The organism is Winogradskyella wichelsiae (assembly GCF_013403925.1).
Taxonomy (GTDB): Bacteria; Bacteroidota; Bacteroidia; order Flavobacteriales; family Flavobacteriaceae; genus Winogradskyella; species Winogradskyella wichelsiae.
In genome coordinates, this window is sequence record NZ_JABFDJ010000007.1 from 115,206 (window position 1) to 172,876 (window position 57,671).

Genomic DNA, 57,671 nt, shown 5'->3' on the forward strand with positions numbered 1-57,671 from the left:
TTTCGGCAACGACCATAACTTCATTTAGTGTTGATACGTCTAATGCTAAATGAATAGTACCTAAGTTAAGGTCACTCGTAATATTTTTTTCAGGGAAAGTTTTAGTTTGATAAGAGATGTATTCTACAGAAATCTCATAGTTTCCAGCAGGAACTTCAACTTCAAATTTACCTTTAGGGTCTGTGATCCCCCCAGTTATAATTTTATTGTCTATTTTAGATTTAATAACAACAGTGGCATATTCTAAAGGGATATTAGTATCGTCTTCTAATACAGTTCCTTTAATTGTTACGTCTTTTTGTGCAAACGTAAAATTTAAAAAGAAAATAAAAAATGTAGCGGTTATTATGTTTAGTTTCATCATAAGGATTTGTTAGTTTGCAAAAATACGCTTCCTTATGATGTATTTGGTTAATCTTTTGTTAAACGAAATTCCTTTGTGTTAAAGGGGCTCAGCTTGATTTTTTAACAAACCATTAATCTTTCTTTCTTTTCTTTCTTTTTTTCTTCACTTCCTTTTCATCAAAACCTCCTTTAACCATATCCATAAGTTTAGTCATGTCACTTTCTGAAATAAGTTCGTTTAGCTCTACAAAATGAGTATTTTCTAAAGCTTTAATGGCATTATCTCTATCTAAATAGTGTTCAAATGGTGTTTTTAATATCGTTATTTTTTCTTCAAAAAAACTATTTACATTTTGTTTTATGATATGCTTTTGAAACTCATCTGCTTCCAAAGTGGATAAAAAATTATCGATATATTCATCTTTACGTTCTTCTATTTCACGTTCTCTTTTGGCAATATCTTGTTCTGAAGGTTCTCTATTGGTCTGAGGAATATTATTTGTATTTCTTCGACTACGTTGCGCATTAATATTTAAACCTAGGATAAGCGTGAATAGTATTAAAAGTAAATTTTTCATTTTAAGTTTATTTTTATATAATTTCTAATATGGATTCTGGTGGTCTGCCTACTGCAGCTTTATCACCATGGATCACTATTGGACGTTCTATAAGTTTTGGATTAAGTACCATGGCATCGATAATCTCTTTATCTAATAATGTTTTTCCTTTATAGTCAGATTTCCAGATAGCTTCGTTTTTTCGAACTAAATCTATTGGTTTTATACCTAATTTAGAAATAATGACTTCTAATTCTTCGAAAGTTAATTTCTCATCAAGGTATTTAATAATTTTAAAATCTTTGCCAGATTCTTCAATTAAAGCAAGTCCTTGTCTCGACTTAGAACATCTTGGATTATGGTATATTGTAATCATAATTTCTGCGTATTATAATTTATCTAACGATTCTTCTTTCTGTCCCATCATCATTAAATAAGCTTTTAAGAAAGGTTCGATATCTCCATCCATAACAGCATCTACATTTCCTGTTTCGTGAGCAGAGCGTACATCTTTCACTAATTTATAAGGATGCATTACGTAATTTCTGATTTGACTTCCCCATTCAATTTTCATTTTCCCAGCTTCAATATCGTCACGTTGTGCCATTTGTTTTTGTAGCTCAATTTCATACAATTGAGATTTTAACATTTGCATGGCTCTTGCCCTGTTATCTTGCTGAGAACGTGTTTCTGAACATTGAATTTGAATTCCAGAAGGTTTATGTTTTAACTGTACTTTAGTTTCAACTTTATTTACATTTTGTCCACCAGCACCACTAGATCTTGCTGTAGTGATCTCAATATCAGCAGGATTAATGGCTATTTCGATAGAATCATCTACTAATGGATAAACATAAACCGAAGCAAAACTTGTATGTCGCTTAGCATTACTATCAAAAGGAGAAATACGGACTAAGCGATGTACGCCATTTTCGCCTTTAAGCCAACCAAAAGCATAAGCGCCTTCAATTTCTATGGTTACGGTTTTTATTCCGGCAACATCTCCGTCTTGCAAGTTAAGTTCCTTTACTTTAAAGCCACTTTTCTCTGCATACATTAGATACATACGCATTAGCATACTTGCCCAATCACAAGATTCTGTTCCACCTGCGCCAGCTGTAATTTGAAGCACAGCACTTAAGCTGTCTCCTTCTTCTGAAAGCATGTTTTTGAACTCTAATTTTTCAATTGCATTTACAGTCAATTCAAAATTAGTTTCAACATTTTCCATTGAAGCTTCATCCTCTTTGTAAAATTCGTAAATAACTTCTAAATCTTCAAAAAGAGATTTTGCAGCTTTAAAATCTATAACCCAACTTTTTTTCTCACGAATGGATTTCATAACCAATTCTGCGGCTTTGGAATCATTCCAAAAATTAGGGTCAAAAGTTTGTTCTTCTTCGTTGGCAATTTCTACAAGCTTGGCATCTAAGTCAAAGATACTGCCTAAGTACGTCTAGACGGAAATTAAGATCTTTTATTTGATCTGAAGTAATCATAAATATATGTATTTTCTACAAATATAAGATGTGAAGTTAAAGTGCCATAATTTTGAATCGGTTTTTTGAAAAATCCGTAATTTTAGCATCTAAATTCTCCATAAAATGATAATAGATTTAAGAAGCGATACCGTAACAAAACCTTCTAAAGGGATGTTAGATGCTATGATGTCTGCACAAGTAGGTGATGATGTTTTTAGAGAAGATGCTACGATGAATGCCTTAGAAGAACGCTTAGCTAAAATGTTTGGAAAAGAAAAAGCTTTATTTTTTCCTTCTGGAAGTATGGCAAATCAGGTGGCTATAAAACTTCATACAAATCCTGGGGAACAAGTTATTTGCGATCAATATGCACATATATATAATTATGAAGTAGGAGGTGTAGCTTTTCATAGTGGTGCGTCTTGTAAACTTTTAGACGGAAATCGTGGTATGTTTACTGCTGAACAAGTGACAGAAGCGATTAGCCCTTCAGAATATTATTATAGTCAAACCAGTTTAGTTGAAGTTGAAAACACAACGAATAAAGGCGGTGGCGCTTGTTGGGATTTTGCTGAAATTGAAAAAATAAAAGCAGTTTGTAAAACGAATGATTTAGGTTTTCATTTAGATGGCGCACGTTTGTGGAATGCTATGGTTGCTAAAAATGAATCCACAATGCAGTATGGAAATGCTTTTGATACTATTACTGTTTGTTTAAGTAAAGGATTAGGTTGCCCTGTCGGTTCTGTTTTAGTCGGAGATGAAGAGGTTATGAAAAAATCACTCAGCTTAAGAAAACTTTTTGGTGGTAATATGCGACAAGTTGGGTATTTGGCAGCAGCAGGTTTGTATGCTTTAGATCACAATGTAGAGCGCTTAGCTGATGATCATAGAAAAGCAAAAGAGATAGGAGCGGTGTTATCTCAGCTATCTTTTATAAAAAAAGTAGAACCTATAGAAACCAACATCATCATTTTTGAATTAAACGATGATGTTAATGAATCTCATTTTTTAAAGCAACTTCTTGAAAAAAACATACATATTATAGGTATGGGTAGCAACAAATTGCGAATGGTAACACATTTGGATTATACAGACCAAATGCATGATAAGCTTTTAACTGAATTAAAAACTATTTAAACATATCCATACCAGGAATATTTGGCATGCCTTCTTTAGCTACAGCAGCAACTTCTGTTTCGTGTACATTAGTTGCTTTTTCAATAGCCTTATTAAGGGTAAGAATTAAATAATCTTCAAGCATATCTTTATCTTGAAGTAACTCATCTGTAATGCTTATAGATTTAATAGTTCTATTTGCTGTAATTGTTACTTTTAATTTATCGTCATTGCTAGCTTCGTCAATTAAAACAGTGTGTAAACGTTCTTTAGTTGCTTCTACTTTTTTCTGAGCTTCTTTTAATTTGCCCATCATTCCCATCATATCTCCAAACATAATCTTGTGTTTTAAATTTATTAAGGTGCAAAATTACTAAATTGCGCCTCTTTTTAGAACAAATATTCATAACAAATGATAAAAAATTCGGATATAAATCCACCTGTAGCCAAAAAAATAGCACATCAATTAGAAAAACATAATGATGTTCGTATTGATAATTATTTTTGGATGAAAGACAGAGAACACCCTGAAGTTATTGATTACCTTAATGCAGAAAATGAGTATTGCGATACCCAAATGGAGCATACCAAAGACTTTCAGAAAGATTTATTTGAAGAAATGAAAGCCAGAATAAAGGAAGATGATTCTTCAGTTCCTTATAAATATAATGGGTATTGGTACATCACTAAGTTCGAAAAAGGTAAAGATTACCCTATTTACACACGTAAAAAAGAAAGTTTAGATAATCCTGAAGAATTATTATTTGACTGTAATATAATGGCAGAAGGGGAAAGCTATTTTAAACTATCAGGTATAAGCATCAGTCCCGATAATAAATTGGTTTCTTATGGTATAGATAATACAGGAAGAAGAAACTATACTGTATATATTAAGAATTTAGAAACGCATGAAGTTGCATTAGATCGAGTTTTAAATACAACAGGTTCTTCAAGTTGGGCAAACGATAATGAAACTTTATTTTATACAAAAAAGGATGAAGTAACGCTTAGAGCATTTCAAATTTATAAACACCGATTAGGAGATAATACAGAAGATGAACTTGTATTTGAAGAAGGTGATGATACATTTGGAGTTGCCGTTTATAAAGCAAAATCTAGAAAATATATCATTATAGCATGTTACAGTACGTTAACTAATGAATATCATATTCTAGATGCTGATAATCCTGAAGGAAAATTTAAAGTATTTCAACCAAGAGTTAGAGGTTTAGAATATAGTATTTCACATTATGATGATCATTTTTACATCATGACAAATTTAGATAAGGCAACGAACTTTAAACTAATGAAGACTTCAGAAGATAAAACGGAAGTTGAAAATTGGAGTGAAGTTATTTCTCATAGAAAAGATGTTTTATTAGAGGAGATCGATATTTTTAAAGATTATTTAGTGGTTAGCGAGCGTAAAAATGGTTTAAATGAAATCAGAATTATGCGTTGGGATGGAAGTGAAGATTATTACTTACCCTTCGATAATGAAACTTATACGGCATACACAGGGACAAATGTAGATTTTGAAACTGAAATATTGCGTTATGGTTATAATTCTATGACAACACCATCGTCTGTAATTGAATTTAACATGAGAACTAAGGAGAAAACAATCTTAAAAGAACAAGAAGTTTTAGGAGGTACTTTTGATAAAGATAATTATACTTCAGAACGAATATGGGCAACTGCAGAAGATGGAACAAAAATACCAATGTCTGTAGTTTATAAAAAAGGAATTAAAAAAGACGGTACAAATCCATTACTACAATATGCTTACGGAAGTTATGGAGCTACTATGGACCCTTATTTTTCTACTGTTAGATTAAGTTTATTAGATCGCGGATTCATTTATGTGATTGCGCATATTAGAGGTGGAGAATATTTAGGACGTAATTGGTATGAGGATGGAAAGTTACTGACTAAGAAAAATACGTTTGCAGATTTTATAACTTGTTCTATTCATTTAATTAAAGAGCGTTACACGTCGTCCCAACATTTATATGCTATGGGTGGAAGCGCAGGGGGGTTATTAATGGGCGCCATTGTTAACGATGCACCTGAATTGTATAATGGTGTTATCGCAGCAGTACCTTTTGTGGATGTAATTACAACAATGTTAGATGATTCAATTCCTTTAACAACAGGAGAGTATGACGAATGGGGAAATCCCAACGATGCTTTATATTACAATTATATAAAATCGTATTCGCCTTACGATAATGTGGAAGCTAAAGCCTATCCTAACATGTTAATAACAACTGGACTTCACGATTCTCAAGTACAATACTGGGAACCTGCAAAATGGGTTGCAAAACTTAGAGATGTGAAAACTGATGGTAATAAACTATATTTAAAAACGAATATGGATGCTGGTCATGGTGGTGCTTCAGGTCGTTTTGAAAGTTTAAAAGAAGATGCAGAAGAGTTTGCATTCTTACTTGACCTAGAGGGGATTTTAAGCTAAGTAAAAAAAAAATGTTACTTTTGACAGGTTTTAGGTGTCTAATATAATAGGTTACTGAAAAATAGTTTTATGAAGCAAAACAAAAACGTATTTGATAATGTACTTCAATTAATAGGAAATACACCACTTATCAAATTAAATAGAATGACCGCTGCCTTTAATGGTGAGTTTTACGCAAAAGTAGAAGCATTTAATCCAGGTCATTCTTCAAAAGATAGAATTGCATTACATATTATAGAGGAAGCCGAACGTCAGGGGCTATTGTCTCCAGGTGATACTATTATAGAAACGACCTCTGGTAATACAGGTTTTAGTATTGCTATGGTAAGTATAATTAAAGGATATGAATGTATTTTAGCAGTAAGTTCTAAATCATCACCAGATAAAATAGACATGTTAAAATCTATGGGAGCTAAGGTTTATGTTTGCCCTGCACACGTTAAAGCAGATGATCCGCGTTCTTATTACGAGGTAGCAAAACGTTTACACGAAGAAACTGAAGGTTCTGTATATATTAATCAATACTTTAATAAATTGAATATTGATGCACACTACAGAACCACAGGTCCAGAAATTTGGGAACAGACAGAAGGAGAAATAACACATTTGGTTGCATGTAGTGGTACAGGCGGCACAATCTCTGGAATTTCTAAATATTTAAAAGAACAAAACCCAAATATCAATATTATAGGTGTTGATGCCTATGGTTCTGTACTTAAAAAATACCATGAAACTAGAGAATTTGATGATAAAGAAATTTATCCGTACCGCATAGAAGGTTTAGGTAAAAACCTTATTCCTGCAGCAACCGATTTCGATTTAATAGATAAGTTTGTAAAAGTTACAGATGAAGAAAGTGCACACACAGCAAGAGAGATTTCTAATACAGAAGGTCTTTTTGTTGGTTACACCAGTGGAGCAGCAATGCAAGCTTTAAAACAACTTAATGAATCAGGCGAGTTTAAGGCTACAGATAAGGTTGTTGTAATTTTTCCAGATCATGGATCACGTTATATGAGTAAAGTTTATAGCGATAAATGGATGGAAGATCAAGGTTTTTTTGATACTAAAAATGAAGTTCAGTCTGTTGTAGATTACGTAAAATAGTACTGGCTTTAAAATATATATACCTATTGCAATGGTTGTGATAGGTGTTTTTTTGCAGAATAGTTAAAATAGTTATTTTGAATATCGGTTTATAACTTGTGAATACTTCATTAAATAAATTATGCATTCATAATATTATTAACTAATTTTGCACGCACTAACTAGATTAAATTAATAGCAATTAGTAGTTCTTTTTATGTAATAAAACATAAAGTCAACCATTAATAGTAAAGAATACGCATGCATGAAGGATTTATTTGAAAAGATATATAGAGATAAAGGACCTCTAGGAAAATGGGCTGCTCAAGCCGAAGGTTATTTTGTATTTCCAAAACTTGAAGGTCAAATTTCTAATAGAATGAAATTTCAAGGTAAAGATGTAATCACTTGGAGTATTAATGATTATTTAGGTTTGGCTAACAATCCAGAAGTAAGAAAAGTAGATGCGGAAGCAGCTGCAGCTTACGGTTCTGCTTACCCAATGGGAGCCAGAATGATGTCTGGCCATACAGATTTACACGAAAAATTACAGGAAGAACTGGCTGCTTTTGTTAACAAAGAAGCTGCTTACCTATTAAATTTTGGTTACCAAGGAATGGTGTCAACTATTGATGCCTTAGTTTCTAAGGATGATGTTATTGTATATGATGTAGATGCACACGCTTGTATTATCGATGGTGTACGTTTACACATGGGGAAACGTTTTACTTACAAACACAACGATGTAGAGAGCTTAGAGAAAAATCTAGAGCGAGCTACAAAAATGGCTGAACATACAGGTGGTGGAATCTTAGTGATTTCTGAAGGTGTTTTTGGAATGCGAGGAGAACAAGGTCGTTTAAAAGAAATTGTTGCACTTAAAGAAAAATTTCAGTTTAGACTCTTTGTAGATGATGCTCACGGATTTGGTACACTTGGGGCTACAGGTGCTGGTACAGGTGAAGAGCAAGGTGTACAAGATGATATCGATGTTTATTTTGCAACCTTTGCTAAGTCAATGGCAAGTACAGGTGCATTTATTGCAGCAGATAAAGAAATTATCGATTATTTAAAATATAACTTACGTTCTCAAATGTTCGCTAAGTCCTTACAAATGCAACTTGTAGTTGGTGCATTAAAACGTTTGGACATGTTGCGTACAATGCCAGAATTAAAGAAAAATCTTTGGACGATAGTAGATGCTCTTCAATCAGGTTTAAAAGATAGAGGATTTGATATTGGAACAACGCAAAGTTGTGTAACGCCAGTATATCTAAAAGGTAGTATTCCTGAAGCTATGGCTTTAGTAAGAGATTTACGTGAAAATTACGGAATTTTCTGTTCTATTGTTGTGTATCCAGTAATCCCTAAGGGGTTAATTTTATTAAGAATGATTCCTACAGCAACACATACTTTAGTAGATGTAAAGGAAACTTTAGATGCTTTTGATGCTATTAGAGAACGTTTAGAAAATGGTACTTATAAAAGAATGTCAGCGGCTTTAATTGCTGCAATGGGCGAGTAATTATTACTTAGACTTTATAAAAAACGGTCAATACATTATGTGTATTGACCGTTTTTTATTTGAAAAGGTTTAAATGCTATATTATAAATCTTTTCTAAATGTCTTTCTTCTGGCATAAACCTTAGGGTCAAAGTGTTTCCATATTTGTTTTATAGCATGGTTATCTTCTAACTCAGGTGTTCTATAGCAAGTTTCAATACCTTTCTCCTTAAAAGTTTCGTAATATTCATTAAATATTACAGCGTGTACACCTTTATTTTGGTAGTCGGGGTGTATTCCTATAAGATAAAAAATAACATCTTTACTATGTTTTTTAGCTTTTAGAATATGCGTAAAGCCAAACGGAAATAATTTACCGTTTGCTTTTTGTAAAGCACTAGCAAATCTTGGCATAACAACAGCAAAACCTACAAGTTTATCATCTTCATCAACAACAAACTTTATGTATTCAGGGTTTACAAAGCTGATAAATTTCTTCTTAAAATAGGCCTTTTGTATATCTGTAATTTCAACAAAAGAAGAGAGAGAAGAATAACTTTCATTAAACAAATCGAACATACGATCTGCGTAGGGCATTACTTCTTCAGTTTTAGTAAATTTTAAAGCTGTTAGTTTGTAACGTCTTTTTATAAGCTCTTGTGCTTTTTTAAAAAATTCAGGTTTCACATTTGCAAAAGGAAATTTGTTTTCTGCATATCCTTTTTCAACTTTAAAGCCATGTGCTTCATAGTGATTTACATAATACGGGTGATTGTACCAAGTAATCATTGTTGATAGATGGTCAAAACCTTCTGTCATCACTCCAACTTTATCTAAGTTAGAAAACCCAACAGGTCCTTCAGTATATTCTAATTTATTTTCTCTACCAATAGTCTCAATGGTCTCAAGTAAGGCTTTACTGACTTCTAAATCGTCAATAAAATCGAACCAACCAAAACGCATTTTTTTTATGTTTTGTTTATCAACTTCAAGCCAGTTGATAATTGCAGCAATTCGTCCTACAATTTTACCTGATTTATAAGCAAGGAAAAAACGAGCATCGGCATCTTTAAAAATTGGATTTTTGTCTTTATTGAAGGTTTCTAACTCTTGTTTAATAATGGGAGGGACCCAATATTTAGAGTTTTTATATATTTCAAAAGGAAATTTAACAAATTCTGTTAAATTCTTTTTTGAGGAGGCTTCTTTTATTGTAATCATTTATTAAGGAAAGCTATTAATTAAGAATCAAAATCATCTATTTTTTTGTTCTTCTTTTTTTTCTTTTTTCGCATTTTACCATTTCCATCTCTGGCAGAATTCCCATTATCAATTTTTTTGTCTTTATGGAAATCTAATCGGTACGAAGCTCCAAAAGCAATATTAAAAACTGTTGGGGTGTCTTTAGCATTAAAAGCGATATTAGCATCTAATTGAAAATCTTTAGTCCATAGATATGCACCACCAAATCTAAATATATTATCAGCGTAAAAGTCACTTTTTATTCCTTGAGCTTCACCAAAAACTACCCATTGTGGGGTAAATGAGTGTGTTAAAGTAAATATGTATTGAAAATCAGATTGATCAGTACCAATTCTGTCCTTTATTAAATTCATTACAAAAACCCATCCGCCATTAAAATTGTTTTGTGTTGAAATCATTATTTTAGGACTAAATCCTTCAATTTCAGGTGCTGTATATGGATTGTTTTCTGTATCAAAATTTGCACCAGCGTATAGCGCAACAGCAGGAATTAAAGATTTCCAACTAAATTTATTATTAGCATGGTAACTATAAATATTCGGTTTAACTTCTTCTGCATTTTTATAAGGATCATAAATCAAATATTTAGCACCAATTGTAAAATTTTTAAAATTAGAACGTTTGTTTTCTGATGCAATATTACCACTATTAAAGGTTTGTGTATCGCTTTGGTAAACACCATCAAGTGATAACTCTAATTGTTCAAAAAATAAACCATAGCGTAGGGCAAAGTCAAAGCCCAAACCTGAGACGTCGTAATTGGCTAGTGCATGTTCTTCTTTTACAGTAAATGCTCCTGCTTCAAACTGAAGCACACCTGTTCCTACAGAAAAGGCACTTTCAGATACGCCGGGTCTATTAGAGTTAATAACTTCAGTGTATTGGGCGTTGGCGTTAGTAAATGAAATAAAAATTAGTAGGGTGAAAATTGATTTGAGTATCCGCATTACATTTTTGGTTTAAAGTCAAATATAGATATTTTATAGTTTTTTTATGGAATAAAATCGGATTATAAATGAGTATAATTGTATTTTTGATAATATTTTATTTATGATACAAGAAGCTTCGGCCATGGGATTACTGAGAACTATATTAATAATTGTACTTGTTTACTTCGGGTTTAAGATATTAGCACGTTTATTTGCTCCTATTTTGCTAAAATTTGTAGCTAAAAAAGCTGAAGAAAAATTTGGAGGTCAATTTGGTGGATTTCAAAATCAAAACCAACAAAGACAAGAGCAAAAACAAAAAGAGGGTGAAACTATAATAGATAAAATGCCTAATAATAACGGATCATCAAACCCTAAAGTAGGTGAATATGTCGATTATGAAGAAATTGATTAAGATCTCTTTTTGCTATTATTGAAATCTTCAATCAGGTTTCAAAAAAAATAACTACTTTTCAGAATCATTCATTTTAAAGCCTTCTCATGTCATTTTCTTTTAAAAGATTACTACCTCATATCTTAGTTTTAATAGGATTTGTGGTGCTTTCATTAGCCTATTTTAGTCCTGTTTTACAAGGAAAAAAAATCAACCAAAGTGATATTATGCATTACATTGGTATGGCTCAACAGCAAAAGGATTTTGCCAAAACTACAGGTGAAGAAACCTATTGGACCAATAGTGCTTTTGGTGGTATGCCAACCTATCAGTTAGGAGCAAAATACCCACATAATTATATAAAAAAATTAGATTTAGCTTTACGGTTCTTACCAAGGCCAGCAGATTATCTGTTCTTATATTTTATAGGTTTTTATATTTTATTATTGTCGTTAAAAGTTGATTTTAAACTCGCTGCATTAGGTGCTTTAGCTTTTGGTTTTTCAACGTATCTTATAATAATACTTGGTGTTGGTCATAATTCTAAAGCACATGCAATAGCATATATGCCTTTAGTTTTATCTGGAATTATTCTCACATTTAGAAAGAAATATATTCTTGGTTTCTTATTGACGACTATTGCTTTAGGCTTAGAGATTGTAACGAATCATTACCAGATGACGTATTACTTATTGCTCTTGGTTTTAGTTTTAGGGTTAGCTTATTTGGTAGATGCTTATAAAAAGAAAGAATTACCTCATTTTTTTAAATCTGTAGGTTTACTGTCTGTTGGAGCACTATTAGCTGTAGGTCTTAATGCTACAGGTATTATGGCAACGCAAGAATATGTTAAAGAAAGTGCGCGTGGTCAAAGTGATCTAACCATAAATTCTGATGGTTCACCTAAAGAAGTAACAACAGGTTTAGATAGAGGTTATATTACGGAATATAGTTACGGTATTTTAGAATCTTTTAATCTTTATATCCCAAAATTTATGGGAGGAGGAAACTACGAAGATGTAGGTAAAGATTCTGAAACTTATAAAGCTTATATTGCTTTAGGTGCCTCACCAATAGAAGCTTTAGATGCGGCCAGAAATGCACCAATGTATTGGGGAGATCAACCTATTGTAGAAGCCCCTGCTTATGTCGGAGCAGTTATAATATTTCTATTTGTTTTAGGATTATTTTTGGTAAAAGGAAGAGTGAAATGGTGGCTTGTTGGCGGAACGCTATTATCTCTTTTATTATCTTATGGGAAAAACTTAGGGTTTTTAACTGATTTTTTTATCGATTACGTGCCGTTTTATAATAAGTTTAGAGCAGTAAGTTCTATCCAAGTTTTATTAGAATTATGTATTCCTGTTTTAGGAATTTTAGGTTTATCTCGTTTGTTTAGTAACGACTTTAAAGATGAAGAAAAACTTAAAGCATTATTATATTCTGTAGGGATCACAGCAGGTTTAGCTATAATCTTCTTATTATTTAAATCTATATTATTTGATTTTGAAGGTTTAAGAGACGACCAATATATTGGTGCTTACGGACAGGCTTTTATGGATTCTGTTATTGATGACAGAAAAGCTTTAATGTCAAGTGATACCTTAAGAACGTTAATTCTTGTTTTGCTATCTGCAGGAACCATTTATTTATTCTTAAAGAAGAAATTGTCAGAAAATCTAGTGGTCGTTGTATTTGCCATTTTAATCCTTTTCGATTTGGTGACTGTGGACAAAAAATATGTTAATAATGATAATTTTATTTCAGCATTAAGAGTTGATAAACCATATCAAGCTAATAGTGCCGATAAAGAGATATTAAAAGATAAAAGCCATTTTAGAGTAATGGACATGTCTACTGAAGGACAAAGAATGCCTGCAAAAGCAGCTTATTATCATAATTCTTTAATGGGGTATAGTGCCGCTAAATTAGGACGAGTAGAAGAGTTGTTAGATTTTTATGTCTACAATAATAATATGAATGTTCTTAACATGCTTAATACTAAATATATTATTGCAGAAGAAAATAAGACTGTTTTTCCATACACCAATACAGATGCAAATGGTAATGCTTGGTTTGTTTCAAATCTTAAAGTAGTTGCAGGTGCGAATGAAGAAATTTTAGCTTTAGATAGTTTAAATACAAAAACGACGGCTGTTACAGAAAAACAAGTTGCTACAGATCATAATTTAAAATCTAGCTATCAATTAGATTCTACGGCTACTATTAATTTAAAAGAATTTAAACCTAACTATCTAAAATACGAATCTAATAATAGAAGTAAAGGCTTAGCTGTATTTTCAGAAATCTATTATAACCATGGTTGGGATGCTTATATCGATGGGGAATTAGTACCACATTTTCGAGTAAATTACGTGTTAAGAGCATTAGAATTACCAAAAGGAAATCATACAATAGAATTTAAATTTGAACCACAAGTGGTTAAAACAGGAAGCAGTATTGCTTTGGCTAGTTCAGCTATTTTAGGATTGTTGATTTTAGCAGGATTGTTTTTTAAATTTAAAGACACAAAAGCGAAAGCTTAGATATGAATTCTACAGTACTAATTATAACTTATTATTGGCCACCTGCAGGCGGTCCAGGCGTACAGCGTTGGTTAAAGTTTGTGAAGTATTTATCTGAATTTGATATTGAACCGATTGTTTATTGTCCTGAAAATCCAAATTACCCAATTATGGATGAAAGTTTGGTAAATGAAATTCCTAATAATATTACCATTTTAAAACAACCGATTAATGAACCTTATGGTTTAGCAAGTTTGTTTTCTAAAGGAAGTGCTAAAAAAATAAGCTCGGGAGTTATCCCCAAAGCTAAAAAGCAATCTTTTATAGAAAAAGCGATGCTTTATGTAAGAGGAAATTACTTTATTCCAGATGCGCGTAAAAATTGGGTATCACCATCGGTTTCTTATTTATCAGAATACATTAAAAAGCAGCAAATTGAAACTATAATTACTACTGGTCCACCGCATAGTTTACATTTAATAGGTTTGCAGCTAAAAGCTAAATTAGGTGTAAAATGGTTAGCCGATTTTAGAGATCCTTGGACAACGATTGGTTATCATAAAGATTTAAAACTAACAGATTCTTCTAAAGCAAAACATTTAGATTTAGAGCAAAAGGTTTTAAATACGGCAGACCAAATTATTGTAACCAGTAATCACACTAAAAACGAATTTAAAACTAAAACAAAACAACCTATTTCTGTTATTACTAATGGTTACGATACGCATAAGGTTAGAGTAGAAGGGAAGGATGCTCAGTTTAGCTTATCTCATATTGGATCTTTATTATCGGAACGAAACCCTATGGTTTTATGGAATGTACTTTCAGAAATTATAAAAGAAAATAAAGACTTCTCTGAAGTATTTAAATTACAACTTATAGGTGTTGTTAGCGATGATGTTGTAGAATCTATACATGAAAATGGATTAAAGAACCATGTAGATGTTGTTGGTTATGTGAGCCATGATGAAGCTTTACAGTTTCAAATGAAATCACAGTTATTATTACTTATTGAAATAGATTCAGAAGATACCAAGGCTATTATAGCAGGAAAAGTTTTTGAATATCTCATTTCAGAAACACCAATATTAGCCATAGGACCAAAAGATTCTGATGTAGAACAAATTATAAAATCTACAAATACAGGAACCTACTTTAATTATCAGCAGAAAGCAGAACTTAAGACACAAATATTAAATTATTTTGAAGCTTTTCAAAATAATAACTTACAAGTTAATGCTATTGGTTTACAACCTTATAGTAGAAAAGCATTGACAAAAAAGTTAAGCGAAATCATTAAGGATAGTTAATTTATTACCTACACTTTAGTCTTAAATTGTTGTACTTTGCTTCACTATGGGAATCGTCTTAAACCAGTCTTTTAAAAACACAGTCACCACATATTTTGGTTTTGGACTTGGTGCTATTAATACACTTTTTCTCTACACTAATTTTTTATCAGATCAATATTACGGTTTAGTTGCTTTTTTACTTTCAGCAGCAAATATTATGACGCCATTTATGGCATTTGGTGTTCATAATGCAATTGTAAAATTCTATTCCACATTCAAAACAAAAAATAGTATCAATAGCTTTTTAACCTTGATGTTGTTTTTGCCTTTACTCTTTATAATTCCGGCTGCATTTATAGGATATTTTGCTTATGATACAATTGTTCTGTGGCTTTCTAACGAAAATAAAATTGTAGAAAATTACGTTTGGTATATTTTTATTTTGGCAGTTTCAATGGCCTATTTTGAAATTTTCTTCGCTTGGACTAAAGTACACATGCAAACCGTTTTTGGTAATCTGATGAAAGAAGTTTTTCATCGTGTTTGTATTATGCTTTTATTATTTGGTGTGTATTTAGAATGGTTGACTGTAAATCAATTTATTACTGGACTTGTCGGCGTATATGTGCTGCGTATAGTTATTATGAAATTGTATGCTTATTCTATACGGTTTCCGAAGTTGAAATTTCAAAAATTAGAGAATCAGTTTTCGATATTAAAGTATGCAGGTTTAATGATTATAGCAGGTTCTATAGCCATGCTAATTCTCGATATAGACAAGTTTATGATTGGCTTAATGTTACCAGATATTGAGCAAGTAGCTTATTACAGTGTCGCTATTTTTATAGCCACAGTTATTGCTGTTCCGCAGCGTGCTATGCATCAAATTATGTTGCCATTAACGGCTAAGTTTCTTAATGAAAATGATAAAGTTGCCTTAGAGGATTTGTACAAGCGAAGTTCAATGACACTCTTGGTCATTAGTGGCTTTATTTTCTTATTAATTATTTTGAATATTAATCAATTGTACGAAATTCTTCCAGAGAAATTTACAGGTGGTTTATTTGTTGTGCTCATCGTAAGTCTAGCAAAACTCTATGATAATAGTTTAGGGAATAATAATGCTATTCTCTTTAATAGCGATTATTATAGAATGGTTTTGTTTTTTGGTGTGCTTTTAGCAATTATGGCTATTGTATTAAATGCAATTTTTATTCCTATTTATGGAATTGAAGGTTCTGCTTTTGCTACATTTTTAGCCGTTTTTATTTATAATACCATCAAAATTATATTTGTAAAGCGGAAGTTTAATATGATGCCTTTTTCAATGGGTTCTGTTAAAATTGTATTGGTATTAATTGTTTTAGCATCTGGTTTCTATTTCTGGGACTTTCTATTTCATCCTATATTAAACATAATCCTAAAGTCTGGATTGCTAGGACTTATTTATATTGTCTTAATTTATAAATTAAATATTTCTGAAGATATTTCTAATCAGATGAAGAAATATCTTAGACTAAAATAAAGACATAAAAAAGTCCCGAAAGGTGCTTTGAGGCACACACTAACGGGACATTTTACTAACCAACCAAAAAAACTTTTTATCCTCTAGATCGACTTGTATTAGACCTTGCAGAACTTTGGTTGCTCGTTCTACTTGTATTAGATCTTGACTTTACAGTCGCTGATTTTGTTCTATTTTGAGTAGCGCTACTTGATTTTTTTATACTCTTTGACGCTGACTTATTATATGTACGAGAATTTGTAGTACTCGGTTTTCTAATTGACGAATTATTTTTCGTCACTGTTTTATTTGACACAGTAGAACGACTATTAGTCACCTTTAGATTTGTGTTTCTATTAGTTGAACGATGTGTTGCAGTTCTACTAGGTGTTGCTACTCTAGTATTCGTTCTTGTTACTGTAGTTTTACTTCTTGTTGTCGCAGGTGTAGTTCTTACCGTAGAACGAGTCGTTGTTCTATTATTAGAAGTACGTGCTCTAGTAGTTCCTGTAGATATATTGTTGCTGCGCGTTGCTCTAGTACTTGCTATTGTTGTATTTCTGCGTAGCGCCTGTGTTCTTATAGTTCGTTCTGTTCTGTTTCTAGGGGTTTGTGTATAGTTGTTATTTCTTACAGAATTTGAACGTCTTGTAACATGCCCATTACTTCTTCTTTCAATATTATAATGTCTTACATTATTAGTGTATGGTCTGTAATAAATATGTCTTGTAACTGTATAATATTGTCTATATGGATTTGCATGTACAATACTAAAATTAGCATGTGGAGCGGCATAAAATCTGTGCCATGGTCTATAAACATAAGATCTATTATAGGTATTGATAAATCCATCATAACCATAATAAACGTTATTTCTGTAATAAACATTTAATCCACCAACTCTACTAATTCTACCAAATCCATTATAATTAATAAGAACATTTCCTATTTGATTAACACGACCGTAATAATCGTAATAAATTGGAGTATTTTCAATTTGAATAATAGCGCCATAGCTATCATATTGTACGTAAGGATTATAATCATAACCTGTATTAAAGCTTAAACTGAAACCAGGAGTATTAATTCCTACACTTACATCTGGACCATAGTTTGGTAAATAAAAATCAAATTGACCATCAGCAAATACTGAAAACTCAATACCTTCTTCATTAAATATGAAAGAATTGCCATAACCTTTCACATAGTTGTTAACAGAAGCTTCAGCTTCTGCTGTTGTGTTAGTGTTTGCGAATGCAGTTGTGCTTATAGCGACTAAGGCTGCAAATAAATATATAATTCGTTTCATAATAAATGGGTTTTAAATTAAACTCAGTTGGTATAAAACAAACAACGTGCCAAAATATTTATATACTTGATTTATAGTGTTGTAGGTTTTTTTAGAAGATGGTTAATGTAACAATTTTGGAATTCAATCTTCTTATCTATAAGAACCATGAACTAAAAATGATTATTTTAGTCCTGATTAAAAACCAACCATGAGCACCAACCAAGTTAAATGTAAGAATTGCGAACAACCTTTTGATGATCATTTTAAATTTTGTCCACATTGTGGTCAAAAAGTAAATGATCAATTAACGCTAGGTGTTTTATTTTATAATACCATTAATAATTACTTTTCTGTTGATGCTCGAATTTTTAAGAGTTTTATACCATTAATGTTTAAGCCTGGCTTTCTTGCAAAAGAATTTATCAAGGGCAAGCGTTCTTTATATATGCATCCTGCTCAGATGTATTTGTTTGTTACTATTGTGTTCTTTGCTTTATTTTCTTTTACTGCAAGTAACCAAAGAGATATGGTTAATAATGAATTGAAAAAAACATTAAAATCAAGTCGTGCTATTATTTCAGACAGTATTAAAGCTAATGAAAGAATAATCATTAAACGTGTTAAAGATTCTATAGAAAATTCATCGATACGTACTGCGTTAGAAAATAATAAGAAGTATACTGGGATGACGGATAGTCAAATCGATTCGATCTTTTCTCAAGATGATTTATTAAAACCTAAATTAGATTTTGAGTTTAACGAAAAAGAACTCGATTCTTTAATAGAAGCTGATGTTAGCGAAAAAGAGATCTATAAAACTATGGGATTGGATGAAAATCCAGGATGGTTTAAAGCAAAATTGTATTCTCAAGTTTTAAAGTTTTATAAAGCTAGAGATGGCGGTAATATTCTTAAAACCTTTTATGATACTTTACCAATTGCCTTGTTCTTTTTACTTCCAATATTCGCCTTTATTTTAAAGTTATTGTTTTTCTTAAAAGGAAGATATTCTCATCACTTAGTATTTAGCTTATACTATTTTTCATATTTATTTATGACGTTTAGTATTGTTTTAGGTGTTAATTTATTTTGGGATATGCCAGATTTTATAGATTGGTTAATTGTTTTATCTACCAATTTGTATCTCTTTTTGGCATTAAGGAATTTCTATAAACAAGGTTGGTTTTTAAGCTTCTTAAAAAATGCAATAGTAACATTTACCTTTATGTCTATAGTGATACCAACGGCAATAGTTTTAATAGGTTTTATTGCTTTTCTATTTTATTAATCCTTTAAGGAACCTGCATGCCAAATAGGAATATTTAAAAATTCACTTAAAGTTTCTGCATCAGCAATGATAGATTTTAAGTTGCCGTGGTCTACCACATTTTTTCTAGAAGCATCTTCTAGAACTAAGTTTAGTTCAAAACTGTTGTAAGAGCTTTCATCAGATTTAATATGTTCGCCAATAAGTTGAATAGCCTTAATAGATTTTAAAGGAATATATGTTTTTGAAGTCGCTATATCTCTTCTATGAATTTTAGTATTATAAGATTTGTAATAGTAACCTAATTGTTTATCGAAAACTCTTGGCTTGTAAATAGTATAAAACATCGTTGCACCTGCACCACCAAAAATGAGTCCTGCAATAAGCAAGATCCAATTAACCTCACTGAGGTCAAAATTGTTTTTAAATAGAGGAAACAAGCCATAAAATAAGATGCCTAAACCTACAGCTAGAAAGATAAAGCAAAAAAGAGCAGAACCTATAGACGGTTTATAAAGGTATTTAGAACCTGACTTTTTTATAAGTACATTGGTTTTAAAACTAGCACCACCTGGTTTTAAAGGTGAAATTGAAACTTTCGATTTTAGACTATTGCTGGTCTTGTCTGAAGTGTTTTCTCTAGCTTCTATGACTTCATTATTAAATCCTTTAGGTAAATCCATTTTATAGTTTCTCTTCTAGATATTTTCCGGTTACGGAATTCTTATCTTTTGCAATCTCTTCGGGTGTTCCGGCAGAAACTAATTTCCCTCCATTTTTTCCTCCTTCAGGACCAAGATCAATAATATAATCGGCACATTTTATTAAATCTATATTATGCTCGATCACAATAATTGAATGCCCTTTTGCTATTAAAGCTTGAAAAGATTTTAATAATTTTTTAATATCATGAAAATGAAGTCCTGTAGTTGGTTCATCAAAAATGAAAAGCGCATTATCGCTCTTGCTTCCTTTTCCTAAGAAGGTTGCTAACTTAATACGTTGTGCTTCACCACCAGAAAGGGTAGAAGAGGACTGCCCTAAAGTAACGTAGCCTAAACCAACATCTTGTAAAGGTTGAAGCTTGTTTTTTATTTTTGTTTGGTTATGAATTTCGAAAAATGCAATAGCATCATCAATGGTAAGATTTAAGACATCATCGATAGATTTTCCTTCAAACTTAACCTCTAAAACTTCCTTTTTAAAACGTTTACCGCCACAAGTATCGCAAGTTAAATGCACATCTGCCATAAACTGCATTTCAATAGTAACTTCACCTTCACCTTTACAGGTTTCACAACGTCCGGCATCAACATTAAAACTAAAATGTTTAGCGGCAAAATTTCTAATATTACTTAGTTTTTGAGATGCAAATAAAGAACGAATATCATCATAAGCCTTAATATAAGTCACAGGATTAGATCTCGACGAGCGACCAATAGGATTTTGATCTACAAATTCTACATGCTGTACATTGCTCATGTTTCCTTTCATTTCAGAGAATTGACCGGCTTTATCACTAAAACCTGTCAATTTTTTCTGTATCGCAGGGAAAAGAATCTTTTTGACTAAAGTACTTTTTCCACTTCCAGAAACTCCGGTGATAACTGTAAGCATATCTAAAGGAAAGGTGACATCAATATTTTGAAGGTTGTTTTCGCGGGCACCAACAATTTCAATTTTGTATTTAGAAGTTCTTCGTTTTTTAGGCACTTCAATTTCTAAATCACCATTAAGATATTTAGCGGTTAAACTATCTGCAGCTAAAATCTCTTTAAAATTACCAACAGCAACAACTTCACCTCCTAAGGTTCCGGCTTCCGGTCCTATATCAATAATAGCATCAGCCGCTTTCATAATATCTTCGTCATGCTCAACAACGATCACTGTATTTCCTAAATCTCTTAACGATTTTAAAACCTCAATTAAGCGTTCTGTGTCTTTAGGGTGTAAACCAATACTGGGTTCATCTAAAATATACATAGATCCCACCAAACTACTACCTAAAGAAGTTGCTAGGTTAATACGTTGGCTTTCTCCACCGGATAGAGTGTTCGATTTTCTGTTTAAGGTAAGGTAATTTAGACCAACATTAGACAGGAATTCTAATCGTGTATTTATTTCTATAAGTAGACGTTTGGCTATTTGTGTATCGTATTCATTAAGTTTTAAACCTTTAAAGAATACGGCTAATTCATCTATTGGTAAATCCACTAGGTCTGTAATTGTAGCATCTTCAATTTTTACATAATTGGCTTCTTTACGCAAGCGTTTACCTTCACAAACACTACATTTTGTTTTACCTCGGTAGCGCGATAACATAACGCGATTCTGAATTTTATAAGCTTTAGATTCTAGTTCAGCAAAGAAATCATTTAAGCCTTCAAAATATTGATTTCCTTTCCAAATTAACGCTTTATCAGCATCACTTAATTTAAAATAAGGCTTATGAATGGGGAAATCAAATTGGTGTGAGTTATTAACTAATTGATCTCTGTACCAACCCATACTATCTCCTCGCCATGGAAAAATAGCATTTTCAAAAACAGATAAAGCTGTGTTGGGAATCACTAAATCGTCATCAATACCAATAACGTCCCCATAGCCTTCACATTTAGGACAAGCGCCATAAGGATTATTGAAGCTGAATAAATGCGCATTTGGTTCTAAAAAGGACATGCCATCCATTTCAAACTTATTATTGAAAAGCATTTGTTTATTGTCTGCTAAAGATTCTATGATACAAGTCCCAATGCCTTCATAAAAAGCAGTACCAACAGCATCGGCTAAACGGTTAAGAAAATCTTCATCATTTTTAAAAACAATTCTATCTACAACTAAAAATAAATCATCATCAGTAGTTATTTCTTGCTTTAAAGCATCGTCAATTCTAACAACCTCACCTTTAACCTTAATACGCGCATATCCTTGTTGTTGTAAGGTTTGAAGTTTGTTTTCTAACGTTCTGCCTTCTTCTAAAATAATAGGCGCTAAGAGTAATAGTTTAGAACGTTCTTCAAAGTTAGAGATGTAATTAATAACATCAGAAACTGTATGTTTTTTAACTTCATTACCAGAGATAGGTGAGTAGGTCTTACCAATTCTGGCAAAAAGTAATTTTAGATAATCATAAATTTCAGTGGTTGTACCCACTGTAGATCGTGGATTTGTAGAATTTACCTTTTGTTCAATAGCAATAGCAGGAGCAATTCCTTTAATATAATCTACTTTAGGTTTGTTCAGTCGGCCTAAAAACTGACGCGCATAACTACTCAAACTTTCTACGTAACGCCTTTGTCCTTCGGCATAAAGTGTATCGAAAGCTAAACTAGATTTACCAGAACCCGATAAACCTGTAATAACGACCAATTTATTTCTAGGAATAACAACATCAATATTTTTTAAATTATGAAGTTTAGCACCTTTAATAATGATGTTTTCTTTTGGATTAACGTCTAGGTTGGTAGTGTTCATAGGTTTTTTTAGATATCTAAGTTTGCAAAGATACTACAATACAAAATAAACTTAGAAATATGAATTGTAATTTGATAGTTAAACAAACTATAATTTGTTTCAACACGATAAACTCAATGAGGAAAGGCTCTTTTATTAGAATTCTACCTTAATTTCACCTATAATAGAAGTTTATTATACGATAAATAGTTAAATTTTCGTATTATTTTTTGTTTATTCGGAATGATTGTTGTTATATTTGAATCTATACATTTAAAAAACCATCTGCTTATAGCATAATATTACTTTAAAGAAATCAGCTAAAAACCCCAACCTAAGTAGGCAACTGCTCGGGGACTAAAGTAATTATTATGAAAAAAGAACTTATCCAAGACGCAGCTTTGGTGACTAACTACATTAATGGTGATGAGAATGCGCTTTCAATTTTAATAGTTAGGCATAAACAAAAAATCTACAGTTTTATTTATTCTAAAGTTTACGATAGAGATATCACTGAAGATGTTTTTCAGGATACTTTTATTAAAGTTATAAAAAATTTAAAACGCGGAAAATATAACGAAGAAGGTAAGTTTTTACCTTGGGTGATGCGTATAGCTCATAATTTGGTAATTGACCATTTTAGAAAAAATAGCCGTATGCCTAAATTTGATAATGCTGGTGAGTTTAGTATTTTTTCAGTTTTAAGTGATTCTAGCTTAAATGCTGAAAAAATGATAATTAAAGATCAAGTAGAATCCGATGTAAGACGTATCATTGAAGAATTACCAGAAGACCAAAAACAAGTTCTCGTTATGCGTATGTATCAGGATATGAGTTTTAAAGAAATATCAGAACGTACAGGAGTTAGTATAAATACAGCTTTAGGAAGAATGCGTTACGCATTAATTAATATGCGAAAAGTAATTGATCAGAATAATATTATTTTAACAAATTAATGCAATAAAGTAAATAATAGTACGTTTTTGATACATAAGAACTCATAAATAGTGAAAATGGCAAAAATTTACGCTCATGCTTCTTCAAAGCATAATAATCTACAACCTAAGGATGAAACAATTCGTTTTATTTTGAATTATTCAAAAGCCTTAAATCTTATAGATTATAATAATTTGGAGTTTGAAGCACTTTTAAATTAATTCTAAAAAAATCCTGATGTGAAAGCATCAGGATTTTTTAGTTAATAGTAACTCCTCATAATTCTGAGTTGTTAAGTATTCTTGCTTTAACTCTTTTAGGTATTCAATCGTTTTGTTTTTTAATGGATGCTTGTCTCTCAAACAATTGTTAATGTTTTCATCAAAGACGGTTAAAATAATATACCAATGCCCAGTTCGTGTTCCGTAATTGCCTTCAAACAATCGGGAATTACCATTGCTTTCTCTCTTAGCATCTACTAAAACGAGTGGTAGATTTACTTTCTCATCAGTACGCTCTGCTTCATGATATGATAAATATAACGTTTGTTTTTCAAGTTGAAAGGGAACATTATAGCCAACATCAATATGATTTAATTGATATTTTTTATTGATATAATTGTAGAACTCATCTGCTTCTTTTGAGTCTTTAAAGATGAAGGAGGTTTCTCTTGACATATCTTTCTGAAACTTCTTTGCCAGCATTATTTTGTAATCTTGATTTTTAAAACGCGGCGCAATTTTAACAGGGATACATGATGCAAACGTGAATACGATGACAATGGCTAATAGTTTTTTCATGGATTGATGGTTTTTATAAGAGCTTCAAAAATTGTTCCAAGTTGCTCTATTTCTTCTTTTTATAATAATCGTCTAAAACCGTTTTACGACCTATGGTTTTTGTTATGATATCTTTTTCCATATCCCAACCACGAGCGGGTGAATATTCTCTACCATACCAAATCATTTGAAGGTGTAGATCATTCCAAAGGGCTTCAGGAAACATACGCTTTGCGTCTTTTTCGGTTTGTACTACATTTTTACCATTAGTTAAATTCCAACGGTACATTAAACGATGAATATGAGTATCTACAGGAAATGCAGGAATGCCAAAGGCTTGAGATAAGACTACAGCAGCTGTTTTGTGACCTACCGCAGGTAATTCTTCTAAAGCTTCATAGGTTTTTGGTACTTCACCGTGATGTTTATCAATTAAAATATGCGATAAGCCATATATGCCTTTGCTTTTCATTGGTGATAACCCTACAGGTTTTATTATTTCTCTAATTTCTTCAACACTCAGCTTAATCATGTCATAAGGGTTATCTGCCCGTTCAAATAATAAGGGAGTAATTTGATTAACACGCACATCTGTACTCTGCGCAGACATCAATACAGCGATCAATAAAGTGTAAGGGTCTTTATGGTCTAATGGAATCGGAATTTCAGGATAAAGTTCCTTTAACGTATTTATAACAAAGTCTACCTTTTCTTGTTTAGTCATTTCATCGTATTTTTACAGAAAGACAAATTTAAGCATTATGACGCATTTAAAAGTAGGAGATAAGGCTCCAGATTTTTCAGCATTAGATGAACAAGGAAATACAATCTCACTCTCGGATTATAAAGGAAAAAAATTAGTGGTTTTCTTTTACCCTAAAGCAAGTACTCCAGGTTGTACAGCAGAAGCTTGTAATTTAAATGACAATTATGAACGTTTTAAAGCGCAAGGTTATGAGATTTTAGGTGTTAGTGCAGATACTGCAAAAAGACAATCTAACTTTAAGAATAAATACGATTTTCAATATCCTTTATTAGCAGACGAAGATAAAGCTGTTATTGAAGCCTTTGGTGTTTGGGGGCCTAAGAAGTTTATGGGAAAAGAATATGATGGTATTCATAGAACCACTTTTATTATTGACCAAGGTGGTGTAATAACAGATATTATAGCTAAAGTGAAAACCAAAGCGCATACAGATCAGATATTAACGGAATAGTGTTTGTTAATCACAAAAAAAAGCGATTATTGAAGCTTCAATAATCGCTTTTTTTATATATGATATAATTTTAGCGTCTATGCATGACTTCTTCAGATTCCCATCCAAATAAGCTTTCTTCTTTTATTAAATTATCAACACCTTCAGGTAGCATTGCTTCCCAACCATCTTCGTTATTAACAATCATTTTAAGGACTTTTCTAGAAAACACAGATAGGCTTGAGGCATCTACATCAGAAATATCAACGACTTTACCGTTGTATTTAAAGAATTTGAATAATTCCTTCATACGTGGATGTACTTTAACGTTTTCGCTAGTAGTTAAGCTTCCATCTTCATTTTCCATAGGATATAAATAAACACGAAGATCTTTGTAAAATAATTTTCCAAAAGCCTCTAATATTCCACCGCTTAAGTGACGATAATACTTCTCATCAAAAATATCGACAAGGTTGTTAACACCCATTGCTAAGCCCATTCTGTTCTTAGTATATTGAGAGAAATATTCAACTAATTTATAATATTCTTGAAAGTTAGATATTAATACCGTTTGCCCTAATGAGCATAGCAGTTTAGCACGATCCATAAAATCTTGCTCATCAATTTTCCCTTCAGCTCTTAAGTTAGATAATGTAATTTCAAAGATAACTTGCGTTCTTTCTTTTTCTACTTTATTCTCTTTAACAAACATTTCAAGAGACTTCTCAAGCATGTCCATATTTACTTTTGTAACAGGCCTAAAGCTTCCTCTAAGTGCTAAAATGTTTTTCTTATATAGAACACGTGCAGGTAAAACATTATTTCCATCAGGAGCAAACATAACTGCATCTGTCATTCCATTTTTTACAAGTTGCAAACTCATTAAGCGGTTATCTACATCTTCAAAAACAGGACCAGAGAAATTAATAGTGTCAATTTCTAATTGATCTTTATCTAAATGATCGTATAAATAACGTAATAATTTACGTGGTTGATTGTATTTGTAAAAAGCACCGTAAATAAGGTTTGTACCTAATTTACCAAGTGTTTCTTGTTGCAAACGTGCATCGGTTTCTTTAAACCTAATATGAAGTACAATTTCGTTGTATTCTTGAGCCGACCCAACTTGATATTTTATACCAACCCAACCATGACCTTTGTATTGCTTTGCAAAATCTATAGTTGCAACCGTGTTAGCGTAAGAGAAAAATATTTTGTTAGGATGTCTTTCCCTAGTAATACGTTCTTCCATTAAGTTTACCTCATGGTTTAGCATTTTACGTAGTCTGGCTTCAGTGACATAACGACGATCTTCTTCAATACCGTAAATTGCATCACTAAAATCCTTATCGTATGCAGACATTGCCTTAGCAATAGTTCCAGAAGCACCACCAGCTCTAAAAAAATGACGAACAGTTTCTTGTCCGGCACCTATTTCAGAAAATGTTCCATAAATATCAGCATTAAGATTGATACGCAATGCTTTATCTTTAAGAGATGGAATATTCTCGAAATCAGTGTCGCCTGTATACGTTATTTCCTTCATAGAGTTTGGGTTTCTGTCCTTTAAGCAAAGGTAGGGTTTTACTGTTGCAAATAAAAAAATAAGCTTATTTTTGTCTTACCATTTTCGACTTAAAATTATATGATAAAAAAAGGGTGTTTTTTTTATTTTATCTTGAGATAATAAGAAAAAAATAACATTTTTATTGCGGTTTTTTTAATTCTAAAAAGGTTATGATAAATTTAAAACCTTTGAAAATTACGTTTTTAGGCACTGGCACCTCTCAAGGAATTCCTGTAATAGGAAGTGATCATCCTGTATGTTTAAGTGAAAACTCTAAAGACAAACGTTTACGCGTTTCTGTTTTAGTAGAATGGAATAATTATACGTTTGTAGTAGATTGTGGTCCAGATTTTAGACAACAAATGCTTACTTCTAAGGTCTCTAAAATTGATGGTATTCTTTTTACCCATGAGCATGCAGATCATACCATGGGGTTAGATGATATTCGTCCTTTTTTCTTTAGGCAAGGTGATATTCCATTATTTGCACATCAACGTGTTTTTAAAGCATTAGAGCAACGTTTTGATTACATCTTTACAACTGAAAATAAATATCCAGGGGCACCAAATGTTATAAAAAATGTAGTTAAGAATGAAGCTTTTTTAGTAGGTGACCTTAATGTTATTCCTATTGATGGCTTACATCACAAACTTCAGGTTTTTGGCTATCGCTTTGATAAATTTGCGTATCTAACAGATATGAAAACGATTGCAGAACAAGAGGTTGAGAAACTTTATGATTTAGAAGTTTTAGTGATTAATGCGCTGCGTATAGAACCACATGTGTCGCATTTTAATTTAGAAGAGGCATTAGAATTTATTAAAACCGTAAAACCTAAACGTGCTTATCTTACACATATTAGTCCTTATTTAGGATTTCATGATGACGTAGAGCAAAATTTACCAGAAAACGTTTTTTTAGCATACGATAACTTACAAATTACCATTTAGACATGAAGAGCAAAATTTTAATGTACTTATTTATTTTTTCAGTATTGTTATTAATATTTCAATATGTAAATTCTAAAAATATACTTGATAAGTATGAAGAAGATATTGTAAAGGTAAAAGCTAAAGTTGCCGATAAAGAAAAAAAAATAAGCCTATTAGAAGACAAGAATTTTGAATTGAATTATTTCAACATTGATAGAAATGAAGATGCTTTAGCTTATTTTGAAGCTCAAGGTTATAATACAGATGAATTAGTACCAGCAATTCTTGACGGTCTTTATAGTATGAATAATTACGAAGGAGAAGACCATCCAATAGTACCTTACGTCTCTATGACAGATTCTAAATTATTGATCAATAAGGTTAGAATTTTAAATCATAAATGGATAATTGCCAACTTTACTGATGGTAAATATTGGGGTGAAATTTTTGTTACTTATTCAATAGACGAAAATAACGACTTAAAATATAAATTAGTAGAATATTTATTATACCCAACTATTAATTAATTGAATTAAGTTTTGAAACAGAAATCATAGGTAGTTATGATTTCTGTTTTAAATATGCTTTTGTAACCATGCTTTTAAGTCATGAAAATTTTGAGGAGCAACACCATGACCTACAGGGTATTCAGAATATGTATTCTTAATACCTAAAGTGTCTAAAAATACAGGTGCTTTCTGTGCCCATTCTACAGGGATTACTTGATCTACTGAGCCATGAGAGCAAAAGAAGTTTAAATGTGAAACATCATCTTTATTAATGTTTTTAGGTAGCATATCTTCACTAACGTAACCACTTAAAGCAATTACGTTTTTTACCTTTTTAGGAAATGTAAGCGATACAGCGTAGCTTAAAATTGATCCTTGGCTAAAGCCTAATAGCGTTACGTTTTTTGAGTTAACAGGGTAAGTGTTACAAGCATAATCTATAAAATCTGAAATTAAACCAATAGATTCTTTAGCTTGTACAACATCGTTCCATTTTCCCTTCTCAGCGTCAAAATTAATTGCATACCATGCATTTCCATAAGGTTGCATTGGGTGCGGCGCTCTAACTGAAATGATGAATAATTCCTCAGGTAATTCTGAAGCAAATGAGAATAAATCATTTTCATCACTGCCGTAACCGTGGCACATTATTAATAATGGTGCATTTTCTTTTAAAGTTGAAGGTCTTGTAATGTAGTGTAATTTAGACATAGCTATTGGCCAATTGTTTTAAATGCATTTTGAAAAATATCACCAAGTAATGGAATTTTATTACATTTTCCTGTAATAGCTCCAATAATTCCATAAATATATAAAATAGAGAAAAAGATCCAAAAAGACATACTTATCATTAAGCTATCTAAGCTACTAACAACAAAAGCGATTAGTACATAAATTAAACCCAAGCCTAAGCCTTGTCTTATATGAAATAATGTAAATTCATTACGTTTTTCCTGGTTCATAAGAAACGCAATTAAAGTGCCAAACAATGTTAAATAAGCTACAAAGCTCAAAGTTTTTCCTTTTTCAATAGTAGTTTTATCCATTATTTTAAAACAATTTTATTATTTGCGATAATACCATAAGTTTCACCCTTTAATTTTGTTCCTAAAAACATGCTATTCTTAGATCTAGATGAAATGTGAGTATTATTAAATTCGTAATTAGTATCAGGATTAAAAAGTGTTAGATCTGCGTGTTCACCTTCGTTAATTGAAGATTCAGAGATACCGAATCTAGATTTCCCCTGTGTTAAAATGCTAATCGTTTTTTTAGTAGTAAAAATATTTTGTAACGCACCAAAGGCAGATTCTAAACCGATAGTGCCATATTTAGCAAAATCGAATTCAATCTTCTTATGCTCAATGTCAATAGGATTATGATCTGTAGTCACCATATCAATAGTGCCATCTTTTAGCCCTTCAATTAAAGCATCACAATCGGGTTGGGTTCTTAATGGAGGAAGCACTTTGTAATTGGTGTCAAAGTCCTCTAAAACGTCATCGGTAAAGATTAAATTATGAATGGCAACACTACACGTAACATTGAGTTTTTTAGCTTTTGCAGCTCTAATTAATTCAACGGATTTTGCAGTCGAAATAGTTGGGATATGAAGTTTACCTTCGGTATATTCCAATAAAAATAGATCTCTAGCCACTTGTAACTCTTCTGCTAAAGCCGGATTTCCTTTTAAGCCTAATTTGGTACTATTAATATGTTCGTTAACGACTCCGAGTCCAGAAATTTTTGATTCCTGAGGAAAAGAACAAACCAAACCATCAAAATTGCTTGCGTATTGTAACGCAATTTTCATAAGATTAGGATTGGAAATTGGTTGCTGATAATCGTAAAAGGCAATAGCTCCAGCATTAGTCATATCATACAATTCTGCTAAATCTTCTCCTTTACTCATTTGGGTTAAAGCGCCAATAGGGTATAGTTTAACAGCATTATCATTTGCTTTAGACTTAACAAAAGTTATATGTGCATAATTGTCTATTACGGGCTGAGAATTAGCATTAAGGGCTACTGATGTAAAACCAGAATTTGCTGCTGTTTTTAAACCATTTGCTATGGTTTCTCGATCTTCGTAACCAGGTTCACCAAAAGAGACACTACTATCAAACCAGCCTTGAGAGACATGTAAGTTGCGTAACTTTATTTCTTGGTAATTTTTAGGATTGTCAAGGTCTTTCGCTATTTTAGATATCAGACCTTTTTCAATTAAAATATCAACCTTTTCATTGTGAAAATCACTTTTAGAATCAACTACGGTTGCAGATTTTATGAGTGCGTTCATTTAAGATATTTTAGAAGTAACATTTCTATTATTAAAAATGTTAATGCAAAAATAACAAACCATTTCCATAGCGCATTAACATTTGTATTACTTTTTATGTTATTAATGGTTGTTTCTAAGCGAGATGTTACATTAGTATTTTTTAAAGTATTTAAGTTATAATAGTTAAGGTTACTTTCAGCCCGATTGTAATTAAAACTTAAATTTTGTAGGACTTCATTTTTGTTTTTTACATTTAAAATACCAGCTGTTTTAGGGAATTCTTGGGTCTCTAAAACAACGGATTTACTGTATGTTTTTTGAAGCGGAATAACAGAATTATTGTTATCATCTAAAGTTAAAATATCATCTTGCCCAATTGAAGTTTGTATTGCAATTGAATTTGACGCTCCGATATTGTAATATAATTTTGATAGTTTTAGACTCTGTAATCCTAAATTATATAACACAGGAATTATTAATTGTGAGTTCTTAAAGTTAGAGTTTTCAGAATTTAAAGACGAAGAAAAAACATAGCTATTTTTATTTCCAACTAAGAACGGCGAGCCATCTTCGTAAGATAAAACGCTATTAGAATTAGAATTGAAAACATAAGAACTTTCTACCTTAGGATATTGAAAATTTGTTACTTTAGCATAGAATGTATTGGCTAAAAGGGGATGGTTATAGTTGATACTTGTAATACGCTTTAGGTTCTTATTTATATTAGAGTAATAGTTTATATTTAATTCTTTAAACAGCTGGTTATAAGAATTTAATTCAATTTCTTTTTTAGGTATAACTAAAAGTTTTCCACCGTCATTTTGAAATGTTTTTAAGGCTGTCTTCAATGCATTAGATATTACATTAAGTTCATTAAGGATTATAAGATTTTGTTCTGGAATAAGATTAAAATTAAGGTTACTTAAGTTGTAGCTTTTAAAGTCAAATTCGTCTGAAGTATAAATGCGTTTTAAAAAAGAATCATCAGTTTCCTCATTGATAGTTAAAACTTTTATCTTGGGTTTAGAATTAATATTGAAGTAAAAAACATTATCAAATTGCAAGCTAGAGTCTTCAATAAGTAGCTTTCCATTAACCTCTTTATTATAAGGAATAGTAAATGTCACTTCTGCAGCTTTATCGATAGCTGTGGCACTTTTAGAACTTAATATTTCGTTGTCAAAAAAAGCAATAGAAATATTTTCTAAAGGATCTCCTTGGTTAGATAATTTAACATTAAGATCTAGGGTTTCTGCTGTTGCGTTAGTCGTGAAAATGCTGTCTATACTTACATTAGAAATCAATGTAGATTTTGGTTGAACTAATTTAAGTTGAATAGTAGAATCTGCTTCAAAACTTAGAGTTTCATCTTTTTGTTGAAAATCAGATACCAAGATTAAATTGCGAGTTGCACCACTTTTTTTAGAAAATAATTGTTTCCCTTTTAAGTATGCTGCGCTATAATTAAGTTGGGTTGGTGCGTATTCTAATTGTATTAAATCGTTTTTTAAGGTTTTTACAGTTGTGTTTCTAAATGTATTATCATTGGTAAATAAACTGATTGTTTCATCCTCAGGAAGTGTGTTTATAATGTCTTGTATGGCTTCATTAAATAAAGTTCCGTTGCGACCTTTAGCTTGCATACTAAAAGAATTATCTAAATAGATAACGGTTTCTTGCTTCTCATTAAAATCTTTGGTGTTAGGTATAAAGGGCTGTGCAAATGCAATTATGGCACATGCTAAAAGTAACATCCGTGTTAATAGAGTAATCCACTTTTTTAATTGCGAACTTTTACGCGTCTGAAGTTTTACAGATTTTAAAAACTTAACATTTGTAAATTCAACTTTTTGAAATCGGCGTAATTGAAATAAATGTATAAGAATAGGGATAATCAGCAAAAATAAGGCGTAGAGTAATTCGGGATTTTTGAACTGCATTCTTTAGTATTTAAAGACCTTTTGGTTTTGTATATTGAGTTTGGTCTTAATATTTCAAATATATAGAATCATTAGTTATTAGCTCGTTTCGGTTTTGAGAAATTTAACAGAAAAAGAAATAATCAACCATAGATATCATTTTCTGTGTTTTAAAATAACTTGTAATTTCTTGTTGTGCTTGGGTGTTAGCTACAGTAACAATACTTTGCGGATTGGTTAATTGTGATAAATAATCAAAATTAAAAAGCTTTTGATCATAGATGTGCTTGCCTATTTTCTTTGGGTTATCGCAGATCCAATAAAATGGGATGTTCTGTTTTAAAAGTATTTTGGCTAAATTTTTACCTTTTGTTCCTGCTCCCCAAATAGCTAAAGGTCGTGCCTCATTATAGTTTAGCTCTAAGAAATAATCTACTTTAAGATCTAGAAATGAATTTTCGGCATAATGCTCATGTGTTCTAGAGGTTCTTGTGCTGTAATCTCGCCAGTGCAGTAGTACTTTATCGCAAGGAATACATTTATATTTGGCTTTGTAAAATCTAAAGACTAAATCATAATCTTCAGGATAGGTTTCAGAATTAAAACCGCCACAAGCATCAAAATCTTCGCGATGAAGCATCCAACATGGTGAAGGTATTACACATTCTTTGTATATTTCAGTATAGTTGTTTCCTTCAAGAGTTAATTTGTTTAACCATTTTTCATAACGAGCAAAACCATCGCTAAGGCCATCTGCTCTAAAATATTTTACTTGTCCAATAGCAATATGCTTTTTGCCTGTATTTTCTAGGCTTATTACCATTGTTTCAAGCCTGGTAGATGTCATTAGGTCATCACTGTCCATTCTTGTTATATAACTTCCAGAACTGTGTTTGTAAGCGGTTCTTAAAGCATCAATTATACCGTTACCATTATTTCTATATAATTTTACTCTAAAGTCTATTTTAGAGATGTTCTCAACTATTTTGTACGATTTATCTTTAGAATTATCATCTATAAAAATAGCCTCCCAATTACGATAAGTTTGGTTTAAAATAGAGCTAATACATTCATTAATAAATGTATCGGTGTTCTTAAATGGAATAACTATACTAACGAGTGGTTGCGACATAGTGCGAATTTAACAAAACCTTTAGGTTTTTAATAGTAACAGATTGTAGATTTGTGCGTCTATTATAAAAACAAAACCTTAAACATGAAGAATTATTTTGCCATTTTTGGCCTAAGTATCGTTTTGGTTGGTTGCGGATCAGCAAAACCAAACATTGACGATTTAGCAGTAAGTAACCCTATTGAAACTGCTTTAGATTTAACAGCAATTAATAATGATAGAGTACCTGTTACTATTAATCCTGGTCGCTTTACTGCAGATATCGTTACATACAGATTGCCAAGAGTGGTACAAGGAACATATTCCGTAAGTGATTTCGGAAAGTATATTGATGATTTAAAGGCGCTAGATTATGAGGGAAATGAATTAGCGGTTACTAAGGTAGACGATAATACATGGACCATTGCTGAAGCAACAAAATTAGATAAGATTCAATATTACGTTAATGATACTTTTGATATTGAGCAAGCTGGAGGTATAGGTGGTGAAGAACCTTTTTCGCCTGCAGGAACAAATATAGAAGAAGACAACTATGTATTAAACTTACATGGCTTTATTGGGTATTTCGATTCTTTAAAAAACAGTCAATATGATTTAGATGTTACTGCACCTGCTGATTTTATTAGAACTTCTGCTTTAGAAAAAACAGGAACTACAACTAGTGAAGATGGTAAGTCTATAACAACAAGTTATTTTGCACCACGTTATTTTGATATTACAGATAACCCAATGATGTATGGTAATTTAGATGTTGAAGAATTTATGGTCGGAGACATTAAAATTGTGTTAAGCGTATATTCTCCGAATAATGTTCATACAGCCGAAAGTCAGAAGGAAACAGTATTTAAAATGATGGAAGCTCAAAAGGCTTATTTAGGTGATGTAAATAGTACGCCTCGTTATGATATTTATTTGTATTTGTCTGATGGGTCTGAAACAGCACCAAAAGGTTTTGGCGCATTAGAACATCATACATCTACTGTAGTAGTTTTACCAGAATCTTCTAGCAAAGAGGGTTTGGCAGCATCGATTGTAGATGTAGTTGCGCATGAGTTTTTTCATATTGTAACTCCTTTATCAGTACATTCTGAAGATGTTCATTATTTTGATTATAATAAACCTACATTTTCTAAGCATTTATGGATGTATGAAGGTGTAACGGAATATTTTGCTCAACATTTTCAAGTTTATGAAGGTTTAGTAGATGCTCAAACATTTTACAATACTATGCAATCTAAAATTCAAACATCAAAACGTATGGATGATGCTATGAGTTTTACAATTATGAGTGAAAATGTTTTAGAAGAACCATATGCGTCTAACTATTACAATGTATATCAAAAAGGTGCTTTAATCGGTATGTGTATTGATATTTTAATGCGAAAGGAAAGTGATGGACAAAGAAGTATGTTATCTTTAATGAAAGAATTATCTGTAAAATATGGTGAGAACAAACCATTTGATGACGATTCAATTATATCAGAAATTACGGCTATGACTTACCCAAGTGTTGGAGAGTTTTTAACGACACATGTTCAAGGTGATGTACCTATTAATTACAGTGAATTTTTTACAATGGTAGGTTTAACAAAAGGAGAAACACTTTTAGAAACTAATTACATTTTTGCAGGTGGTCAGAATATTATTTTTGATGCAGATCAAGAAAAAGGAATGCTTTTCTTTTCTTCAGTGGCTTTGAATAACTCATTTTGGAAAGAACAAGGTGTTCAAGAAGGAGATATTATTAAGAAAGTAAATGGTGATGAATTAACATTACTGAATGCAAACGAGGTAATACGCGGTATGTTCTCATGGCAAGAAGGGCAGGAAATTACTATGAATTTAGAAAGAGATGGTGAACCTGTTGAAATAAAAGCAACACTAACTAAAGCATACGCTTCGTCAGATAGTATTGTTGAAGATGAAAATGCTACTGATGCTCAAAAAGCGGTAAGAGCAGCATGGCTAAAGGGTTAATTAGCGATAAGAATTAAAAAAAAAGCTGATAAACAAATTGTTTATCAGCTTTTTTTATGCGGTATATTTAGGCTATCGTAAAGCTGAATGTGCTTCCTTTTTCTAATTCTGATACTACAGATATTTTTCCTCCTAATTTTTCTACTAAGTTCTTAACGGTACTTAATCCAATACCTGTACCTGTATTTCTAAAATTATTTTTTACAGTTTTAAAAATTTCAAAAATTTGTTCTAGCTCATTTTCAGGGATTCCAATACCGTTGTCAATAACGCTAAATTTATGATGAGAATCTAGTTGTTTATAAGTTATTTCAACAATGCGGTTGGGTTTATTATTGTATTTAAGCGCATTGTCTACCAAATTCATTAATATTTGGGTTATTGCAGCCTTGTTCACTTTATAGATTAGAGCATTATCGTATAGAAGTTTTACATTATTAGCAACATGTATTTGTTTAATTCCTTCTATAACTGATTTTAACTCAATGTCTTCTTTTTTAGAATTTAAAAGTTCATTTGCGGTGTAGTACAACAACATGCCATCTATATAATCTTTAAGAATTGTTGTAGAATCTTCAATATATTCTAAATATTGAAGTGAATCTTCAGATAGATTGTTTTGATTTTCTTCTTTTAATAAATCAGTTAATGATATGATATTAGATAAAGGTGATTTTAAATCATGAGAAACCAAACTCGCAAATGATTTAAGCTGATCGTTACGTTGTTCTAGTTCTGCTTTTACGGTATTAAGGTTATCATTCCTCTTCTGTAATTCAAATAAATTTACAACTTGTTGTCCTAGTGTCTTAATTGCTTTAATTTGAGAAGCATTTAGTTTTCTAGGTTTAAAATCATAAACACAGATGGTTCCTAATTTAAACCCTGATTTATTTATTAAAGGTACGCCTGCGTAAAAAGATATATTTTGTTCATTAATTAATGGGTTATCAAAAAAACGATCATCTTTACTTGCATCTTCAATAATAAAAATATCATCTTCTAAAATAGCATGTCCACAAAAAGATACATTTCGTGGTGTTTCGGTTAAGGTCATACCATAACGCGATTTAAAATAATTACGGTCTTTATCTAAAACAGTAATAAGAGCAATGGGAACGTCGCATATTGTAGCAGCTAATTCTGTAAGGTTATCATAGTCTCGCTCAGGTAAGGTGTCTATAATATTATAGGATTTTACAGCAATTAATCGTTCTGCTTCGTTATTAGGAAAGTTGGGGCTTTTCATAAAAAATTAATTTAGCGTACTACATACGTAATTTATTTAAGTAGGGATTTTATAATTAAGTGTAAAAATACATTAATATTTCGCTGATTTACCTTTAGTTAGAGAATTTTCGATAAAAAATCTTAAATCGTCATTAGATTTTATAAGGTCTTCATTTCTTAAATACATCATGTGCCCGCTTCTGTAACCTTTAAAGAAAAAACGGTCTTTCATTTTTCCACTAGGGTCTATTTGCCATTGCGAATATTTAGCAGAGAAATAAGTTGTAGCACCATCGTAATACCCAGATTGTGTAAGCACTTTTAAATAGGGGTTTTGTGCCATGGCTTGGCGAAGGTCGTCTCTAGTGGTGTCATTACTATTGTCCCAGCGTCCAACATTACCAAACACATTATATTTAACATCCGTTTTAAAACCTAATTCGTTCTGAATATAATGATTTATAGCAGGAGTAAACGAATGCAACCAAGATGTAAGTTCTGGGCTGTAATCTGGTCTTGTACCTGTTTCTACTTTATCAATGCCAATATATCTAGAATCTAAACGACCGATAGTTTGGCCCGTTTTATCTCGTAATAGTTCTTTCCAGAAAAAACGAGTCGGAACATCTAAATTTTGTTGTAAAATTACTTTTTCAGATAAACCAGAATAATAACTCATTTGCTTAGCGATTTCATTCTTTTTAGTTTCAGAAATAAAACCACCTTTAGTTATAGCAGGCATTAAAATGTTGATGGCAAAGTTTTCTGCTAGAGGTAAGATTTCAAGTAAATCTTTACTTTGAAGTTCTTCTGGTAACATTTTGTGATACCAAGCAGCTGCAGTGTAATAAGGTAAATTTAAACTTGAAGATAATGGGCCCCCTGTTCTAATAACTTTATAATCTGCAGGTGAAACCATAATAACGCCATTTAAATACATCCATTGTTTGTCTTGTAGCTCTAATGATAAGCCCATAACGCGAGTGCCTCCGTAACTTTCTCCAATAATATATTTAGGCGATTGCCACCTATTTTGTCTCGTGGTAAACGTATTCATCCAACTTGCTAGATATTTAACATCAGCATTAATACCAAAGAATAATTTATCTGAAGGTAATTCACCATCTTTATCTGCAACTTTTCTAGAATAACCTGTGTTTACAGGGTTTATGTAAACGATATCAGCGATGTCTAAAATAGAATTAGGATTATCTTTTACTCCGTAAGGTTGTACGGGGTAACCTTCATCATCAATTTTTAAAACCTTTGGTCCTGTGTAGGCAATATGCATCCATACAGAAGCAGATCCTGGTCCTCCATTAAAAGAATAAATAATTGGTCTATTGGCATCCTTGGTGTCATTAGTGCGTTTATAATAGGTGTAATAGAGTGATGCAATCATTTTTCCGTTATCATCCCAAACAGGTTGAAATCCAGTTTCAGCAGTATAATTGATTGTTTTTTCTTTAATAAGAACAGAACTATTGGTTACATAAGCAGTATCTGTAGGAATTTTTAAATTTTGAGAAAAACTAAAAGCAAAACTTAATAATAGTAAAAGTGTAATTTGAAATTTCATTGTAAGAAAATTTAGATTTATAGATACTGAATAGAACTTAAATTTAGAAACCTTCAAAAACGCCGAGCCCAAATAAAGCAAAATCATATTTCACAGGGTCTTTAGCGTCTAGTTTTCGTAGAGCTTTGTCTAGTTCGGCTAAGGCTTTGCCGTCATTTTGTTTTCGTTTTAGTAAACCAAGTTTACGTGCTACATTTCCAGAGTGAACATCTAACGGGCAGCTTAATGTAGCAGGTGATATGGATTTCCAAATTCCGAAATCTACACCGTTATTATCATCTCTTATCATCCACCGTAAATACATATTGATTCTTTTAGCTGCTGAATTTTTAAGCGGATCACTAACATGTTTTTGGGTGCGTTCTAAATGAGGAATTTCAAAAAAAACTTTTTTAAATTGATGTATGCTTTTCTGAATAGAATCTTTTTCAACATGGCTTTTAAAAACAGCTTCAAGTCCATTATGGTTTTTATAAATATGTTGTAAGCTTTGAATAAATTGTATAAAATCAAAGCCATTAAAAGTTCTGTGAACAAAAGGTTCTAATCGCTCTAAATCAGACTCTTTATGTTGTTCAATAAACTGAAAAGGGGCGTGGTCGAGTAGCTCCATCATCATATTGGCATTTTTAATGATGCTTTTTCTGTTTCCCCAAGCTATCGTTGCAGATAAAAAACCAGCAATCTCTATATCTTCTTTTTTAGAAAACTGATGAGGAATCTGAATGGGATCACTCTCAATAAATTTAGGATGGTTATAGAGTTCAACCTTTTCATCCAAAAAGTCTTTAATCTCTGATTTTTTAAGTTTCAATATTTGATGATTATATTATAATAAATGTTTTTTTTCTCTTAACCATTATAGACTTGATTCTCTTGTTCTGCAACACGAATAAAAGTAGTCCGTTTAGTTAATTCTTTTAAACGTTCAGCACCAACATAAGTACAAGTGCTACGAAGACCGCCTAGAATATCTTGCAGTGTGTTTTTCACGTCTCCTTTATAGATGACTTCAACCGTTTTACCTTCACTAGCTCTATATTCTGCAACACCTCCAACATATTTATCCATGGCTGTAGCAGAACTCATACCATAAAACTGTTTATATTGTTTATCATCTCTTGTTATAAGTTCTCCGCCGCTTTCGGTATGACCAGCAAACATGCCACCGAGCATTACAAAATCGGCACCAGCACCAAATGCTTTAGCAACATCTCCAGGTGTCGCGCATCCGCCATCACTAATAATTTGGCCACCTAAACCGTGAGCAGCATCTGCACATTCTATAATTGCAGATAATTGAGGGTAACCAACGCCTGTTTTAACACGAGTAGTACAAACACTGCCCGGACCAATACCTACTTTTACTATATCTGCACCCGAAAGAATTAACTGTTCTACCATTTCGCCTGTAACAACATTACCCGCAATAATAACTTTGTCTGGGTATGAATTACGTGTTTGTTGCAAGAATTCTACAAAATGCTCTGAATAGCCATTGGCGACATCAATACAAATAAATTTTAGTTCAGGATGGTTTTTAAAAACCGTTTTTAGTTTTTTAGTGTCTGCTTCACCTGTTCCTGTACTTATAGCGATATGATCAATAATAGTATCTGGAGCTTTATCTAAAAATTCACTCCATTGTTCGGACGTGTAATGTTTGTGTATGGCAGTAAAGAGTTTTTGTTCTGAAAGGGCTAATGCCATTTCAAAAGTTCCGACAGTATCCATATTAGCAGCCATAATAGGAATGCCTTTCCAATCTTTTTTACTGTTAAGAAAACTAAAGTTGCGTTCTAAAGTTACTTGAGACCTACTTTTTAAGGTTGAACGTTTTGGACGAATCATCACGTCTTTAAAACCTAACTTTATGTCGTTTTCTATATGCATTTTTGAAGATTATTTTGGTTACTTTCAAAAATACGAGTTCTATGAAAGAACGTGACTTTTAATTAAGAAAGTCTTATGATGTTTTTATTAACAATTAATCGAAAAAATAATTATTTCACTGCAATCATGCTAATTTCAACATTAACAAATTTGGGTAAATTAGCAACTTCAACAGTTTCTCTTGCTGGTGCCGTAGCTTCATCAAAATATTTTCCGTAGACTTCATTAATTTGAGAAAAGTTATTCATATCGCTAATAAAAATTGAAGATTTAATAACGTCATCAAAAGTCATGTCTGCTGCTTCTAAAACGGCTTTCATGTTTTCCATTACTTGTTTTGTTTCCGTTTTAATATCATCTATTACTAACTCCATCGTTTCTGGGTGGAGTGCAATCTGACCAGAAGTGTACAATGTATTACCTGATAAAATAGCTTGATTATAAGGACCTATAGGTGCAGGTGCTTTTGGGGTGTTTATTATCTTTTTCATATTTTAGAGAGCTTGTTAATTATAAAAATGTAGTTCGAATTTAAACTATTCTTCTCACACAGAAAAGTAAAAGAAGCGATAAGTTAATGCTCTATTTAGTTACCGACTGACTGATCTGCTTGTTTCCTTTTGTCGTATTTTAAATCTTTAAGCAAGTTAGATTTAATACCAATAAAGAAATTCCAAGAGCTTCGGTCACTAAAAGGTATCCAAGTAAAATTCATACGCCAACTCAATAAGTCTCTTTCAAAACGTAATTGAGTATATGAGAATCCTTGGTTTGCAAAATCATAGCCAGAAGATCCTCCTACAGTCCATTTAGGAGAAATATCTATATCTCCCGAAAACATAAGTGAATGCGAAGATATTTCATTTTCCCGCTGGGTATTAGAGTAATTTGCGGCATAGGCTAATCTAAGACTCCAAGGTAATTTATAATTGTAAAATTCATTGTTTTCTTCTTTTTCATCATCCTCTTTGTCACTATCTGAGAGCCGCTTATTAGCGTAGTCTTCGGTTCTCCCAAATAAGTCATCCGTTCGTCCTCCTGATCGAGCAGATTCTTGAGCAGAAGCATCTTTTTCTTCACTATCCTTTCCCGAAAAACTATCATTAGATAGCGTATAGCTCATACTTACATTAGCAGAGGTTAATCTAAATAAGCTTCCTCCGTTATTAATGTTAAAGCTATTTACAACAGCATTATTACTATCTAAAGCATAAGGGTTAAGGGTCATCCCGAAGTTAATACTCATTTTGTTATTTAAAATTTGAGTACCACCAGTCATACGTAATGGACTCCATTTTAATGAATCTGCAGCGATATTATAAGCGGTAGAGAAATTCAAACTATTTAATAGGGTTACTTTTTCGGCTTCTGTTTGTGTAGAATCTTTAGCGCGTATTTTTGCTTCAATGTTATTGCTTAAGCTTAGACCAACACTACTACTAAACGTATTTCCTGGTGCACCAGACAAAGAATTTTCAAAGCGACTATAAACTTCATCAGAAGTTGTGCCATCTGCATCTACAACTTCGTATGTTTCATAATATTGATCAAAGGCAGGACTTACAGAATAGCTTATAGATGGACGCATAACGTGCCGTATCGCTTTTATTTTTGAGTCTTTGTTTTCGTTTTCAAAGTCATACATTCCGTAAATAGTTGTTCCTATACTGGCACCTGCACTATATGTTAAGAAACGGTCAAAACCATTTTGATTTATCGTTACAGTTTCTTCTAAATCTTGATCGTAGTAACGACTTATCGTTTTTAAGGTCCAGTTTTCTTCCAGGCTAGCATTAGCACTAACACTGAAATAATCGAAGACTTTAAAATTTGTTGTAACGGGTATGCTGTGAGTCATTCCTATTTCGGCGTCATCAAACATTTCACTTTTACCAAAAATAGAATCGTTAGTCTGTATGCTGTATTCACCTCTTGTGGATACCTGAAAATTAATGTTTTGTATAACCCCTTTTTTAGTGCCGTTTTTAGGTTCAAAAGGATAAACTCTACCCATAGAAGCTTGAAGTGTTGGGAGCGTTAAATTAACATCTCCTGTATTTGTATTTTGACTGTGTGTTGCTGTTAGGCTTAAATTTACTTGAGGCTCACCTGAAAATGTTTTAGAATAAGAAACAGAAGAGGCTAAAGTATTATTTAAAAAACTCGATTGATTTAATTGATTTATAGATTCTTGAAAATAAGAACTACTACCTAAGTTTACAGAAGCAGAAAATCGAGAATTAGGGTTTGCTTTAGTATCTTGGCTGTGTGACCATCTAATATTGTAAATAGTGCTTTGACTAAAATCAGGGAATCCTCGCTCTTCATTAAGTAAATTCTCGTACCTTAAACTTAAATTACCTCTATATTTATAGCGGAGCGCATAGTTGTTTTCAACCCTTATACCATAACTACCATTAGTATAATAATCGCCTAAAATCGCTAAATCTAAATAATCGCTAATCGAAAAATAGTAACCTCCATTCTGTAAATTATAACCTCTATTACTATCTTCACCAAAACTAGGTATAATAAGACCCGAAGTTTGTGTCTGAGTCATAGGGAAGAAAGCGAAAGGTAATGCTATAGGCGTCGGTACACCATAAATTTCCATATATGTTGGCCCAACAATAACTTTTTTATTAGGAACCATTTTCATTTTGGTTGTTACAAATTGATATTCTGGATCTTCTTCGTCTTCAGCAGTTGTAAATCGACCTTTTTTCATAAAATAGACCGAATCATTTTCTTTTTTTGTAATAGGAGAATAAACCTTAAATCCTTGTTGTTCAGTTCTAGAATTAAAGACCAATGCTTTTTTAGATTCCGTATTAAAAACAATAGAATCTGGCTCGATAACATTTTCACCTTGCGTAAAAACGGGTCTTTGACTATAACCTGTAGAATCCTTTATGCGGCCAGCGTAGACTAAATTTTTACTATAATCAATAACAATAACACCAGCTTTGATGTTCATATCTTGATACAATACTTCAGCTTCATTGTATAAATATATTTGCGTTTTCTTTTGATTTAAAGACACATAATCTTTAGCTGTATATTTCACAGTGCCTTCAAGTAAGCCTTTTTGTTTTGTGGAGTCTTTCTTTGTAGAATCAACCTCTATAGTTTTTACAGGTAGACTAGCTATAGAATCTAAAGAAACTGAGGTAGAGTCTTTCTGCTGTTTAGCAGGGATAGTACCTTCTTTAATAGGTAATTCTTGAGCAAAGCTAAACGTGTTAATAAACACTGTAAAACTAAGGGTGAAAAGTATGTATAAGCTTTTTGTCTGCAATGCTTTTAAATGTATTTTTGTAAAAGTATGGCTCGGTTTTTGGAACGCCAAAAGTACAGTATTTTTTTTGTGATTACTTTAATAAAATTAGAAAATGAAAAATACTATTTTAAACCGATAGCACTTTGTACTAAAACAAGTTGATAAACCGTTAAATTAGATATGCAAACGACACATAAATCTACAATAGTATTAATAGTTCTTATATTTATAAGTTCTTTAACATCTTATGCCACGCTGCAAGCTCAAAATAATAAATTTGTGGTAGTATTAGATGCCGGTCATGGAGGGCATGATTCAGGAAATGTTGGTAATGGGCACAGTGAGAAAGACATAGCGCTTAAAGTAACTTTAGAAGTTGGAAAAGAACTTGGTGAAAACCCTGATATAAAAGTAATTTATACCAGAAAGACGGATGTATTTGTAGAATTACACGAACGGGCAAACATTGCCAATAGAGCACATGCAGATCTATTTGTGTCTATCCACTGTAATGCGCACAGTTCTCAGGCGAGCGGAACAGAAACATTTGTATTAGGAGAGAAGAATACAGGTAGAAATTTTGATGTCGCTAAAAAGGAAAATGAAGTAATCTTCTTAGAAGATAATTATGAAGAGAATTATGCAGGTTTCGATCCTAGTTCTCCAGAATCTACAATCGCTATTGGTATTGAACAGGAAGTTTACGTAGAGCAAAGTGTTGTCTTAGCACGGAAAATAGAAGATAATTTTATTGGTAAAGCAAAACGAAAAAGTAGAGGATTAAAGCAAGCGAGTTTATTAGTGATTAGAAATACTTATATGCCTAGCGTTTTAGTTGAAGTAGGTTTCTTAACAAATAAAAGTGAAGGCAGTTATTTAAATACTAAAGCAGGGCAATCTAAAATGGCAGATGCTATAAAAACTGCAGTTTTAGATTATAAAAAAGAATTAGATCAAAATGTAGGTAGTCATATTCTTCAAGTTGATGCAGAAACTATGACAGAAGAAATAGAAGCGCCTAGAGTAGTTGAAGGTATTATTTTTAAAGTTCAAATAGCTGCTGGCTCTAAAAAGTTGGAACCAAAATCTTATAACTTTAAAGGACTTTCTAATATCTCTAGAGATAAATTAGGTGAAATATATAAATACTACAGCGGCCAAACGTCAGATTATAATGAGGTTAAGAAAGATCAAAATGCAGCGAAGTTAGCTGGATATCCTGATGCATTTGTTGTCGCTTTTAAAGAAGGAAAAAAGATAGATGTATCTGAGGCCTTAAAATCTGCTACGAATTAGAAACTTTATTAGTATATTTATTACTAATTTTGTTTATAAACTAAATAAAGCCCATTGAAAATCTCAAGAGAAACTAAAACTGCAATACTAGTCCTAGCTGGTATCGCTTTTTGTATATATTTATTTACCTTTCTAAAAGGTGAAGATCTATTTGAAAACTCAAATGTATACTATACAGAATTTGAATATAATGCCTTAAGCATGTCATCTCCAGTGACAATTAAAGGTAATAAAATAGGGAAAATAGAAGATATAATCTATGATTACGAGACTGGTAAAACGCGTATTGCGTTTACTGTCAATCCAAAATTAAAATTCTCAAAAAACAGTACTGTTAGGCTTTATCAAGATGGCTTAATGGGAGGAAATGCTTTATCTATTGTTGAAGGCAATGGAGGAGAGAATGCCAAACCTGGAGATTTTATTGAATCGGAAGTGAAACCAGGAATGGTATCATCTTTAGAGAAAAACTTTTCTGGAATTAGTGAGGATTTAGGATCAACACTTCGATCTTCAGATAGCTTATTGGTTAACCTAAACACTCTTGTAATGGATGATTCTGATGATGGACTAAAGCAGACTATTGCAGAATTAAATTCTACATTAAAATCGTTTAAGGGTGTTGCGTTTGCAGCAAATAATCTAATTAGTAAAAATGATGATAAAATTGCATCATTATTAGCGAATTTTGAAAACACAAGTACAGAATTAACGATCTTAATTAAAGATCTTAACGAAGCTAAACTTTCAAATACTGTGAAGAACTTAGACGAAATGGTTACCAAGTTAAATCAGTTGGCAGTAGGGCTTGAAGCAGGTAAAGGTACCATGGGAAAACTTTTAAAAGATGATGCCCTCTATAATAATTTAGATAATGCGTCTAAAGAAATGCAACTCTTACTTTTAGATATAAAATTACATCCTGCGAGATACAGACGTATTCTATCTAAAAAAGAGATTCCTTACGAGGAGCCAACACAAGAGGAATTAAACAATAACTAGATCCATCAATCATGGCATATTTACCTAATATAATTTTTGCCGTTATCCTATTAATGGGGGTTGGCTTTTTTGCTCGTAATGTCCAAAAACTGATTCGTAATATTAAACTCGGTCAAGATGTTGACGCTAGTGATAACAAATCAGAACGTTGGAAAAACACTATAAACATTGCTTTAGGGCAAAGTAAAATGGTGAAACGTCCAGTTTCTGGATTTCTACACGTTATTGTTTATGTAGGCTTTATTATTATAAATATTGAAGTCTTAGAAATTATAATCGATGGTCTTTTTGGGACACATAGAATAGGACAAGAATTATTGCCAACAGCTTTATATGGTTTCCTTATTGGATCATTTGAAATTTTAGCCGTTTTAGTTTTAGTATCTGTAACTGTATTTTGGATAAGAAGAAATGTGATTAAAATTAAGCGTTTCTTAAGTTCCGAAATGAAAGGATGGCCAAAGAGTGATGGTAATATTATTCTTTATTTTGAAGTTGTATTAATGGGCTTATTCTTAATAATGAATGCAACAGATACTGTTTTTCAAGGTGCTAATTCAGGTAATGTTATTTCACAATTTATCGCACCATTGTTTAATGGTTTTTCTATTGAAGCATTACACACTGTAGAGCGTATAGCTTGGTGGTTGCATATTGTTGGTATTTTAACTTTCTTAAATTATTTATACTTCTCAAAGCATTTACATATTCTATTGGCCTTCCCTAATGTTTATTATGGAAGTGTATCTCCAAAAGGAAAATTCAATAATTTAGATGCTGTTACGGCAGAAGTAAAGTTAATGATGGATCCCGATGCAGATCCTTTCGCTGCACCACCAGAAGGAGCAGAAGATGAAGTGCCTGCTAAGTTTGGGGCAAGTGATGTAATGGATTTAACTAAAATTCAGTTGCTTAACGCGTATACGTGTACCGAATGTGGTCGTTGTACAAGCGAATGTCCAGCAAATCTTACTGGTAAAAAATTATCGCCTCGTAAGATTATGATGGATACGAGAGATCGATTAGAAGAAGTAGGAAAAAATGTTGATGCTAATAATGGTGAGTTTAAAGATGATGGCAAACAACTTTTAGGAGACTACATCACAAACGAAGAACTTTGGGCGTGTACAACATGTAATGCTTGTGTAGAAGCTTGTCCGGTGAGCATTAACCCACTATCAATTATTATGGATATGCGTCGTTATTTAGTTATGGAGCAAAGTGCTGCACCAACAGAACTGAATACTATGATGACCAATATAGAAAACAATGGAGCACCTTGGCCTTATAACCAAATGGACCGTTTAAATTGGAAAGATGAGTAGTTTGCTTGAGCGTTTAAGTCCTAAAACCAGATTGATATTAGGAATATTAGGAGGCCTTATATCTTTTGGATTATATAATATTATAGATGAAAAGAATACAGGAGTATTTTTGAATTTTTCATTTGGATTTATTGTCGCCTTTTCATTTTTGATGTTAGTGAGCTATAAGTTTAATGTACTTATTAAACGTAGATAAATAGCTTTAAAATTTTATTAAATCTTGATTATGTTGGAGGGGTTTAATTTTCAAACAGAAAAATTATGAGTGAAGAATTAAAAGTGCCAACCATGGCAGAGTATATGGCAGAAGGCAAACAACCAGAAATTTTATTTTGGGTGGGTTCTGCTGGTAGTTATGACGATAGAGCAAAGAAAATAACCAAAGCTTTCGTGAAGATTCTAAATAAAGCAAATGTAGATTTTGCTGTTTTAGGAACTGAAGAAAGTAATACTGGTGATGTTGCAAAACGTGCAGGAAATGAATTTTTATTTCAAATGCAAGCTGTTATGAATATTGAAGTTCTTAACGCTTACGAAGTAAAACGTATTGTTACCTGTGATCCGCATTCTTTCAACTGTATTAAAAACGAATATCCTGGTCTTGGTGGTAATTACGAAGTAATTCACCATACTCAATTTATAGAACAATTAATCGCTTCAGGTCGTTTAACATTAGATGGTGATGTCTATAAAGGCAAACGTATAACATTTCATGATCCTTGTTATTTAGGAAGAGCAAATAGTGTTTACGATGCACCGAGAGATGTGCTAAAAAAAACAAATGCAACTTTAATAGAAATGAAACGCCATAAAGGAACTGCTTTATGCTGTGGGGCAGGAGGTGCTCAAATGTTTAAAGATGCAGAACCAGGAAATAAGGAAATTAATATCCTTAGAACTGAAGATGCTTTAGAAACGCAACCAGAAATTATTGCAACAGGTTGTCCTTATTGTAATACCATGATGACTGATGGTGTAAAATTTAAAGAAAAAGAAGCAGAAATTAAGGTTATGGATATTGCTGAGTTGATTGCTGATGCGTAATGCTATAAAGTTGTGGGAAACGATATTGAAAAATTACCGTTAAAAAAGCGTATTATTACAGGTGTTGCCATTGGTTTATTATACACTTCATTAATGGCTGGTTTTGATTATGTTACTGATAAACCATTTTCTTTATTAAAGTTTCTATTGAATGCTTTCTTTTTTGGACTTGTAATGGGTTATGTTTTTAGGTATAAAATCACAAAAAACAAAGATTAATAATATATCTAAGCAATGAATTTCGCAAATCCTCAAATACAAACAGAAGACTTACCAAATATTAAAGAAGCTGTTTTAAAACCAATTTCAAAAACTTATTTAAAAATAATAACACTTAACAAGCTAGCTTTCTATAGTCTTATTTTGAGTGCTGTGTTTGGTTTAAAATTCTTTATTAAAAAAGACGATTTTCAAAATAACTTTTGGTTTGTGTTTATTGGAGTTATATTAATTTGTATCATAAATTTTATTATTTCCATATTAGCGTTTCAAAAACGTAAATATGCAATTAGAGCGCATGATGTCATATATGCAAAAGGTTTAATTGTTCACTCTATGATAACCGTACCAATATCTAGAATTCAGCATGTTGAAGAAAGTAGAAGTTGGTTGGCCAGATCTTTTGGACTGGCAACACTCAAAATATTTACGGCAGGAGAATCTGGTAGCGATTTGAGTATTAATGGTCTACCTCATTTAGAAGCTATACAAATTAAGGACATTATAAGCGCAAAGGTTAATGGAAAAGATTGATTTTTCAAAAGCTATGCGGCAATCTTCTAAAGGTATAATTGTAATTTTTGTATTTAATACAGTTAAATTCTTCAAGAAATTTTTTGTACTCTTTATTGCTTTTGGTGTTTCTATACTTAAAAGTAAATCCATCGGAAATGTAACACCTACAATGTTAATCCTTGCAACTATTGGTGTGTTAATTGTTATACTTGTTTTTGCAATACTAAAATATCTTAATTTTAAGTTTTATTTAAGTGAAGATGATTTTCATTTAGCCACAGGTATTATAAATAAGGATAATACTATTATTCCAAAGTCTAAAATTCAGAATGTTTACATTAAGCAAAATTTTTTACAGCAGATTATAAATGTAGTTTCTGTTAAAATAGAAACAGCAGGTGATAAAAAATCTGAAATCGAAATTAGTGCCTTAGATAAACCTACAGCTCTATTTTTAAAGGAGCAGTTGTTTACTAAAAAGGCAGTAGAAAGTGAAGAGAAAGCGTCTATTGAAAAACGCGATGTATTTTTCAGTGTCTCACCTAAACGATTGTTGTTGGAGGGGGTATCTCAAAATCATTTTAAAAGTTTTCTACTTATTACAACCTTTGTTTTTGGTTTGTATACAGAGCTCGAAGAATATTTAAAGGAATTAAATCTAAAAGAGCGGGTAGAGGGAGTTGTTAAGCTAGATGAAGCTACAATTCTAAATTTATTAATTACTAATGCCATCATCGTCATAGCTGTTGTATTAGTTTCGCTACTATTTTCTGTAATTAAGACCTTTATAATTAATTTTAATCTAGAAGTTGTAGAACATCAAAAGACCGTTGAAATAAACAAAGGACTCTTCAATAAAGTCTCTTTGAGTTTAACGCCTAGTCGTATTCAGAATTTAGTAGTGACAACAAACCGGGTGAAGCAGTATTTAGGTTTACATGCTTTATCCGTAAAACAAGCGATGGTTAATGCAAAGCAACAAAAGAACTTTAATATTGTTGCATTAGAAAAGGTGCAACTCAATTATTTAATAAATAAGCTCTTATCAAATTATACTGAAGATCAAGGTGAGATAAAAAAACCAAGTCGTTATTATATGAGAATTTCAGCTTTAGAAATGATGGTGTTTTTATTAATTATAAATGGTTTGTCTATCGCAGTGTTTGGGCTAGAGATGTTATGGATTAATGTTGTTTTTATTCCTCTAACAGTTTTATATGTGCATTTCGCTTACAAAAAAGCCTATTACAGAATTTCGGATAACTTTATTACTATTGGAAGTGGGGTGATTGATACGACGACCAATATTCTTGAAATTCATAAAATTCAAAGTGTAAAAATAAAACAGACTATTTTTCAGAAACCAAAGTCTATAGCATCATTAGTGATTTATACGGCTTCAAAGTCAGTTACTATTCCATATGTTTCAAAACCTGATGCTATTTCCATTTATAATCTTTTGCTATATAAGGTAGAATCTCAAGATAGAGATTGGATGTAATATTGTATTTTTGTTTTTAGAAAAAATAAAAATATGCTAGTCGATTTTAATACCTTACCAGAAGAATCTAGAGTTTGGATTTACCAAGCTAACCGTTCATTTTCAGATGAAGAATTAGAACAATTAAAAGGACAGATAGATACATTTATAGAAGCTTGGACAGCGCATGGAAAAGATTTAAAAGCAGGCTATAAAATTGTTTATAAGCGATTTATTGTTATTGCTATGGATCAGAGTTTAAATAGTGCTACAGGCTGCTCAATTGATGCTTCAGTTGGTTTTATTCAACAATTAGAACAACAATACGATGTTGATTTAATGGATAAAATGAATGTGTCTTACAAGCAAGGTGAATTTATTGCTCATAAATCTTTGATTGATTTCAAAAAAATGGCACAACAAAAAGCTGTTTCTAAAAATACAATTGTATTTAATAATTTGGTGACTAATATTGCTGAATTCAATGAGAATTGGGAAGTTCCTGTAAGTGAAAGTTGGCATAATAGATTTATTAAATAACAGTTTTTCTAAAAAACTTTCATATATCAAATAGAATAGTCACTTTTACAATACGTAATAAAGGACTAACGACAAAATATAAATTGTGGCTACAGATATTTTCTTATTAAACATTTCAGGACAAGATAAACCAGGGTTAACTTCAAGCTTAACAAGTGTATTAGCAGAGTATGACGCCAAGGTTTTAGATATCGGGCAAGCTAATATTCACGATACGTTATCCTTAGGAATAATGTTCGAAATTAAATCTGGTAAAAAATCTGCAGCTGTTCTTAAGGATTTATTATTTAAGGCTTATGAGTTAGATCTTAGAGCGAAGTTTTCTCCAATATCATTAGATGATTATGAAGATTGGGTAAGCTTACAAGGAAAGGATCGTTATATTATTACCATTGTAGGTGAGAAATTAGCAGCCGCTCAGATATCTGAAGTGACTAAAGTTATTTCAGAAAAAAATCTAAATATAGATTCCATAAAACGCCTAACAGGTAGAACTTCATTAGTGCATACTGAGGATTACCCAAGAGCTTCGATTCAACTTTCTATTAGAGGTAGAATTGGTGATAAGTCCGATTTTACAGAGAAAATGATGGCTATATCGAGAGAACTAGATGTAGATATCGCTTTTCAAGAAGATAATATTTTTAGAAGAAATAGACGCTTAGTTTGTTTTGATATGGATTCAACTTTAATTCAAACTGAAGTTATAGATGAATTAGCCGAGCTAGCTGGTGTTGGTACAGAGGTTAAAGCTATTACCGAAGCTGCCATGCAAGGTGAAATAGATTTTAATGAAAGCTTTAAAAGACGGATGAAACTCTTAGAAGGTCTAAGTGAATCTGTTTTACAAGAAGTTGCTGAGCGTTTACCTATTACTAAAGGAGCAAAACGACTGATTGATACGCTACATTATTACGGATTTAAAACGGCTATTTTATCTGGTGGTTTTACTTATTTTGGACATTATTTACAAGAAAAACTAGACATCGATTACGTTTATGCTAATCAATTAGAGATAAAAGATGGTGCCCTAACAGGTGGTTATCTTGGTGATATTGTAGATGGTAATAAAAAGGCAGAATATCTGCAGTTACTTGCCGATAATATGCATATAGATATCAGTCAAACCATTGCTGTAGGTGATGGCGCTAACGATTTGCCAATGCTAAATTTAGCTGGTTTGGGGATTGCGTTTCATGCCAAACCTAAAGTTAAAGATAGTGCACAAAGTTCTATTTCTAGTATTGGTTTAGATGGAGTACTATATCTATTGGGGTATCATGACCGTCAAATTGATCTGGTCTCAAGATCTTAAAAATAAAACATGTTATTCACTTTAATAAATCTATCTTAAAGTCTATCAACTTCTTTACAAATACGCTAATTTGGTACAATATTCGTTGTCATTTTACGTACTAAACTTAAAAAACGATAAAAATTGCTAATGCGTTATCTTACCCTCATCTTTATTTGTGTTTGTTTTCAATATAATTTTTCACAAAACATATCAGACCATCCACTTCAATCAAGCGATCCTATTCAACAAAAAAAATGGGTAGATAGTCTTTATAATTCTATGTCTGTAGAAGAACGGATTGGTCAACTTTTTATGGTTCAGGTGTTTTCTAATAAAGGAAAAGCATATGAAAATAAAATCGCTCATTTAATAAATCATCAACACATTGGTGGTTTAATTTATTCTAATGGTGGACCTGTACGTCAAGCTAAATTAAATAATGAATTACAAGCAGCTTCCAAAATTCCATTGTTAATTGGTATGGATGCAGAGTGGGGGTTAAGTATGCGCTTAGATTCTACTTATGCCTTTCCATGGAATATGACACTTGGGGCTATTTCAGATAATAAATTGGTAGAACAAGCCGGAAGACAAATTGGGGAACATTGTAAACGATTAGGTGTTCATTTTAATTTTGCGCCAGCCGTAGATATTAATACTAATCCTAAAAATCCTATAATTGGTAACCGTTCATTTGGAGAAGATAGAGACAATGTTACAGACAAGGGCTTAGCTTTTATGAAAGGAATGCAAAGCGCTGGTACTTTAGCTAACGCCAAACATTTTCCTGGCCATGGAGATACAGAAGAAGATTCTCATTTAAAATTACCAACTATTAATTTTAGCGCCAAACGTATCGATTCTATTGAGTTATATCCATACAGAAAGCTTATAAAAGAAGGTTTAGCTAGTGTTATGGTGGCACATTTAAACGTACCAAGTTTAGAATCTCGTAGAGATTTTCCTTCATCTTTATCCAAGCATATTGTTACAGATATTTTAAAAGATAGTTTAGGTTTTAATGGATTAATATTTACAGATGCTTTAACTATGAAAGGTGCTGCAGATTATGTAGCAAATAATATAGATGGTAATAATAAAAAGAGCTTAGTAAAAGGTGGTGAAATTGATTTAATGGCTTTTCTAGCAGGAAACGATGTAATGTTAATGTCTGAAGATCCTGAAGCGGGTATTGCCAAATTTGTTGAAGCAATTAATAATGGTGTTATTACAGAAGAACGATTAGCGTATTCAGTAAGAAAAATATTAATGGCTAAATATAAAGTAGGATTAAATAATTATTCGCCAATAGGAATTTATGATTTAAAAAAGGACCTTAATAGATTAAAGGATGATCTTTTGTACGAGGAACTAATGGAGGGTGCAATTACAGTGGCTAAAAATACTAATTCATTATTACCATTAAGAGATTTAGAAACTAAGAAGATTGCTTATATAGCATTAGGTGATGATAGTGGTTCTGCTTTTTTAGATGAATTAAAAAAATACACAGAAGTTCACGAAATACAGGCAGATAAGCTTAATGAAGCTGTCAAAAAACTTCAAAATTACAATACGGTGGTTGTCGGTTTTCATAAATCTAATGCAAACCCATGGAAGAGTTTCAAATTTACACAGCAAGAAATGGCTTGGTTGTATGAAATAGCGAGAACGAATACTGTTATTTTAGACGTTTTTGCAAGACCATATGCTTTAAATGATTTGCTATCCGTAGAAAATATAGAAAGTGTTGTAGTGAGTTATCAAAATAGTAAAATAGCTCAAGAAAAATCTGCACAACTTATTTTTGGTGCTATTGATGCTAAAGGAAAATTACCAGTTACAGCAGGTCCATTTTTTCCTGTAGGCACAGGAGAAACTTACAATTCTATACTGAGTTTAAGCTACGGTTTGCCAGAACGTGTAGGTATGGATTCTGATTTGCTAAACCGAATTGATTCTATAGCAAATTATGCTATTGAAGGTAAAATGACACCAGGAATTCAATTAATTGTTGCCCGTAGAGGTAAAGTTGTTTACAACAAGAATTTTGGATATCATACTTATGAAAAGAAGAATGAAGTCGATTTTGATGATTTATACGATGTAGCATCTTTAACTAAAATATTAGCAACGCTACCCGTTTTAATGGAATTGGAAGAACAAAGATCGGTGTCATTAGATGACAGGCTAGGAAATTTAATGCCAGAGTATAAGAACTCTAATAAAAAGAATATTACACTTAAAAAAATGTTATCGCATTATGCGCGTTTAAAGCCTTGGGTACCTTTTTATTATGCAACTTTAGATTCTGTAACAAAATTACCAGATCCTAAATACTATAGATTTAAAAGTACAGAAGGATTTAGAACCGAAGTGACTAGTACACTTTTTATGCGTGATGATTATCAAGATTCAATTCAAAAAATTATTAGAGACACTGATCTATTACCGAGCTTAAGATACCGTTATAGCGATTTACCATATTATATTCTTAAGAAATATCTTGAAGGTTTTTATGACAAACCTTTAAGCGAAATAACGGAAGATCGATTTTATAAATCACTTGGTGCTAATTACACCACTTATAATCCACGAAAAAAGTTTAGCTTAAAAGATATTGTTCCAACAGAAATAGATAACTATTACCGCTATAAAGAAGTGCATGGTTATGTGCATGACATGGGAGCAGCAATGCAAAATGGAGTTGGTGGACATGCAGGTATTTTTAGTAATGCTAATGATGTGGCTAAAATAATGCAGATGTATTTGCAGAAAGGTTTCTATGGAGGAAAACGTTATCTTAAAAGTGAAACGATAGATAAATTTAATTACTGTTATTACTGTGGAAACAATAATAGAAGAGGTATTGGTTTCGATAAGCCTCAATTAGGTGAGGCAGGACCCACTTGTGGCTGCTTATCTATGACAAGTTTTGGACACTCAGGCTTTACAGGAACTTACGCTTGGGCAGATCCAGAAGAAGAGATTGTCTATGTCTTTTTAGCAAATAGAACTTATCCTGAAGCAGGAAAAAATCTTTTGTTAAGAGAAAATATTAGAACAGAAATTCAACGTTTAATCTATGAAGCTATTATAGATTAACATTATAAATTATAAGGATCAGCGTCTTATTTCTAATTTTGAGGTCTTTTAAAAAAAGACCATAAATTAGAAAGGATTTAAATAGGATTACGACTATAGCCAAATATTAATTTCGGTACTTATAATTTTTTAATATTTAAAACTAAAAATGAAAATAGGAATAGTTTGTTACCCAACATTTGGCGGCAGTGGAGTTGTAGCTACAGAATTAGGTTTAGAACTTTCTAAACGTGGTCATGAGATTCACTTTATAACTTATAGTCAGCCTGTAAGATTAGAATTGTTGAGTAATAATGTTCATTTTCATGAAGTCCATGTACCTGAATACCCTCTTTTTTTATATCAGCCTTATGAGCTTGCATTGTCGAGTAAATTAGTAGATATGGTAAAGTTACATGGTATAGAATTACTACATGTTCATTATGCCATTCCGCATGCTTATGCGGCGTACATGGCACAACAAATGTTAAAAGACGAAGGCATTTTTGTGCCTATTGTAACAACTTTACATGGTACGGATATCACCTTGGTAGGTAGTCATCCATTTTATAAGCCAGCAGTAACGTTTAGTATTAATAAATCTAATGCAGTAACTTCTGTTTCAGAAAGTTTGAAACGAGATACTATGCGCTTATTTGATATTAAAAGAGAGATATCTGTTGTTCCTAATTTTATTGATCTTGAAAAGCACGAACATAAATTTACGGATTGTCAACGTGGTATGATGGCAGATGATGATGAACGTATTATAACACATATCAGTAATTTTAGAGAAGTTAAACGTATACCAGATGTTATAAAGATCTTTTACAATATTCAAAAAGAACTACCCGCAAAACTGATGATGGTAGGTGAAGGGCCTGAAAAAGAAGCGGCAGAACATTTAGTTGAAGAATTAGGGATAAGCGATCGCGTTATTTTCTTAGGTAATAGTAATGAAATAGATCGGATTTTATGCTTTAGTGATCTATTTTTATTGCCATCACAAACAGAAAGTTTCGGTTTGGCAGCGCTTGAAGCTATGGCGAGTAGTGTTCCTGTTATTTCTACTAATTCAGGTGGATTACCAGAGGTCAATGAAGATGGTTTTTCAGGTTATTTAAGTGATGTTAATGCGATTAAAGATATGTCTGCAAATGCCGTTAAAATCTTATCAGACATTAAAACTTTAGAAAAATTTAAAATCAATGCCAAGGAGCAATCTCAAAAATTCGACTTGAGAAATATAGTACCTATGTATGAAAAAATTTATGAAGAAACTTTAAAAGAGTTTCTAGTTGTTAATTAGCTTCATCTTATTGTTTTAGTATAAAAAAAAAGTCTTTCTAATTGGAAGACTTTTTTTTATAATTTATTTTCTATTACCACATTTCACTTACTTCTTGCTTTATAAAAGCTAAAGCGGCATTACTAGGAGCCGGACTTTCCATAAGATGAGTTAAAACAACTTCTCTAAGCTTGCTAGCACTATCGGTTGATTCTTGCATGGCAGCTTTTCTAATTAATTGAATGGTTGCATTTTTTGCTGCTAGTGTAATTGACCAACATTGATCACTTACATAAATTTGTTGCGATAAATTATGCTCTAACTCTTGTTCTATAGTTGCAATTAGTAAACTTTCATAATCTGTTTTATTAGAAGACGTAGGGTGGACCCTCGTTAAAAGTTTTGAAGGTGCAATTCGCTCTAAGAAAAGAGATATACGTTCGTAAGCTTGCAAGCGTAATGGAAAGCTTTCTTTTTGCAAATCTTTCAGTAATAAAAAGCGTCTTCTACTATTTTCATTTTCTACATGTTGCTTAAAAAAATAGTAAGCCACTGCACCAATGATAGCAGCAGGAGCAATGCTGAAAAGTAATTCGATAATGTTGTCAATATCCATAGCATAAATTTAGAATACAAACTTAAAACCTTTAAGTCTATTGCACAAACAAAACCGCTAATTGAATGAAGTCTGTCTTTCATTTCATGAAGTCGCTTTTAAGGTATATGGTAACGTGCAGTTTATAGTGTACGGCTTATTTTGCATAAGCTATTGATTTTTACGTCGTGAAAAGTATCTAATCGTTTTCGATTGCTTACACGAAATAATCTTTTTTTAAAATAATTCTAAAAAAGAAAGAATTAGAGGGTAACAATTTTCCGATTCA

At 31.8% G+C, this 57,671-nt stretch carries 52 protein-coding genes (1 of these 52 only partly in view); 27 read left to right on the forward strand and 25 right to left on the reverse strand.

Annotation, left to right across the window (positions count from 1 at the left end; translation table 11 throughout):
- The 4 genes from HM985_RS14355 to prfB form a co-directional block, all read right to left on the reverse strand.
- Positions 1-361, reverse strand: partial view of a TonB-dependent receptor domain-containing protein gene (locus HM985_RS14355; RefSeq protein WP_317167140.1) — the beginning only. It extends 2,168 nt beyond the left edge of the window; only the first 361 of its 2,529 coding nucleotides appear in the window; it begins with the start codon at positions 359-361; its stop codon lies off the left edge, out of view.
- Positions 362-476: 115 nt separating this feature from the next.
- A complete protein-coding gene (locus HM985_RS14360) occupies positions 477-923 on the reverse strand; it encodes a hypothetical protein (RefSeq protein ID WP_179376912.1) in 447 nt (148 codons plus the stop codon).
- Between the two features lie 13 nt (positions 924-936).
- Positions 937-1,278, reverse strand: coding sequence for an arsenate reductase (glutaredoxin) (gene arsC, locus HM985_RS14365; RefSeq protein ID WP_179376913.1), 342 nt, complete (start codon positions 1,276-1,278; stop codon positions 937-939).
- 12 nt (positions 1,279-1,290) lie between these two features.
- Positions 1,291-2,401, reverse strand: a protein-coding gene (gene prfB / locus HM985_RS14370) for a peptide chain release factor 2 (protein WP_179376914.1) whose coding sequence is annotated in 2 segments (ribosomal slippage) — positions 1,291-2,337 and positions 2,339-2,401 — 1,110 coding nt in all. Because the reading frame shifts where the segments join, the coding sequence is not laid out codon by codon here.
- A 105-nt stretch (positions 2,402-2,506) separates the two neighbouring features.
- Here prfB and HM985_RS14375 point away from each other — a divergent pair.
- Entirely contained in the window at positions 2,507-3,523 is a 1,017-nt protein-coding gene (locus HM985_RS14375; RefSeq protein WP_179376915.1) for a threonine aldolase family protein, read from the forward strand.
- On the opposite strand, the gene HM985_RS14380 is transcribed toward HM985_RS14375, so the two are convergent.
- Positions 3,516-3,839 carry a YbaB/EbfC family nucleoid-associated protein gene (locus HM985_RS14380; protein WP_179376916.1) on the reverse strand — a complete coding sequence of 108 codons (324 nt, stop codon included), beginning with the start codon at positions 3,837-3,839 and terminating at the stop codon, positions 3,516-3,518. The two genes, HM985_RS14375 and HM985_RS14380, sit on opposite strands and share 8 nt — an antisense overlap.
- 75 nt (positions 3,840-3,914) lie before the next feature.
- On the opposite strand from HM985_RS14380, the gene HM985_RS14385 reads away from it, so the two are divergent.
- From HM985_RS14385 to HM985_RS14395, 3 genes are all read left to right on the forward strand, one after another.
- Positions 3,915-5,978 (forward strand): S9 family peptidase, encoded by a 2,064-nt coding sequence (locus HM985_RS14385; RefSeq protein WP_179376917.1) that lies wholly within the window; start codon positions 3,915-3,917, stop codon positions 5,976-5,978.
- A gap of 69 nt (positions 5,979-6,047) precedes the next feature.
- Positions 6,048-7,085 (forward strand): PLP-dependent cysteine synthase family protein, encoded by a 1,038-nt coding sequence (locus tag HM985_RS14390; RefSeq protein ID WP_179376918.1) that lies wholly within the window; start codon positions 6,048-6,050, stop codon positions 7,083-7,085.
- A gap of 244 nt (positions 7,086-7,329) precedes the next feature.
- The gene (locus HM985_RS14395) at positions 7,330-8,589 is read left to right on the forward strand and encodes an aminotransferase class I/II-fold pyridoxal phosphate-dependent enzyme (RefSeq protein WP_179376919.1); all 1,260 of its coding nucleotides are present in this window, start codon (positions 7,330-7,332) and stop codon (positions 8,587-8,589) included.
- A gap of 81 nt (positions 8,590-8,670) precedes the next feature.
- On the opposite strand, the gene HM985_RS14400 is transcribed toward HM985_RS14395, so the two are convergent.
- The gene (locus HM985_RS14400) at positions 8,671-9,789 is read right to left on the reverse strand and encodes a GNAT family N-acetyltransferase (RefSeq protein WP_179376920.1); all 1,119 of its coding nucleotides are present in this window, start codon (positions 9,787-9,789) and stop codon (positions 8,671-8,673) included.
- A gap of 20 nt (positions 9,790-9,809) precedes the next feature.
- Positions 9,810-10,778 carry a transporter gene (locus HM985_RS14405; RefSeq protein WP_179376921.1) on the reverse strand — a complete coding sequence of 323 codons (969 nt, stop codon included), beginning with the start codon at positions 10,776-10,778 and terminating at the stop codon, positions 9,810-9,812.
- A gap of 103 nt (positions 10,779-10,881) precedes the next feature.
- Between HM985_RS14405 and HM985_RS14410 the strand changes: the two genes are divergently transcribed.
- From HM985_RS14410 to HM985_RS14425, 4 genes are all read left to right on the forward strand, one after another.
- Positions 10,882-11,175 (forward strand): DUF4834 family protein, encoded by a 294-nt coding sequence (locus HM985_RS14410; protein ID WP_179376922.1) that lies wholly within the window; start codon positions 10,882-10,884, stop codon positions 11,173-11,175.
- An 86-nt stretch (positions 11,176-11,261) separates the two neighbouring features.
- Complete coding sequence (locus tag HM985_RS14415; protein ID WP_179376923.1) at positions 11,262-13,700, forward strand: YfhO family protein; 2,439 nt, start codon at positions 11,262-11,264, stop codon at positions 13,698-13,700.
- A 2-nt stretch (positions 13,701-13,702) separates the two neighbouring features.
- A complete protein-coding gene (locus HM985_RS14420) occupies positions 13,703-14,989 on the forward strand; it encodes a glycosyltransferase family 4 protein (RefSeq protein ID WP_179376924.1) in 1,287 nt (428 codons plus the stop codon).
- A 46-nt stretch (positions 14,990-15,035) separates the two neighbouring features.
- Positions 15,036-16,496, forward strand: a complete 1,461-nt coding sequence (locus tag HM985_RS14425) for an oligosaccharide flippase family protein (RefSeq protein ID WP_179376925.1) — start codon at positions 15,036-15,038, stop codon at positions 16,494-16,496.
- Between the two features lie 76 nt (positions 16,497-16,572).
- Here the strand turns inward: HM985_RS14425 and HM985_RS14430 are convergent, their stop codons facing one another.
- Entirely contained in the window at positions 16,573-17,784 is a 1,212-nt protein-coding gene (locus tag HM985_RS14430; RefSeq protein WP_179376926.1) for a hypothetical protein, read from the reverse strand.
- A 190-nt stretch (positions 17,785-17,974) separates the two neighbouring features.
- Between HM985_RS14430 and HM985_RS14435 the strand changes: the two genes are divergently transcribed.
- Positions 17,975-19,054, forward strand: a complete 1,080-nt coding sequence (locus HM985_RS14435; RefSeq protein ID WP_179376927.1) for a DUF3667 domain-containing protein — start codon at positions 17,975-17,977, stop codon at positions 19,052-19,054.
- Here the strand turns inward: HM985_RS14435 and HM985_RS14440 are convergent.
- Both HM985_RS14440 and uvrA read right to left on the reverse strand, forming a co-directional pair.
- The gene (locus HM985_RS14440; RefSeq protein WP_179376928.1) at positions 19,051-19,716 is read right to left on the reverse strand and encodes a hypothetical protein; all 666 of its coding nucleotides are present in this window, start codon (positions 19,714-19,716) and stop codon (positions 19,051-19,053) included. The two genes, HM985_RS14435 and HM985_RS14440, sit on opposite strands and share 4 nt — an antisense overlap.
- A 1-nt stretch (position 19,717) precedes the next feature.
- The gene (gene uvrA / locus HM985_RS14445) at positions 19,718-22,507 is read right to left on the reverse strand and encodes an excinuclease ABC subunit UvrA (protein WP_179376929.1); all 2,790 of its coding nucleotides are present in this window, start codon (positions 22,505-22,507) and stop codon (positions 19,718-19,720) included.
- 350 nt (positions 22,508-22,857) lie between these two features.
- Here uvrA and HM985_RS14450 point away from each other — a divergent pair, with 350 nt between their 5' ends.
- Complete coding sequence (locus tag HM985_RS14450) at positions 22,858-23,442, forward strand: RNA polymerase sigma factor (protein WP_179376930.1); 585 nt, start codon at positions 22,858-22,860, stop codon at positions 23,440-23,442.
- A 57-nt stretch (positions 23,443-23,499) separates the two neighbouring features.
- Positions 23,500-23,643: a hypothetical protein gene (locus HM985_RS14455; RefSeq protein ID WP_179376931.1), complete on the forward strand. Its 144-nt coding sequence runs from the start codon at positions 23,500-23,502 to the stop codon at positions 23,641-23,643.
- Between the two features lie 27 nt (positions 23,644-23,670).
- On the opposite strand, the gene HM985_RS14460 is transcribed toward HM985_RS14455, so the two are convergent.
- Both HM985_RS14460 and HM985_RS14465 read right to left on the reverse strand, forming a co-directional pair.
- Entirely contained in the window at positions 23,671-24,222 is a 552-nt protein-coding gene (locus HM985_RS14460; RefSeq protein ID WP_179376932.1) for a hypothetical protein, read from the reverse strand.
- A 46-nt stretch (positions 24,223-24,268) separates the two neighbouring features.
- A complete protein-coding gene (locus tag HM985_RS14465; protein WP_179376933.1) occupies positions 24,269-24,925 on the reverse strand; it encodes an endonuclease III domain-containing protein in 657 nt (218 codons plus the stop codon).
- 37 nt (positions 24,926-24,962) lie between these two features.
- Between HM985_RS14465 and bcp the strand changes: the two genes are divergently transcribed.
- On the forward strand, positions 24,963-25,418 hold the full coding sequence (gene bcp, locus HM985_RS14470) for a thioredoxin-dependent thiol peroxidase (protein ID WP_179376934.1): 456 nt from the start codon (positions 24,963-24,965) through the stop codon (positions 25,416-25,418).
- 70 nt (positions 25,419-25,488) lie between these two features.
- Here bcp and HM985_RS14475 read toward each other — a convergent pair whose 3' ends face one another.
- Positions 25,489-26,943, reverse strand: coding sequence for a TonB-dependent receptor (locus HM985_RS14475; RefSeq protein ID WP_179376935.1), 1,455 nt, complete (start codon positions 26,941-26,943; stop codon positions 25,489-25,491).
- Positions 26,944-27,152: 209 nt separating this feature from the next.
- Between HM985_RS14475 and HM985_RS14480 the strand changes: the two genes are divergently transcribed.
- Entirely contained in the window at positions 27,153-27,914 is a 762-nt protein-coding gene (locus tag HM985_RS14480; protein WP_179377030.1) for an MBL fold metallo-hydrolase, read from the forward strand.
- Between the two features lie 2 nt (positions 27,915-27,916).
- Positions 27,917-28,423, forward strand: a complete 507-nt coding sequence (locus tag HM985_RS14485; RefSeq protein WP_246285026.1) for a hydrolase — start codon at positions 27,917-27,919, stop codon at positions 28,421-28,423.
- Positions 28,424-28,471: 48 nt separating this feature from the next.
- On the opposite strand, the gene HM985_RS14490 is transcribed toward HM985_RS14485, so the two are convergent.
- The 5 genes from HM985_RS14490 to HM985_RS14510 all read right to left on the reverse strand — a co-directional run bounded on the left by HM985_RS14490 (position 28,472) and on the right by HM985_RS14510 (position 33,737).
- Entirely contained in the window at positions 28,472-29,116 is a 645-nt protein-coding gene (locus HM985_RS14490) for an alpha/beta hydrolase (RefSeq protein ID WP_179376936.1), read from the reverse strand.
- Between the two features lie 2 nt (positions 29,117-29,118).
- Positions 29,119-29,451: a hypothetical protein gene (locus HM985_RS14495; protein ID WP_179376937.1), complete on the reverse strand. Its 333-nt coding sequence runs from the start codon at positions 29,449-29,451 to the stop codon at positions 29,119-29,121.
- Positions 29,451-30,704, reverse strand: a complete 1,254-nt coding sequence (locus HM985_RS14500; protein ID WP_179376938.1) for a dihydroorotase — start codon at positions 30,702-30,704, stop codon at positions 29,451-29,453. The genes HM985_RS14495 and HM985_RS14500 overlap by 1 nt, the downstream gene beginning before the upstream one ends.
- Positions 30,701-32,626 (reverse strand): BatA domain-containing protein, encoded by a 1,926-nt coding sequence (locus HM985_RS14505; protein ID WP_179376939.1) that lies wholly within the window; start codon positions 32,624-32,626, stop codon positions 30,701-30,703. The genes HM985_RS14500 and HM985_RS14505 overlap by 4 nt, the downstream gene beginning before the upstream one ends.
- Before the next feature lie 103 nt (positions 32,627-32,729).
- Positions 32,730-33,737: a glycosyltransferase family 2 protein gene (locus HM985_RS14510; RefSeq protein ID WP_179376940.1), complete on the reverse strand. Its 1,008-nt coding sequence runs from the start codon at positions 33,735-33,737 to the stop codon at positions 32,730-32,732.
- Positions 33,738-33,821: 84 nt separating this feature from the next.
- On the opposite strand from HM985_RS14510, the gene HM985_RS14515 reads away from it, so the two are divergent.
- Positions 33,822-35,714: a M61 family metallopeptidase gene (locus HM985_RS14515; protein ID WP_179376941.1), complete on the forward strand. Its 1,893-nt coding sequence runs from the start codon at positions 33,822-33,824 to the stop codon at positions 35,712-35,714.
- A 67-nt stretch (positions 35,715-35,781) separates the two neighbouring features.
- On the opposite strand, the gene HM985_RS14520 is transcribed toward HM985_RS14515, so the two are convergent.
- The 6 genes from HM985_RS14520 to HM985_RS14545 form a co-directional block, all read right to left on the reverse strand.
- Positions 35,782-36,963 (reverse strand): sensor histidine kinase, encoded by a 1,182-nt coding sequence (locus tag HM985_RS14520; protein ID WP_179376942.1) that lies wholly within the window; start codon positions 36,961-36,963, stop codon positions 35,782-35,784.
- A 72-nt stretch (positions 36,964-37,035) separates the two neighbouring features.
- A complete protein-coding gene (locus HM985_RS14525; RefSeq protein WP_179376943.1) occupies positions 37,036-38,523 on the reverse strand; it encodes a S10 family peptidase in 1,488 nt (495 codons plus the stop codon).
- A gap of 43 nt (positions 38,524-38,566) precedes the next feature.
- On the reverse strand, positions 38,567-39,337 hold the full coding sequence (locus HM985_RS14530) for a TIGR02757 family protein (RefSeq protein WP_179376944.1): 771 nt from the start codon (positions 39,335-39,337) through the stop codon (positions 38,567-38,569).
- Between the two features lie 38 nt (positions 39,338-39,375).
- Positions 39,376-40,416, reverse strand: a complete 1,041-nt coding sequence (locus tag HM985_RS14535; protein ID WP_179376945.1) for a GMP reductase — start codon at positions 40,414-40,416, stop codon at positions 39,376-39,378.
- Positions 40,417-40,526: 110 nt separating this feature from the next.
- Entirely contained in the window at positions 40,527-40,907 is a 381-nt protein-coding gene (locus HM985_RS14540; protein WP_179376946.1) for a RidA family protein, read from the reverse strand.
- Positions 40,908-41,002: 95 nt separating this feature from the next.
- Positions 41,003-43,765: a putative LPS assembly protein LptD gene (locus HM985_RS14545; RefSeq protein ID WP_179376947.1), complete on the reverse strand. Its 2,763-nt coding sequence runs from the start codon at positions 43,763-43,765 to the stop codon at positions 41,003-41,005.
- Positions 43,766-43,876: 111 nt separating this feature from the next.
- On the opposite strand from HM985_RS14545, the gene HM985_RS14550 reads away from it, so the two are divergent.
- The 12 genes from HM985_RS14550 to bshA all read left to right on the forward strand — a co-directional run bounded on the left by HM985_RS14550 (position 43,877) and on the right by bshA (position 56,808).
- Positions 43,877-44,992, forward strand: a complete 1,116-nt coding sequence (locus HM985_RS14550; protein ID WP_179376948.1) for an N-acetylmuramoyl-L-alanine amidase family protein — start codon at positions 43,877-43,879, stop codon at positions 44,990-44,992.
- 54 nt (positions 44,993-45,046) lie between these two features.
- Positions 45,047-45,994: an MlaD family protein gene (locus HM985_RS14555; protein WP_179376949.1), complete on the forward strand. Its 948-nt coding sequence runs from the start codon at positions 45,047-45,049 to the stop codon at positions 45,992-45,994.
- Between the two features lie 11 nt (positions 45,995-46,005).
- Positions 46,006-47,319 carry a (Fe-S)-binding protein gene (locus HM985_RS14560; protein WP_179376950.1) on the forward strand — a complete coding sequence of 438 codons (1,314 nt, stop codon included), beginning with the start codon at positions 46,006-46,008 and terminating at the stop codon, positions 47,317-47,319.
- Complete coding sequence (locus HM985_RS14565; RefSeq protein ID WP_179376951.1) at positions 47,312-47,515, forward strand: hypothetical protein; 204 nt, start codon at positions 47,312-47,314, stop codon at positions 47,513-47,515. Before HM985_RS14560 ends, HM985_RS14565 begins: the two co-directional genes overlap by 8 nt.
- Before the next feature lie 65 nt (positions 47,516-47,580).
- Positions 47,581-48,363: a (Fe-S)-binding protein gene (locus HM985_RS14570; RefSeq protein WP_179376952.1), complete on the forward strand. Its 783-nt coding sequence runs from the start codon at positions 47,581-47,583 to the stop codon at positions 48,361-48,363.
- A gap of 12 nt (positions 48,364-48,375) precedes the next feature.
- Positions 48,376-48,582 carry a hypothetical protein gene (locus tag HM985_RS14575; protein ID WP_179376953.1) on the forward strand — a complete coding sequence of 69 codons (207 nt, stop codon included), beginning with the start codon at positions 48,376-48,378 and terminating at the stop codon, positions 48,580-48,582.
- A gap of 15 nt (positions 48,583-48,597) precedes the next feature.
- Positions 48,598-49,116 (forward strand): PH domain-containing protein, encoded by a 519-nt coding sequence (locus HM985_RS14580; RefSeq protein ID WP_179376954.1) that lies wholly within the window; start codon positions 48,598-48,600, stop codon positions 49,114-49,116.
- The gene (locus HM985_RS14585; protein WP_179376955.1) at positions 49,103-50,599 is read left to right on the forward strand and encodes a PH domain-containing protein; all 1,497 of its coding nucleotides are present in this window, start codon (positions 49,103-49,105) and stop codon (positions 50,597-50,599) included. Before HM985_RS14580 ends, HM985_RS14585 begins: the two co-directional genes overlap by 14 nt.
- 33 nt (positions 50,600-50,632) lie before the next feature.
- The gene (locus HM985_RS14590; RefSeq protein ID WP_179376956.1) at positions 50,633-51,118 is read left to right on the forward strand and encodes an ABC transporter ATPase; all 486 of its coding nucleotides are present in this window, start codon (positions 50,633-50,635) and stop codon (positions 51,116-51,118) included.
- A gap of 85 nt (positions 51,119-51,203) precedes the next feature.
- Positions 51,204-52,433 (forward strand): phosphoserine phosphatase SerB, encoded by a 1,230-nt coding sequence (serB, locus tag HM985_RS14595; RefSeq protein ID WP_179376957.1) that lies wholly within the window; start codon positions 51,204-51,206, stop codon positions 52,431-52,433.
- Between the two features lie 129 nt (positions 52,434-52,562).
- Positions 52,563-55,520, forward strand: a complete 2,958-nt coding sequence (locus HM985_RS14600) for a glycoside hydrolase family 3 N-terminal domain-containing protein (protein ID WP_179376958.1) — start codon at positions 52,563-52,565, stop codon at positions 55,518-55,520.
- Between the two features lie 148 nt (positions 55,521-55,668).
- Entirely contained in the window at positions 55,669-56,808 is a 1,140-nt protein-coding gene (gene bshA, locus HM985_RS14605; protein WP_179376959.1) for an N-acetyl-alpha-D-glucosaminyl L-malate synthase BshA, read from the forward strand.
- A 73-nt stretch (positions 56,809-56,881) separates the two neighbouring features.
- Here bshA and HM985_RS14610 read toward each other — a convergent pair whose 3' ends face one another.
- Positions 56,882-57,403 (reverse strand): DUF7935 family protein, encoded by a 522-nt coding sequence (locus tag HM985_RS14610; protein WP_179376960.1) that lies wholly within the window; start codon positions 57,401-57,403, stop codon positions 56,882-56,884.
- Between the last annotated feature and the right edge of the window lie 268 nt (positions 57,404-57,671).

Bases quoted from the DNA above. Each gene is read 5' to 3' on its own strand.
- HM985_RS14520 (WP_179376942.1), bottom strand. From the start codon at position 36,963: ATGAAAAGCCCCAACTTTCCTAATAACGAAGCAGAACGATTAATTGCT.
- bshA (WP_179376959.1), top strand. From the start codon at position 55,669: ATGAAAATAGGAATAGTTTGTTACCCAACATTTGGCGGCAGTGGAGTT.
- HM985_RS14600 (WP_179376958.1), top strand. From the start codon at position 52,563: ATGCGTTATCTTACCCTCATCTTTATTTGTGTTTGTTTTCAATATAAT.
- HM985_RS14430 (WP_179376926.1), bottom strand. From the start codon at position 17,784: ATGAAACGAATTATATATTTATTTGCAGCCTTAGTCGCTATAAGCACA.
- HM985_RS14490 (WP_179376936.1), bottom strand. From the start codon at position 29,116: ATGTCTAAATTACACTACATTACAAGACCTTCAACTTTAAAAGAAAAT.
- HM985_RS14415 (WP_179376923.1), top strand. From the start codon at position 11,262: ATGTCATTTTCTTTTAAAAGATTACTACCTCATATCTTAGTTTTAATA.
- HM985_RS14440 (WP_179376928.1), bottom strand. From the start codon at position 19,716: ATGGATTTACCTAAAGGATTTAATAATGAAGTCATAGAAGCTAGAGAA.
- HM985_RS14525 (WP_179376943.1), bottom strand. From the start codon at position 38,523: ATGAAATTTCAAATTACACTTTTACTATTATTAAGTTTTGCTTTTAGT.
- HM985_RS14400 (WP_179376920.1), bottom strand. From the start codon at position 9,789: ATGATTACAATAAAAGAAGCCTCCTCAAAAAAGAATTTAACAGAATTT.
- HM985_RS14435 (WP_179376927.1), top strand. From the start codon at position 17,975: ATGAGCACCAACCAAGTTAAATGTAAGAATTGCGAACAACCTTTTGAT.
- HM985_RS14360 (WP_179376912.1), bottom strand. From the start codon at position 923: ATGAAAAATTTACTTTTAATACTATTCACGCTTATCCTAGGTTTAAAT.
- HM985_RS14385 (WP_179376917.1), top strand. From the start codon at position 3,915: ATGATAAAAAATTCGGATATAAATCCACCTGTAGCCAAAAAAATAGCA.
- HM985_RS14455 (WP_179376931.1), top strand. From the start codon at position 23,500: ATGGCAAAAATTTACGCTCATGCTTCTTCAAAGCATAATAATCTACAA.
- HM985_RS14465 (WP_179376933.1), bottom strand. From the start codon at position 24,925: ATGACTAAACAAGAAAAGGTAGACTTTGTTATAAATACGTTAAAGGAA.
- HM985_RS14485 (WP_246285026.1), top strand. From the start codon at position 27,917: ATGAAGAGCAAAATTTTAATGTACTTATTTATTTTTTCAGTATTGTTA.
- HM985_RS14565 (WP_179376951.1), top strand. From the start codon at position 47,312: ATGAGTAGTTTGCTTGAGCGTTTAAGTCCTAAAACCAGATTGATATTA.
- HM985_RS14395 (WP_179376919.1), top strand. From the start codon at position 7,330: ATGAAGGATTTATTTGAAAAGATATATAGAGATAAAGGACCTCTAGGA.
- HM985_RS14495 (WP_179376937.1), bottom strand. From the start codon at position 29,451: ATGGATAAAACTACTATTGAAAAAGGAAAAACTTTGAGCTTTGTAGCT.
- HM985_RS14510 (WP_179376940.1), bottom strand. From the start codon at position 33,737: ATGTCGCAACCACTCGTTAGTATAGTTATTCCATTTAAGAACACCGAT.
- HM985_RS14515 (WP_179376941.1), top strand. From the start codon at position 33,822: ATGAAGAATTATTTTGCCATTTTTGGCCTAAGTATCGTTTTGGTTGGT.
- HM985_RS14420 (WP_179376924.1), top strand. From the start codon at position 13,703: ATGAATTCTACAGTACTAATTATAACTTATTATTGGCCACCTGCAGGC.
- HM985_RS14475 (WP_179376935.1), bottom strand. From the start codon at position 26,943: ATGAAGGAAATAACGTATACAGGCGACACTGATTTCGAGAATATTCCA.
- HM985_RS14570 (WP_179376952.1), top strand. From the start codon at position 47,581: ATGAGTGAAGAATTAAAAGTGCCAACCATGGCAGAGTATATGGCAGAA.
- HM985_RS14460 (WP_179376932.1), bottom strand. From the start codon at position 24,222: ATGAAAAAACTATTAGCCATTGTCATCGTATTCACGTTTGCATCATGT.
- bcp (WP_179376934.1), top strand. From the start codon at position 24,963: ATGACGCATTTAAAAGTAGGAGATAAGGCTCCAGATTTTTCAGCATTA.
- HM985_RS14560 (WP_179376950.1), top strand. From the start codon at position 46,006: ATGGCATATTTACCTAATATAATTTTTGCCGTTATCCTATTAATGGGG.
- HM985_RS14585 (WP_179376955.1), top strand. From the start codon at position 49,103: ATGGAAAAGATTGATTTTTCAAAAGCTATGCGGCAATCTTCTAAAGGT.
- arsC (WP_179376913.1), bottom strand. From the start codon at position 1,278: ATGATTACAATATACCATAATCCAAGATGTTCTAAGTCGAGACAAGGA.
- HM985_RS14535 (WP_179376945.1), bottom strand. From the start codon at position 40,416: ATGCATATAGAAAACGACATAAAGTTAGGTTTTAAAGACGTGATGATT.
- HM985_RS14375 (WP_179376915.1), top strand. From the start codon at position 2,507: ATGATAATAGATTTAAGAAGCGATACCGTAACAAAACCTTCTAAAGGG.
- HM985_RS14505 (WP_179376939.1), bottom strand. From the start codon at position 32,626: ATGCAGTTCAAAAATCCCGAATTACTCTACGCCTTATTTTTGCTGATT.
- HM985_RS14450 (WP_179376930.1), top strand. From the start codon at position 22,858: ATGAAAAAAGAACTTATCCAAGACGCAGCTTTGGTGACTAACTACATT.
- HM985_RS14540 (WP_179376946.1), bottom strand. From the start codon at position 40,907: ATGAAAAAGATAATAAACACCCCAAAAGCACCTGCACCTATAGGTCCT.
- HM985_RS14425 (WP_179376925.1), top strand. From the start codon at position 15,036: ATGGGAATCGTCTTAAACCAGTCTTTTAAAAACACAGTCACCACATAT.
- HM985_RS14380 (WP_179376916.1), bottom strand. From the start codon at position 3,839: ATGTTTGGAGATATGATGGGAATGATGGGCAAATTAAAAGAAGCTCAG.
- uvrA (WP_179376929.1), bottom strand. From the start codon at position 22,507: ATGAACACTACCAACCTAGACGTTAATCCAAAAGAAAACATCATTATT.
- HM985_RS14590 (WP_179376956.1), top strand. From the start codon at position 50,633: ATGCTAGTCGATTTTAATACCTTACCAGAAGAATCTAGAGTTTGGATT.
- HM985_RS14500 (WP_179376938.1), bottom strand. From the start codon at position 30,704: ATGAACGCACTCATAAAATCTGCAACCGTAGTTGATTCTAAAAGTGAT.
- HM985_RS14405 (WP_179376921.1), bottom strand. From the start codon at position 10,778: ATGCGGATACTCAAATCAATTTTCACCCTACTAATTTTTATTTCATTT.
- HM985_RS14550 (WP_179376948.1), top strand. From the start codon at position 43,877: ATGCAAACGACACATAAATCTACAATAGTATTAATAGTTCTTATATTT.
- HM985_RS14610 (WP_179376960.1), bottom strand. From the start codon at position 57,403: ATGGATATTGACAACATTATCGAATTACTTTTCAGCATTGCTCCTGCT.
- HM985_RS14390 (WP_179376918.1), top strand. From the start codon at position 6,048: ATGAAGCAAAACAAAAACGTATTTGATAATGTACTTCAATTAATAGGA.
- HM985_RS14580 (WP_179376954.1), top strand. From the start codon at position 48,598: ATGAATTTCGCAAATCCTCAAATACAAACAGAAGACTTACCAAATATT.
- HM985_RS14410 (WP_179376922.1), top strand. From the start codon at position 10,882: ATGATACAAGAAGCTTCGGCCATGGGATTACTGAGAACTATATTAATA.